Raw genomic sequence first — 46,718 nt, forward strand, 5'->3', positions numbered from 1 at the left:
TGACCACTCTTCATCTGTTAAACTGCTTGAGTACATAAGTAATAAAAAATACTTTTAATCTCCCGGTACACCAGATCCCAAATGGGTTCTATAAGCTACAGGTACAGTTGGGGGCTTTCCTGCTTCTTGTTTGGGTTTATTCCTAAGCCTATAGGCATCACAACCCATAGTTTTACCTGTTCTTGATTCACCTACCACACGGCCAGACTGCCGTGATTGGCGCTTCCCTTCTAGCCAGTCATGAAGAATTTGTACTTGTTCGAGTGGAACATAACCTTTACGATTTAATCGCTGAATTTCCCCTTGCAATTTCTCGCTATTAACGGGAATCTCACCAAGTTGTTTGGCGATCGCTTGAGATTCTTGTAAAGTCATTTTTACCACCCGTAATCTTCACGCATTTGTTCGTAATCAAAAACTTCCGGCATCTCTGACTCAGTTTCGCTGTCAATAGATACCACCTCTACTACTTCCTCTAGCTCAACAGGTATAATTTGTTTAGCTTTTTTAGCCTCAGCCTGTTCTACTTTTTGGCGCTCTTTTTTGGTTTTCTTTTGAGTTTGGAATGTTTCGCGTTCCCTAACTTCTGCCAAAATTGACCGATTACTCACAGCCTTACCCGCTTCCCGCACTTTACGGCTGCTAGCTTTTGCTTCATCTAGAGATAGTTCTTCTGTCTCCAAATCTTGAGCATAAGCACGAGCAATAAATACCTCTTTATCCCCTTCTGTGCAATAAACCAAAATCGTTGTGATATCTCTGGGGTCATATCGCAACACAACACTTTCCCCCGCGTAACCCGCTAAGAGTTCACCTCGATACATCAAGTTTTCAAATTGCAGATATCCCCCGCGTTGAATTTGTCGCCGTGTTTGCTTCATTAGGCAAATATCCAAATCCCTCTCGGAAAGTAAATCAGGGGAAGCAATTAAACCAGATTCCCAACGTTGAAATCTTGTCTGGTCACCTATTCGAGCGTCAAGTCGCTGGTTATAGTTATCAACGATGTAACGCACCAAAGTTTGCTCTAACTGCCGCAACGTTAAGCAAGCTTCTTTCTCCGCTTCCTCTGGTCGCTCTTGAACGTTTGAACCTGTGTATCCTTGTAAAGTTGAAAATAATTCTGTGTTTAGAGTTTTAAACGGACGTTCGACACTACCACCTTCAGATGGGCGATCGCGCAAATGACAAACAAACCCTAACTGCACTCCTATTTGCTGTAAATGGTTAGAACGAAAATCTTTACCCCCATCCGTATAAAAGTGTTGCGGCAAACCAGAAGTACCCCATTCTTCGTGAAGTCCATATTCTGAACCATATTGCTTGGACAAAATTGCATGGCGTAGCGCCAAAGCTACAACCTGAGAACTTGGTGCATCGTAGCCTAAGTTAATCCCCATGATGCAGCGCGAATAACTATCAATAACTGTTGTTAACCAAGGACGACTAAGAATTTTGCCATGCTGGTCTACTAATAAAACATCAACAAGCGTGTGGTCGCATTGCCAAACTTGGTTACTATGTTCTATCTGTAAATCTTTTCCATCACGGGTTTTAACTGATAAGCGCGAACCACGCCAACCTGGACTGCGAATACTCTTAGCTTTTTCTTCCTTCTCAATTAACGGTTGCAAAATCCGGTAAACCGTCATGTGGGAAGGAGGCTTAACTCCCAGTTCATCAGCTCTAGCCTTAGCTTTGATAAATACCTGTTGGCGAGTCATCCTTTTACTTCCCTTATTACCCTGCTTATAGGTATTCAAAATAAACTCTTGCCAGTTTTCATCAACTCGATGCTTCCCTTTGTCCAACCGTTGATTTTGCGCCAGTCCAGCCAAACCCTCCTGTTCCCATTTCTCTACTAGCCGTCGTACTGTACGTACTGACTTACCAAGCTTTTCTGCCGCTTCCTTGAGCTTTTGAGTATATGTAGTGCGATCGCTATTTTCTAAAAGACTTTGAATCACCTCGATTTTCAGTAAAGCTTCATCCGAAAGTTTAGAAACAATAACGTTTGCTTCAGCAAGATCGTTATTAACATCTGCGGAGCTTGCCCAAGTTGTAGAGGTTGTAGAAGATTCTGTATTCTGCATATTATGTTTTATCAAAACATAGTTGTATTATACTATTTATTGACAAATAATTTGTTAATTTATGAAAATCATGATTTTTCCAGTTTTCTGGAGATTGACAATTAAATTGTTAAATATCTGGCATTTGTACATCTAATTTGTGAATGCAGGCTTAAAGCAGTGTGACTTACGTAAATAGCAAAAAACCTGCCATAATCCTTTCCATGACAGCTTTGAAGTATTTGAGGTATTTGTGACAAGACTTTGTTAAATTGACAAATAATTAGTTAATGTACAGATTTTGTCGATTGACTAATTATTTGTCCGTGTTGATAGATTGAATTATACGTATCAAAGTAGCAAAAATTACACCTAAATTGACAACAGTGCATAAATTTATCATGTAAGTACGTGATGTACATACGCTTGAAGATGAGCAACTCTTACAGCATTCGTAGTACCAAAAGTAGTTGAAATCTTGTTGACGTTTATGCTTAAAATTGCACAAGAGGTTTATTTAGCATCTACTGACAGCTAAAGTTGACCCTTTGCAGGACTCCCCTAAGCCATGCTGACTGAAATTTTGCCTTTCCGTTTTGAATTAGATACGATCGCGATCGCTGGAGCGAGTTTGTGGTCATTGGCGCTATATCTAGCTTTCAACCCAGTCAGTGAATGGGTAATCGAGCAACTCAACCGCTGGTTTAACTTTGCGGAGCGATCGCTTTACACCAGCCAGTCAGAATTTGAAAGGACTCGTAAAGCCAGAGAATCCCAAAACGCTTTTTACGCCTCACTGTTTAGCATTGTGCCTTTTCTGGTCATTGGCGCTTTATTCAACTGGGGTGTGGAAATCAGTTTAGGTCGCAGTTGGGCAATTAGCACAGGCATACTAGCCTGTATTGGTTGTGGTATTTATGAACTAGGGCGAAGAGATGGACAGTCTTCGGATTAGCAACAGTAATACAAAGCGACAGCTCCGGTGAAGTAAGCTGTCGCGTCTATAAACTAGGGTTTAGGGTGGTCAAAGCCATCAGCAAACCTTGACCTCAGCTAAATTTATCCCTTTTTTCCGATTACCTATTGACAAATGTGCAATTATCTTAACCTGTCACTAAATCATCCTTATGAATTGCTAGAATATTTCCTCTCTGACCTTCAGGAGATTCAAAGCTGAACAGTTCGCCTGTATTTTTAACTTTGAAAAACTGGTAACCAAGTTCCTTAAGAAAATTGAAGGCTCCATCCGCTGACAAATTAAGTCTTGCGCTTGTCTGAGAGCTGATCTCAAATATAACTTTCGGTTTCATCCGACTAAATAATGAAGTTGCACCCCGAAAGACAAGTTCCTCTGCTCCCTCTACATCCATCTTGATAAAATCCACTCGCTCAATCTCTTCATGAGCCAACACATGATCTAGAGTAGTGATCGGAACCTCTTCAAAACTTATCTCTTCACTTTTATCTGATCCCAAAGAATAACTCGTAGGAGCATTTTCAATATGATACAACTTAGCTGTACCTTCTTCTTCAGAAAGTGCCGATTTGAATAACTTGACGTTAGTCACGCTGTTGATTTCTAAATTATGCTCAATACTTTTTAAAGATTCTACTCCTGGTTCAAAGGAAAGAACTAGTCCAGAATCTCCGACTAATTTGCTAGCCAACAAGGTATAAATACCACAGTTGGCTCCTGCATCTATGAACACTTCACCTGATGAGAGGGTGCGCTCAATATAACCTAATTCCGGCTCATAAGTATCACGGAAAACAAAGAGACTAGTATTCCCTGTTCTATAAAAAGCAGGCGGTAAAAAAAAGCGAACATTCCACTTTTTAACTAAAATCGTTTGTGGAATAGAAAGCTGACAAACTATCCACCAATATATTAAACGGAAAGTAACTTTCAGAGGGGACTCTTTAAAACCCCTATGATTTGTGAAATAATTAAATTTCCTTCGTAAACTTGATATCATAGTAAGTCTTATACTTCCCTATCTATACTTCAAAAACTTTTCATGAAAGGGGCTTATGGCATAGGCTATAGGGCATTGGTAACACACCTCATGCCCGATCGCCTCTTATCCCCAGAGGGGGTATCAATTTTCCCATCCCCTGTTACTGCATTCTCAATTCCAGAAGATGGTATGATTGTACCTATTTCCCGGTAAGTGACCTGGATCACATTATTAATGTGCTCAAATTCACTTACTGACAAATATTTTTATAGTATAGTCCTTATCGCACAAATATTTAATGAATTAAATTTGTGACTGGATGAACCAGATTTTTCAAGTTAAATCACATATTTAGCCTGCCTACGCAGGCTAAATATGTGAGCCAGTGACTTTGAATTTCAGGGGATAATTGGATTTATGCAACAGGTCTATTAAAAACCACACCTATGAACACCTTAGTGCCTCTGTACCCTTTGGTTGTGTCCAAACCCCTACTTGCCAATTTCTTCACAAACAATCTGTGCTATGCTCTGTGCTGCGCCGTTTTCGCCACGAACGCTATGTAGCTTGCTTCGCATCTCATCCAATTTTTCTGGATGGGCTAATAAGTCTAGTACCATTTCCCCAACTTCTTGCGGTTCGAGTTTACCCATAAGTTCAGGCACTATCTCTTTCTGTGCCCAGATATTTGGCCACGCTAATAAACCTTTATTTCTCACGAGTCTCAGGAATAGCCAATTAATCACCTTCGCAAAGGTGGTACCTACCCCCGGCAGATTTGCCAACAACCCAGGTAAACCATCCCAAGAACGCATGGCGTCAAGTTGCTGCGTTGGTAGCAAAACAATCATCGGCACTCCTAAAGCACCGAGTTCGGCAGTGTTTGCGCCTACCGTAGTCAAGCAGATACAGCATTGGGATAATAAGTCATAGGCAGGGTTTTCTTGCCAAAGTTCCACAGTTAAGCCCGTTGCTGTTTTGAAAAATGCCTTGCCTCTAGCGTCCTCTGGGACAATTAAGTCAGCACCACCAAAACTAAAGGTTTCAGCAATAGAGTTCTTTTGGGGATCAGCAAAACTAGCTAACGTTTGTAAATCCAAAGTGGGGGCTACAGGAATCACAAACTTGGTTTGGGGCCTTTTTGCCTGAACGTATTCGGCAATGCCTAAAGTTAATGGCACTCCTTGGGCTAATTTTGCCGCTTTTGACCCAGGCAGTAAACCAATCAATTCAGTTTTGAATGATGAAGTGATAGGCAGAGGGGAATTTGAATCTAGGCTCTCCCCGGCTTCACCTGCTGCTTCTAGCATCAAATCACCAACAACGGTGAATTTGTGAGCATATTTCTGGGGGACACGAGCAGCAACTTCGGGTTTCATCACGCCAAAGCGATCAATCCAGTTATGCCAACGGGCTTCCCATTCAGCGTAAATCACTGTGCGATATCCGAGCTTTTTGCCTATGACTACGGGGAAAATTTGATCGCCACCGAGGAAAACAACTACACCGCGACTTCTCCAGTCCCAATTTTCAAATGTTTTGCCCCGAAGCAAAAATTGCCAAAAATGCTCTGCTCCCTGAACTCTATCTACTTCTGGGTAAGAAAGAGCGATCGCAGCTTCTTTACCACTAGCATTTGAGCAAGGCGATAATACCACAGAAATCCTCACCACAGAACGGTCATCACCTAGTTCTTGCCGCAACGCCTTCACTACTGGACGCACCCAGGTTGTTACCTCACCTGGGCCATTTGATAGGATGAGAATATCTACTTGAGTCATTAGTTAATGGTCAGGAGTTAGGGACCATTAGTCAAGAGGGAAATATTACCTAATTCGTTCCTAATTTCTAGAGGCACAATATTACTGATATAATTGCAGGCTATGTTCGATAACGTCTACAAGTTTCTCGCAGAGTCATTTTCAGCCGACTTTGCAACATGGCTACTTGGTAAACCAATTACACTTACCGAACTTAGTCCATCTGAATTATCCCTCGAACCCATCCGCGCCGATGCACTAATTTTATTGCAGTCGGATGAGGTTGTTCTCCATCTTGAATTCCAAACTGTATCCAAAATTGAGATATATTTCCTCGCTGCATCTATGTCTGTGCATGACGAAAAATTTTATACTTCATTTTTATCCTGTTTGCTTATCAAGCATGGCCTGATTTAGGCAGAAGCTAAATACTAATTGCTTTTATAATTATCTAAATTATATAATTCATCTTCTAAAGAATCTGGATTTTACGAAGTAGGAATGCAAACTTTAATACCAATAACTAATTGATTCTTATCAATAGACATATTAGTTACACACAACCACATAATAGACATCTCCGAAAATTAATTATGCGTTCACCCAAACCCTTTTAGAGACGAGAAATTTCGCGTCTCTACATTCTTTTCTGGAGATGTCTAATTACAACCTGTCTATGCATACTAAAAATACTTATTCAGTATAGGTATTTTTTGTAATTTAAATAACATCTATAAATAACTATTTAACGATTAAAACTAAAAAGTATTACAAGAAATTTACAAAAGAGTGAGCTAATACTTTTATACAGAGTCAACAAATACAAAGAAATATTTCGTTTTTTATATCGATTTGTGTCAGATAGACGATAAAATGCCCAGTGGGCAAGCGTTTTCTGATAAAAAACACATATTGCCAATAAGTAAGTTACCTGTGGCTGCTGATGCCGCTAGGAACTTCCAGTAGAGAACACGCATCAAAGGAGCCGAAGAAGCATGTTCACCCACGTCAAGTCCACCATTAGACACATTGCGCCTGATAATTTACGCGGACGTAATTTAATCAAGGTGGTCTATGTCGTGCTTGAGTCCCAGTACCAGAGTGCATTGTCGCAAGCGGTTCGCACGATTAACGCGAGCAATCCTAACTTGGCGATTGAAATCAGCGGGTACTTGATTGAGGAACTCCGCGACCCAGAGAACTACCAGGAGTTCAAACGAGAAATTGAGAGTGCGAATATCTTCATCGCTTCCCTCATTTTCATCGAAGACTTAGCACAGAAAGTAGTAGCAGCAGTAGAACCACACCGCGATCACCTGGACGTTTCCGTTGTCTTTCCCTCCATGCCAGAAGTAATGCGCCTAAATAAAATGGGCACTTTTTCCTTGGCACAGTTGGGTCAGTCAAAAAGTGCGATCGCCCAATTCATGCGGAAACGCAAAGAAAAATCAGGTGCGGGATTCCAAGATGGGATGCTGAAGCTTTTGCGAACCCTGCCGCAAGTGCTGAAGTTCCTACCAATGGACAAGGCACAGGATGCCCGAAATTTCATGCTCAGTTTTCAGTATTGGCTAGGTGGTTCTCCAGAAAATCTGGAAAACTTCTTGCTGATGCTAGCTGATAAATACGTATTTAAAGGTTTAGAGAAACAAAGTTTTGCACCTTCTACATATCAACAACCGGTGGTTTATCCCGATTTAGGGATTTGGCATCCTTTGGCTCCCAGTATGTTTGAAGATGTCAGAGAGTACCTCAATTGGTATACAGCTCGTAAGGATATTTCTAGCGATCTAAAAGATCCCTTAGCTCCTTGTGTCGGGTTAGTATTGCAACGCACTCACCTAGTTACAGGGGATGATGCCCATTATGTAGCAATGGTGCAAGAATTGGAAGCACTAGGCGCACGGGTATTACCTGTGTTTGCTGGTGGTTTGGATTTCTCTAAGCCTGTGGATGCCTACTTCTATGAACCAAATACCAACATCCAGTTGGTAGATGCAGTGATATCTCTGACTGGTTTTGCTTTAGTGGGTGGCCCAGCCAGACAAGACCATCCCAAAGCAATTGAGTCACTCAAACGCTTAAACCGTCCTTATATGGTGGCATTACCTTTAGTCTTCCAAACCACAGAAGAGTGGATGGATAGCGATTTAGGCTTGCATCCGATTCAAGTAGCTTTGCAAATTGCGATTCCCGAATTAGATGGGGCAATTGAGCCGATAATTTTATCAGGTAGGGATGGGACTACAGGGAAAGCGATCGCCCTGCGCGATCGAGTTGAAGCGGTAGCTGAACGCGCCTTAAAATGGGCTAACCTCCGCCGCAAGCCGAAACTTGATAAGAAAGTCGCGATCACCGTTTTTAGTTTCCCGCCAGATAAAGGCAACGTCGGAACCGCCGCTTACTTGGATGTATTCGGCTCAATCTATGAGGTGATGAAAGCCCTCAAGAATAATGGCTACGACTTACCCCAATTGCCAGAATCAGCCGAAGCGTTGATGCAAGAAGTCATCCATGACGCTCAAGCACAGTACAATAGCCCGGAACTCAACATTGCTTACAAAATGTCGGTTCCTGAGTATGAGGCACTCACCCCATATTCTCACCGCCTAGAAGAGAACTGGGGCCCACCTCCGGGACATCTTAATAGTGATGGGCAAAACCTGCTGATTTATGGTAAGCAATTCGGTAATGTCTTCATCGGTGTCCAACCCACATTTGGTTACGAAGGCGATCCGATGCGGCTGTTGTTCTCCCGTTCAGCTAGTCCTCACCACGGTTTTGCTGCCTACTACACTTACCTAGAGCAAGTTTGGAAGGCTGATGCTGTACTGCACTTTGGTACACACGGTTCCTTGGAATTCATGCCAGGTAAACAGATGGGGATGTCTGGTGATTGTTATCCAGATAACTTGATTGGCTCAATTCCCAACTTGTATTACTACGCAGCCAATAATCCGAGTGAAGCGACAATTGCCAAACGTCGAAGTTATGCCGAAACAATTTCTTACTTGACACCTCCGGCAGAAAATGCTGGTTTGTATAAAGGTTTAAAGGAACTCAGCGAATTAATTGCTTCCTATCAAACCTTGAAAGATAGTGGACGCGGTATTTCCATTGTTAACAGCATCATGGATAAATGCCGAATTGTGAATCTGGATAAGGATATCAATCTGCCAGAAACCGATTCCAAAGATATAAGTGCCGATGAGCGGGATAATATTGTTGGCAACGTCTACCGCAGGTTGATGGAAATCGAGTCACGGTTATTGCCTTGTGGGTTGCACGTGATTGGGAAACCGCCAAGTGCAGAAGAAGCGATCGCAACTCTGGTCAATATCGCTAGTCTAGATCGTCAGGAAGAAGGACTTCAAGGCTTACCGGGAATTATCGCTAATAGCATTGGGCGTAATATTGACGATATTTACCAAAATAACGACCGAGGCATTTTAGAAGATGTCCAATTACTGCAAGATATCACCTTAGCAACCCGTGCAGCAGTTAGCGCCCTTATCCAAGAGCAAACCGACGCTGAAGGGCGAGTTTCTCTAGTTTCCCGGTTGAATTTCTTCAACATGGGGAAAAAAGAGCCTTGGGTAGAAGCATTGCATAAAGCAGGTTATCCCAAAGTTGACACAGCTACACTCAAACCCCTATTTGAGTATTTGGAATTCTGCCTCCAGCAAGTTTGTGCCGACAACGAACTAGGAGCATTACTCAGAGGCTTAGAAGGGGAGTACATCCTACCTGGCCCTGGTGGTGATCCCATCCGCAACCCGGATGTATTACCCACGGGTAAGAATATCCATGCACTCGATCCGCAATCTATCCCAACAACAGCAGCAGTACAATCAGCCAAAATCGTTGTAGACAGGCTTTTGGCACGTAACAAGGCTGAAAATGATGAAAAATGGCCAGAAACTATCGCCTGCGTCCTCTGGGGAACCGATAACATCAAAACTTACGGTGAATCCCTAGCGCAAATTATGTGGATGGTGGGCGTGCGTCCAGTTCCTGATGCCTTAGGACGGGTGAACAAATTGGAATTGATATCTCTAGAAGAGTTGGGACGCCCCAGAATTGATGTGGTGATTAACTGTTCTGGTGTATTCCGCGACTTGTTCATCAACCAAATGAACCTCCTAGATCAAGGGGTGAAAATGGCGGCTGAGGCAGATGAACCCTTAGAAATGAATTTTGTTCGCAAACACGCTTTGCAACAAGCTGAGGATATGGGGATCAATCTGCGTCAAGCAGCAACTCGCGTCTTTTCCAACGCTTCTGGTTCCTACTCGTCAAATATCAACTTGGCAGTAGAAAACAGCACTTGGGATAGCGAAGCAGAGTTGCAGGACATGTATCTCAACCGGAAATCCTTCTCGTTCAATTCCGATAACCCCGGAATAATGGACGAATCCCGACAGATTTTTGAAAGTACATTGAAAACTGCTGATGCAACTTTCCAAAATCTGGATTCTTCCGAGATTAGTTTGACTGACGTTTCTCACTACTTCGACTCTGATCCCACTAAGCTTGTGGCAAGTCTGCGGGGTGATGGTAAAAAACCACCATCTTATATTGCAGATACAACCACAGCTAACGCTCAAGTGCGGACATTATCAGAAACCGTGCGCTTAGATGCGCGTACCAAATTATTAAATCCCAAGTGGTATGAGGGGATGCTATCTCACGGTTACGAAGGTGTGCGCGAACTCTCCAAGCGGTTGGTGAATACAACAGGTTGGAGTGCGACAGCCGGCGCTGTGGATAACTGGATTTATGAGGATACTAACGAAACCTTCATCAAAGATGAAGAAATGCAGAAGCGGTTGCTGAACCTCAACCCCCATTCTTTCCGCAAGATTGTATCAACTTTGTTGGAAGTGAATGGACGCGGTTATTGGGAGACTAGCGAGGAGAATTTAGATCGTCTGCGCGAGTTGTACCAAGAAGTTGAAGACCGGATTGAAGGGATAGACTAGGATTAATGGGCAGGCATAAAGCCTGCCTTAACTTTCAATCCGAGATATGACTATGAATGCTTTAACGGTCAACCTTCAATCAGTATTGGAACTGACAGATGAGCAGTTTTTTAATCTATGTCAGGCAAACCGTGACTTGAGGTTTGAACGCACTGCAACCGGAGAATTAATTATCATGCCACCAACCGGGGGAGAAACCGGAAATCGTAATGGTAGACTAAATCAACAATTATTTAATTGGTCAGATACTGATGGTACTGGCATCGCTTTTGATTCTTCCACTTGTTTTAAATTACCTAATGGTGCAGATCGTTCACCTGATGCTTCTTGGATAAAGCTGGAAAGATGGGATGCTTTAACTGAGGAAGAAAAACAAAAGTTTCCCCCCATTTCTCCTGATTTTGTAATTGAGTTGCTTTCGCCAAGTGATAGTTTGAAAGTTGCTCAGCAAAAGATGAGGGAATATTTAGATAATGGTGTGCATTTGGGCTGGTTAATTAATCGTAAATCTCGGCAAGTGGAGATTTATCAGCGAGGCAAAGAGGTTGAAATGTTAGAATCACCTCTTACTTTGTCAGGGCAAGATGTGCTATCCGGATTTATTTTAAATCTAGAACTAGTTTGGTAACAGTAGCCAATTTTAGGAAAATAAGTAGTGCTGATGAATTTAATAGTTATTTTAGGAACCATCTTGAAGACTATTCATCATTCTCTGAGCAACAGACCTGTGTAAAATTCCTTGAATTACTGGGTTCATCTCTTGTAGAGTAATTATATTTTGAAAATTAAAAAAACCATACTTGACAACAAGTTTACCAATGAATTCGTCAGCAAAGCTAGAAGAAATAACTGCAATTCCTGAGAAGTCAAGTATAACTTTTGAGCCACCTTCATTAATCACATTAAGCACAACGTTCCGTATCTGTATAGCAGCAAGCCTAGTACCAGTGCCATGAGTATGATCTTTAATTATTATACAGTGTTCACCTGTATTGGTTTCTAAATTTTCAAGCCTTAAATTTACAGGTTTATGACCGCTGAGAGCGCTGGCTATATCAATACCTTGACTAGCATCAATTTGAAAATCTACAATCGTCCCTTGATGAGATTTGTTTAAGTATGGAAGCTCAGAAAATGGTTTGGATTCATTATCACGTATAAATAAAGAAGCAGAACCCGAAGTAATAGTAAGAAGACCGCTATTATTTTTAACAATTTCTAATAAACCCCACAGACAATTACCCTGACCTATTTGAGGGTCTCTAGTTACACCTTCTTTCACAGCTAAAGTTATAGCATCAACAGCTGATCGGGGTTTATGAACAGATTGAGCAAGAGAGTTATAGATTCCAATACCAGTATCAGCAATACACACAGCTAATCGCTTAGAATCAGCATGGACTTGAACCATAGCGAATCCTTCGGAGGCTTTAGAATGCTGCAAAATATTGTCTATTACTTCAGTCAAACACCACTCAAAGGCTTCCACAACTCCAGAGCTACATTCTATCCTGCGGGTAATAGCTGTAACCAGTGCTGATACTAGTTGAAATACCATCACCTCGTCTTGAAAGTGCCATACTTTTGATAAAGGATCTATCTCTTTTGTTAATGCATTAGTAGTTGCAAGTAATGGTTGGTTAAAATGAGCAATTTCAAGTATACGAGGTTGATCATACACTTCTATATTAAAATCAAGCTTTCTGTAATACTGAATGATAGCGGCTATAGGAACACAAGCATTAGGAAAAACGGCTTTGACTTCTTTAAGAACAATCGCAATATCTTTATAACCACTTTTACAGACATTGTATAAAGCTCTGAGGAATTCGCTTACATGTCTTGGGTGACTGAGGTTTTGTATAAAAATATAATCATCCTCGCTCCAAACAGATCGCTCTTGATCTCGCCTCTCTAATTTATTTTGATTCATATTTTTTAGATAATCAAAGCAATTATAGCTATTAATTTACAATTCTAAGCAGTAAATATACTTAAAATATTGTATTTTTCAAAGCGATCCTTTCTGTTAGTGTCATCATAAAAAAAGCCAGCAACGAGCAAAGACAAATATTTGTATTTAGCAAATTAAAAATTGGATGCCTAAATAAAGTGATCGCACTCACCCTTCCACAACAGGCGATGTCTACGACGGGCTATTCGACGTCGCACTCACTCTTCCACAACAGGCGATCGCTCTTTATAATGACCCTCATCAAAGGCTTGCGTCCGCTACGTTGATGTGTTAGACGACTGCAATAAATCTACTCTGACGTTACCGATTTAGGGCTGATCTCAAACTGTAAATGGGAACGGTAAAAACAAACATCAAACTCCATAAAGAAGTTCACTTGCCCCAAAATCAGAGGTACGTTTGTAGCCTGTGTCCATGCAAATACAAGTTGTACAGGTTCAAATTGCCCAACTACTGCTTGAAGAAGCACGACACGCGCCTCGTATTGAGCTAAATTACCTGTCAAACTCAATGCAGTTGTCTGCTGCTCCCACGCGTAACCAAGCTCAACTCCTACTGGATAAGGAAGCACATTCACGCTTGCTCCAGTATCCAACAGACCGGATGTTATCACAGAACTTTGCTGGTAAATCAAAGTAAGGGGTAGATAGGGGCGGAAACTAGCTTCGCCCAATGCAACATCAATCGGGATAAAGGAATACCGTTGTGCGGTACGCATGGTCTGGAGTTTTAGCAGCTTGTAGCACTTTTAGCATAGTATCTGCTGCTTCAACTGCATCATAAGGCGACCACACAGGATAAGATTGATCGGGCTTAATCAGATTGGTTTCCTGTTGGGCTAACTCTGAGATTAAAACCTGCATAATATAAAACTTATCTGCTCGACTAAGTTCTCACAAAGTGGAAATTAATTCTGCTGAAACCATGCAAAGCACTCTAATAAATCAAGTCTGCTTCTTGATCATAGTTTATTCATAAAAATGATGCACTTCCACGAATAGCAGTAGCCATCTGAATAGCATCTGGGGTTCTTAAGTTATAATCTGCCCTTAATTGTGCTGCATTTTTAGCAATGTCGGGAAAAAGTTCGATAGTAGTCAAACCTTGGGAATTAAATAGAATTTCACGATATTGTTGAGCTAATGCTGTGTTTCCCTGTCCCTTCACAATAAGCGATGTCTAACGACAAGCCGCTACGCGTCTACGCTTTGTTTTTGAGGGTTTCTGCAAGGCGTAGGCGTAGCCCGTCGTAGACATCGCTCACTCTTTTGCAACAGCGATCGCATTATTTTTGAGGTTTTCTGAAAGGCGCTCGCTTACTTTTTCACAACAGGCGATCGCATTTGCTATTTCGGCGACTACATTTGCTACTTCGGTGACAGCATTTGCTACTTAGGCGATCGCATTTGCTACTTAGGCGACTACATTTGCTATTTCGGCGATCGCATTTACTATTTGGGTGATCGCATTTGCTATTTCGGCGACTACATTTGCTACTTTGGTGATCGCATTTGCTACTTTGGCGATCGCTTATGATGCCTTACCTGAGAAAGTGGCTTACTGACTGGGAGATACTGTTCAGACAGTGCTTATGTACTACTGTCACCCAGATATTACCAAGTCAGAAGCCCCAAATTTTTAAGACTACTCATTTACTACTCAAAAATCGCTCAAAACCCTTTACAAAAGCGATTATTGTACTTGTTGTGTCGGGAAAGCGCCAGGTTGTACAGCTACGTTAAGATTCTGCCCATTGCGACGTAATTCCATCCGTAAATCGCCCCCGACTTTGCTATTTTCTACTGCCTTTTGGACACTGCTGGCATCTGTGACTAATTGCCCACCAAGCTTTTGGATCACATCACCAGCACGTATTCCTGCTTTAGCAGCTGGCGAATTTGGCATAACTTTTACAACTAATACACCTTTATCTTCACTTATACTCAAACCGCTATTGGGATCTGAGTTGATATTTTGTTTTAGCTGAGGCGTTAACCCTACCATCTGAATTCCCAAGTAAGGATGTTCTACTTTGCCTGTAGCTATTAGTTGACTGGAAACGTGTTGTGCTGTGTTGATGGGAATAGCAAAACCTAATCCTTGTGCCCCCTGGATAATGGCTGTATTCATCGCAATCACCTGGCCACGGGAATTTAGGAGGGGCCCACCGGAGTTACCGGGATTAATCGCTGCGTCGGTTTGAATATACTCTACTCGCTTATCGGGAGCACCGATTAGATTGCTACTGCGTCCGGTAGCACTGATGATTCCGGTAGTTACTGTATTGTCTAGTCCAAGGGGGTTGCCGATCGCGATCGCCCATTCTCCAGGTTGCAGTTGATCTGAGTTACCCAATGCTACTAACGGTAGATTGTCTGCCTGAATTTTGACAACAGCAACATCGGTCAACTCGTCTTTTCCTAACACCTTACCTTTAAAGCTACGTCCATCCTTGAGTGTTACTGTTACTGTATCAGCACCATCGACTACGTGGGCGTTGGTGAGAATACGACCATCAGCACTAATAATAAAACCTGAACCAGTACCCCGTTCTACGCGATCCTGTTGTTGATTTGGTAGTTGAGAGCCAAAGAAGCGTTGGAAAAATGGATCGTTAAATTCATCTGGTACCTGGGTTTTTACGGTTCGGGAAGAGTCAATTCGCACCACAGCTGGCCCGACCTTTTTTACCACCTCTATAACAAAGTTAGGATCTGTGGCGGCTGGTAATGGAGGAGCGGCATTTACTCGACTCACTGCCAAATTAGATGCACTTTCAGACACCTGCTGAGGATGTCCAGCCATATAGCCACCTGCCAATGTCATACCTGATCCCAGCAGCACCAACGATAGAGAGGCAGCAGCCTTTTTCCAGGGTGCCCGATTATGGTATTTGGCATCAGCAGTGTTATGTAAAATGCTATTTGATGGGTGTTCTCTGTCGCGAGATTCGTTTTGCATTGCTGTCTGGAAGGATATTTAGTATGTATTACTAATGTAGATATGATTTGTGACAGTTTTGTTGCGGGGGTATTGCATTGTTGTGAAAGCTTTGGTATTTTACTTATCGCATCTTAACTGAACTGTATTGGAATATAGTCATTCATAAGGGCGCACATCTGTGCGTCCCGATTGCGTGTTCCCTCCATGTCTGAAGGAATAAAATGGCACAGGGTAAAATCTTACTTAAGCCTGGCACTTTATGGACAAGTGTCAAAGAACAGACTGAACATGCTTTACAATGTGGGGCGTTGCTGTCGATACCGACGGAATTTGAATTTGTTGAACAGCATAACGTGCGCTTTTTAGTGCGGATTTTGTCTAACTTGAATCGCAAAAAAGCCGCCAAGGAGAAACAGGAAAAACAATCTGCCACCTCTGGTCAAGAGTTTAATCCTTTCTTGCCCTACGAAGAGGATTTATTTGTAGCGGATATCTCCGATACCCATGTATGTATTTTAAATAAATTCAATGTTGTTGATTATCATTTGCTAATTATCACCCGTGCTTTCGAGGAACAGGAAAGCTTACTCACCCCGGAAGATTTTACGGCTATGTGGGCGTGTTTGGCTGATTTCGATGGTTTAGCATTTTACAACTGTGGCAAAACCGCAGGTGCCAGTCAGCGACACAAGCACTTGCAATTAGTGCCGCTACCACTTGCACCTTCAGGGCCACAGATACCTATTGAACCTCTGTTCAGGGCAGCACAATTTCAGAGTTCAAACGCAACTTTACCAAAACTTCCTTTTGTACACGCTTTCGCACCCCTAGATCCCCATTGGGTGCAATCGCCATTCGCAGGGCCCCAAGCAACACTGGAAGTTTATCGCACTTTGCTACATGCTGTGGGTTTAGATGTAAGGCAATCTGGTGCTTACAATCTGCTAGCGACGCGAGAATGGATGTTAATCGTACCGCGATCGCAGGAGCATTTCCAATCTATCTCTGTAAATTCATTAGGATTTGCTGGTGCTTTGCTAGTGCGGAATCCAGCAGAAATGGAGATTCTCAAAGCCCAAGGTCCGATGACCATCCTCAAGAATGTTGCTGTATCTAATTAAGTTGGTACGATGTCTGTCTTGAAAAGTGACGCTCCTGAGTTGCTCTAAGCGTTCGCGTAGCGTCTCGTAGAGAAGCTATGCCGTAGGCTTTACGTGGCGCTAACAGATAATCAGGATGCTGTTCTAAATACTGCTTTAGAGATATTTCAGGATGGGTTGTTAAGATATTAACTGATACGTTCATTATAGGTATATTAGATGTTGAGAAATTTATTTAAGAGGAGAATATTAAAATTTGTAATTTTAATAATTATAATGTTTGTTTTAACAAGAATTCCAGCTAGCGCTGCAATTCCCAACTTAGACGGTGATACCCATCCCAATCGACTGAAGCTGAGTGAATGTCTTATAGATTTGAAAAATGTTGCAGACTGGGATGGAGAAAAAGCATTAGAAGCCGCTCATAATATTTGTGAATTACGTCAGAATCATGCCAAACAAAAAGCGAGGTTTTTAGCTTCTCAGGATCAGCTAACTAAAATATATAAAGATTGGAAGAGATTCAACGAATACTTACCCACTGCTATTACAGATTCATGGCAGATCGTCAAAAGTTGTATTGATTTCAAAGAAGGATTTACTTCTACACACAATATAGAAAGTTTGACACTCCCAGAGAAGATTCGCAGTGAATGTTACTCATTAGGTGCAGATTTTATAGAATCACATTTGTCGATGTTGCATAAAAGAGATAAATCAGCATCGGGAAGATAGATGTCTGCATTCAAGCAGACTCCAAGGGAAATTTCAAAAACAGGTAAACTATGCAGCGATCGCCGTTGCTTGAGCTGCTATAATTTGCCATTGCTCATTTTGCTTCAAATATGTACGTGTATAACGGTAAACACCACTGAAGGATTCCCCCTTAAAAAGTCCGGTCAATCTCACCTTCAAATTTGTGATTGCAGTTGAGCCAAAGACTCGAACAATTAATTCATCTGTTTCATAGCTTGTAACTACCAAGTTACCTGATTGGTGAAGAGACAAATCCTCTACCTTGTCTATGACGCTACCCTGAGGATCTGTGAAAATAACCTCATCTGCCAAGAGGCGATCCAAAGCAGTGATATCATTACGGAGCATTGCCTCTCGCAGTTCGACTTCAAGCTTTTCCAGTTCTTGTGTAAGTGATTGACACATAGCTTTGCACACCATCACAGTAAAACCACTCTAAAGGAAAATCTCCTGACTTCCTGCATAAGAACCTCTAATTGATGGCTGTTAATTTTCTCTCTAGGTCAAATAAAAAGCCGTGGATATATTCTTCAGTCCATTCGGCACCATAGAAGCGTTTAAACATCCCTCGTGCTGGGTCTTTTTCAGCCCGATATCGCAGGTATCGCAGTTGGGCTTGCTCAATGGCTTCTAAATTTTGGGAATCTGTTACAGCTTCTGCCTGCTCTACGAAATCCAGATAAGCTTTTAAATAGTCTTTGAAAGCGGCAAACACCTGAGTTTCTACTACAGCCGTTTCTTGGGGACGAGTCCACAGGAAAGCGGGAGAGAAAAAGGGCCGTGCTTCTTCTGGAAAATCTCCTCCCCAAGATAGATGCTGTTGATGGGCGTGGAAAATGGGCAGAATTGGCTCGGTATATTTTGCCTGATATGCTGGATCATCACGAAATAGGGGCTGCATATCCAAAGCAATTAAATGTCCTCCTGGCAATGTCACCAGATCCGCCCCAAAAAAGGGTAAATCGTAGTTGAGTCGCGGGAAAATCACAAAATTCAGCACTTGCAACGAATTGCCACCCTGTACATGAGCTGCACGAATTTGCCGCAATTTTGCGGTTTGAAAACCGTAACTGGTGGTGACAACCTCTTCCTGATTTTTTCCCTTGCCCACAACAGCACTCTTAAACTCAAACCCAGTGGGGATAGGATAGGGTTGTAAATCCAAGCGCGATCGCATGTAGGCGATCGCATAATCGAGAAATGGTTGATAGAGTGTCAAGGTCGCTTCGCTCCGAATTCAAAATTCATGCATTCAAAATTAATAATCCCCAATGCCGATTTTCATTCGGTCATCTTTTACTGCCACTGACTGCTAGGGGAACAGCATCTTCAAATAAGAATTCATGCAGAAAGCGCTCTGCCCATTCATGACCAAAGTAACTGCTAAACAAACCAGATGCTGGATCGCGGTCTGCACTATATTGGTCATAATCTTTTTGGGCTTTGACAATCCGCTGGATATCTTCAGGGTCTTGGAGCGGTTGGGCATCTGCTAGCATTTGCCAATACAAGTTTAAATAATCCTGAAAAGCTTCAAATACTCGCGTTGCCACAGTTTGGGGATCTGTTTTGGCAAACAATAGATATTTAGAAAAATACTGGTTGGCATCGTAAAACTTCATTTCTAAATTTTGCGCCAAATCCGGGTATTTATCATGGAGAGATTTTAGGGGAACTATATATTTTTTTTGATAATCTTCATCCTGAAATAAAGGCTGAAAATCAAGCACAATCAAGTTTTTAACTTTACCAAAAGATAAAAAATCAATCCCTAATAGAGGTAGATCGTAGTGATGATTGGGATAAATTACGCTGTTAAAAATTTGGGCGCTTTCCCCGGCATCAATGTATGTATAGCGAATCTTCCGCAACTCTTGACATTGGTGACACCAACTGCGGATAGTTGCTGGGTTTCTGCCGCGATCGCTAACTTTGAATTCCAAACCAGGGGGAATAACCCTACTTTGTAAATCAAACTGCTGAAATAGCTCTTTTTCTAAAAATTCCAGGAAAGGCTTATACATAGAGCATGATTTGTTAACCCTTGAATGAAAATAAGGGATGGCAATCATGCACGTCTCATTTCTGAGAAACAAAGCAACATTCCTTAATGGGGCATTGGGCACTTGTACTGAGCGATCTGCGTAGCATCTCGTAGAGAAGCCGTTGGCGCACTTGTGTTGAGCGTAGCCGAAGTAGCCTCTCCAAGAGTTGTATTGGGCATGGGGCATGGGCATGAGTTATTTTCCTTGTCCCCCTCATCCCCCTTGTCCCCGACTCCCTATTCCCTACCTAACATGATTCCAACTGATCATTTGTTCCAAGACTTCTTGGGAAACACAGCGACGCTCAGAACAATAAGTCATCAAGTTGACTCCGTTCATCATTCGCACCGTACTGACCCTAACGCGAAAATCATCCGTAATAAACCAACAACGTTCCTGACCTTGGTTATTGTCATAGTCAGTATCAATTGTCAAGACTCCATCATCAGCAAACTGATACCGACTCACAACCGGAATACTCTCGACATAGCCTTGGTTGCGGATCAGTTTTCCAGAACGCCTCGTTTCGTCGGGTACATCAACTAAAATGGCGGCATTATCGGTATTTAGTAGTCTGGTGTCTAGGTTAGCCTGCCATGCAAAGCTAGCACCGCTTGTGGCTTTAGTTGGGTCTATCCCTTGGGCTGTACAGACTTCTTGGACTTTAGGATCATCTTTTTTCATGACTTTAATAATCAAATTTGACTCCCCCGACTCATCCGCCGCTGAGTCAAAATGATGAACAGAGCGTTCCGTAAACCATGTTCCCTCACTTTTACGGAAGAAGTCGATCATAGTCAAGGGTGGTATTAGATGCATATGTTTTAAAACCTCGTTTTTTAAAAGTTAGGAGTTTTGAGCAAAGCCGGAGACGTTTCCATTGCTCCGGTGAGGAGCTAAGAATCAAATTTTAGCGTTACTGAATACTGAGTGAGAAGATGAAGTCCCGATATAGCTAAAGTGTAGAATAACTCCAAAAGTCATATTTTAATCAGCTGATGACAAATAGTGAAATTCAACTTATTACTAGCGAACGCCCCAGTCCAACTCCTGAAATCTTAACAGCCCTGAAAGCAGGAATCGCTCTGGATGGGGTAGATTTGTACCAATTCAATTTGAAGGAAGTCGATTTACAACAAGCTAACTTGAGTAAAGCCAAGCTATTAGGAGCCGATCTGGGCGAGGTAATCTTGAGTGATGCAAATCTGAGTGGGGCAGATTTGCGAGGCGCTAATCTGCGAGGAGCCGATTTGAGTGGAGCTAATTTGCAGGGAGCCTATTTAAACCGTGCTGACCTCCAGCAAGCGAATCTTAGCGGCGCAAATTTGGAGGGAGCCAAACTCCAAGTAGCGCGTTATGATATACAAACGAAATGGCCCCAAGAATATAACTACAAAGCTTCTGGAGCGGTGGGGCCAGGTGCTAATCTCAATGGTGCTTTTCTCAATACAGCTTCTTTACGAAACGCAGATTTACAAGGCGCTAATCTGCGTGGAGCCTACCTGAGTGGCGCTGACTTGACAGGAGCTAATTTGCAAGGTGCAGCTTTAAGTGGCGCTGACCTGACGAAAGCTTATTTGACAGGGGCTTGCTTGCGGAATGCTCGATTGACTGGAGCCAATTTGCAGGATACAGACCTGCGAGCAACTGACCTCAGTGATGCAGAGATGGAGCATCTTCAAAGTATCGCTGGGGCAGATTTTACTCTTGCCCAAGGACTTACAGAAGCAACTAAAGCTATGCTTTGCAGCCGTCCACATTCAGAACTCGACGCTTGGAACGCTTACACCCGCACAACAACTCGTGAGAGTTTCAGTGCTTGACGGACCAATTTTAGATTTTAGGTGCAAGCCGCGCTCCTTGTGGGCAAAATAAATCCAAAATCCAAAATTGTTTGACCAGTTGTTCTGTAGTGAGTTTACAACAACTGCCAGTTCTTTTTTAAGAGCGCTAAAAATGTAGCGTATCCTTCGGAAAAACTGGGCGGATCAGGTAGAACATATTGTGGAAATTCTTTATACGATCGCCAAGGTTCCCAAGGATTATGCCGCAAATGTAAGGCAGATTCTGAGGAACCTGGTAATCGCCAAGTCATTTGACCAGTTGGGATATTAGTCACAAATGTCTCCTCATCTCGAAAAAGTTAATTTTTTATTCCATATTTTGGCAGATTAACCGGATATTTTTGGCAAATTTAAGGTAGGATAATATATTTTTTATTGAGTTTTCTGACAATATTGCGAACAAAACCATACCACTATTGTGGCAACAAGTCTTCTAAAGCAGCTCCGACAACTCGGTGATTCTCATCCTGTCTGAGTTGGTTCAGGGCTGTTTTTGCTTGGGGCTGGTCAAATCGTTTCAGGGCATAGCTAACTCGCACGCGCATCCGCCAAGATTGATCATTTACCAAGGTTAGTATTTGGGATAATGCCGCAGTATGTTGGCTAGAATCAGCTAGTAAGCCGAGTCCATCAACAGAGGATTCCTGAACTGTGAAATCTTCATCTTTTAAACCCTGAACGCAGATATCAAATAGTTCTTCAGGGCAATCCATTTCGGCGATCGCTGCCAAAATGCTCCGCTTAACTAGCCAGTGGTCATCCTGATAAAATGCCAGAACTAGATGAGAAACTGCAACTCTACCAAATAGCGATAAAGAATTTGCCGCCTCAGCTCGCACGTTGGGGGTATCATCGAATTTCATAATTTGCATCAAAGCAGCAAAAGATTCCGCTGATTGTTGCTTACCCAAACCCCTTGCTACAAAAGAACGCACCAAAAATTCTGAGTCACGAAGTTTACTCGTTAACAGAGGAACTGCAACTTCTGATTCATAATTATTCAGGGCAGCGATCGCCTTCAGACGATAGTGAAAATCTGGGTTCTTCAGTTCAGCTTGGATTTTATCGATTTCCATAGGTGCATTTGGTAGAGCTATTCTTTAACTTTATTTTACAGATGTCACCAAATGGCGATCGCATTCTAAGAAGATTGAATGAATGCCCCATGCCCTATCCCCTAAACCAATGACTCAATTAAGCCAAACCGTTAAGGAATTAATAGCCAAAGCTAGAATTATCAGCTTTGCTGAGTGGGAACAGTCCCATCCAAAAGCAGCGATTGTTATATTCCAGGCTGCGGACGATGCTTTTCGGTATCTGAGCGACGAAGATTTTTTGCAGATTAAAACCTTGTCACCTGATAATTCGGCATTGATTCCTATTGCTCAATTGTTACGCGATCGCGCCGCCGAAATTGTTGATGAAGCTAGAGAGCAGGTTTTGGCGACTTATCCCGAAATTATCCAGCCTGGAGGAGGTCTTTATCCGCCTGAACGCGCCCAAGCTTGCTGGCGAGATTTTTGGCATTTTCTCCGCTGTATTACCTATGGCATAGCAGGCGGTCACACTGAGTATACCAGTTCCACAGGATTGCACTATATGAATTTGCTCTATCAGGAATTACAAGTTCCAAAAGATGCAATGGTCTTAGGTTTAAAAAGTATTAAGGTTGTTAGTTTAAAGCGGTGTCAAGCCAATCAGCAAGAAATTGCTCCCTATTTTGATCATTTAATTACCCAACTGGCTACTTTCCAAATTTAGTAGTCCTAAGTAAAGAGTTCTGAGTCCAAGTGTCTAGTTGATCTGAGGACTTGGTTGAGCTAATGGTGCTATGGCTAAAGGTGGCTAGACTAGTACAGCATGGCGTAAATAAACCACCCATTCCAAATCAACAAAACCCTTACGCTGTATTCATTTTTAATTTTTAATTTTTAATTTTTAATTCCGCCTTGCGGTACTAGTTCCCAGTTTGGTGCTGCCTCAAACCAAGCCTTTGCAAATTATGCGGATGCAACGAATGAACTAATGACTCAGCACTATTAATGCTCCCAGTCAGAAGATTACTACAATACCATCACCTGTACGCCAATCTCCAATCAGATACTAAAAAAAAGCTGAAGTTTCTCTCAAGTATTATTTAACTTAATAAATTTTAATAAATATGGCTTCGACATCGTATCAGAATGTGTAAAGGCACAACGATGTAAAAACTTAAATCATCAAAAGTAATAAGGATTTAAAGTCTCTATGGACTCTCCTTGTTTACAAGGATGTAAACTTTTTTAACATCTGCTGAATACCCTTTTCATAAATAAAATTTAGTTAGTAACTGGGAGATAGTTTGAATGGCTTTTGGATTAGCATCACGATTAGGGGTCGCTCTGTCTGAAGATACCGATCCGATTGATCTGTGGCCAAGTCGCTCTAATGAGGAAGTTGAAACCTTAATTAGAACTGTCTACAAGCAAGTTATAGGCAATGCTTATGTAATGGAGAGTCAGCGGTAAGCCGTTCCTGAATCCCAACTCAAACGGGATGAAATCAGCGTCCGCAACTTTGTGCAAGTCGTTGCTAAATCTTAGATTTACCGGGTGCGGTTTTTTGAAACCACTGCTTCTTATCGGTTCATTGAACGTCTTCAGTGACTAATCCTCAGTGTTGATCATTCATCAAAAGTTAGCCAAAGCGATCGCTGATCTGGGGTTTGATCAATTCCGCCGTCAGTTGTCATATACGAACGATATTTAACGCACTTTCACAAACTAAAGTTTTACAGAAGCTAGTCAGGAGCAAAAATAACTGACAACTGATGCGAAATTCCACCTCTATAAGGGGTAGGATGCTCGGAAATTTCATTTAATTTACGTTTTTAAGGAGATACTTAAGTGTCACTTTGGGCTATTGATTCACCTAAGGTTGAGCTACGTCCGAACACCAGCGAAAGTGAATTAAAAATACTGATTCGGGCAGTTTACAAACAGGTTTTGGGCAATGCTCACTTGTTGGAAAGTGAGCGACTAGCCACTATAGAATCACAATTGCGCGATCGCAATATCAGCGTCCGCGAATTCGTCAACAGCGTTGCAAAATCAGAACTTTATCAATCCCTGTTTTTCAATTCTTCTTCCCAAAATCGGTTCATTGAACTGAACTTCAAACACTTGCTAGGCCGTGCTCCAGCCGATCAGGCAGAAATTTCTGAACACGTCCGCATCTACAACGAACAGGGCTACGATGCTGAAATCGAATCCTATATCGATAGCGAGGAGTATCAGCAAAATTTTGGCGAGAATATTGTTCCTTATCCTCGCAGCACTAGCTCCCAAATAGGGATTAAAAATGTTACCTTTAACCGCACCTTTACCTTATTGAGAGGAGTAGCTAGCAGCGATAGCGATCGCAAAGCCAAACTGATCAGCGATGTCGGTTCAAATTTACCCACATCCATCAAGGCTCCCGCTGCTGGTTCTAGTGTAAGCAGCACTAGCAAACGCTTCTTGATTAAAGCAGTCAAAGGTGCAGCTAAGATCCCTAGCCGTCTGGGCAAGCTCGAATATGTAGTTAACTACAACCAACTGTCTGGGCAAGTGCAAAACATTCATCGAACGGGCGGCAAAATCATCAGTATCACTGAAGTTGCTTAGATTTGTCTAAGTAGAGATGAAAAAGGGGCTGGGGGCTGAGGACTGGGGGGAATAACTCCTAACTCAGCACTCAGCACCCCTGAATGCGGTTGTGGTCAACGAGGCTAGCATATAGACTAGGAGAATAAGATTTTAGCCAAGATATCTCTTGGATTGTAAGCTACTTTTTAAGATCACTTTTTTAATGGAAATTACTGAATTCTTTGAACTTTCAATTGGACAATGGCGATCGCAGCGTAGCGGTCATCATTTAGCATTCGCCCACTTTGAACAAGTGCTGTCTACCATTGACATTGAGTCTCTATCCAGCAATGATCCGGCGGTGGTAGCAATCTGTCAATTGTATGACACTGACCCCGCCAGTATCACCCACCCCTTTCGGATGACTTGGGAGGGTGAGTCAGACTGGGACGATAAACCAATCTCTGGTAGTACTGTGCTAGTGCCAATTCCCAATGTCGAAAATCCTTCTAGAGGCAAACTCCTGCGGGATCAGGGATACGCCGAAACAATCCCAGCAGTAGCTAAATATCACTTGAGTGAAGATGGTATTTTTACCCTACTGACAGAGTATGAACTCGCTGCTGCTGAGGAGCGAATTTGGTTTGCTAACCCAAATCTCCGATTTCGAGTAGCGACGATTAAAACCAGTGATGGTAAAGGTGTGACTACAGCTTCCTTTTCTTCAGAGATTCGCTCTTTGTCAAATTCAACCAGTTAGCAAAAATCAGGTTAAAACATAAAAGGATACAAACTCCAAAATTTATTTATGGGGATTGTTAATTTTGAATTTTGAATACTTCGACAAGCTCAGTACAAGTTTTAAATTTTGAATTCGGAGCGAAGCGACGTGACGATAGCGCCCAGTGAATCTAGCAACAACGCTAGCGATTTGCTCACTTTAGCTTGTTGGATGGCAGGAGATTTTAGCAACTATAAGCAATCTTTTGCAAATCCGCAACTTTACGCCCACATTCGCATTTTTTTTCGTCCTTTACCGATTGAATTTTTTTCTGCAATCGGTTTTTATTCAGAACAAGTATATGACCACGATTTATGGACACCCTATCGCCAGGGAGTACATAGATTAGTGGATTGGGGCGATCGCATCTATATCGAAAATTACAGCTTGAAAGACCCTATGCTTTATGCAGGTGCTGCTCGTGAATTAGATATCCTCAAAACCATCACCCCAGAGAACATCGAACGGCGTCATCACTGTTCAATGGTTTTCCAGCGAAAAGGTGAAATGTTTCGAGGCAGTGTGGAACCGGGTAATCAATGTCTGATTAAGCGCAATGGATGCCAGACATATCTTGTCAGCGAAGTAGAAGTAACTGAGCGTACTTGGTTAAGTCTAGATAAAGGTATGGATATTGAAACCCACGAGCAAATATGGGGATCAACTGCTGGGCCATTGCGATTTGAAAAACGGGAAAGTTTTGCTGATGAATTACATGCGGTGAGCGCATTATGTTGATTCAGCTTGAATTTGTTAAAACCAACATGTTACCTCCACCAGCTGAAAAAAAAATGCGCTGCTGGATTCGCAGTCGCCACTTGATTTGTTCGGGTAACTTTTTTATATTCGAGACATTAGAATATACAACGATTGAAAGATTTTCTGAATGTGTAGCTTCTTTAGGAGGGACAGTAATATGCGTTGACCCGATTAATAAAATTTGGATGGGTGATCATCGCCAAGTTATTTTATATCAGGCAAAAGCCAGTTTACATACGCCTCATCACACTTTGAAACAATACTGGATAAAATACGGTGGTTTCTACACTAGATTTGATGAGCGTGTTTGAGAGTTACTATCTTGTGGAAATCCTTCTCACAGGTGTCTACACTCCAATTCAAAGTTAAGTTTTGAATTTTAAATACTCCCTAAGGGGGTTGACGGCTAATTGTTAATGTTTAATCGCTAATTGTTTATTATGATTAGCTGTTACTTATTAACAGTTAGCCGTCTAAGTTTGTAAGAAAATGTAACTAAAAAACTCCCCAAAACTTGATAAATTAATCCTGACTGTAAAGGGAATTAGCAAAGTTTAGTAGTTAGTGGTTAGTATTTATTGGTAAAACTAAGCACTAAAAACTAATAACTAACAACTAACAACCATTTAGTAGAGCATCGATTCAGTAATCAAAAACCTAATCCCCAGCCCCCTTATCTTTTAGGCTACCGTGTATTACCCCCCTTAATCCCCCCTTTACAAGGGGGGAGATCGTAAATCCGGTTCCCTCCCCTTAGAAAGGGGAGGATTAGGGTGGGGTAATAGGAGAGTCCAAATCCAGGTTCGTAAGATATTTCCGACTTGTGTGTACACTGTAGCCCTTTTAGGGGAGGGGTTCTTCCAGGATTACTGAATTGGTGTTCTAGCTCCCATTACCTTTAAAAATAGCCATTAGTCACTCCTACCCACACTAACGAAGTATGCAAATCTTTTTAGACGAAGAAACCAGACGCCGCCAATATCAAGCATTTCCCCAAACAGAACCCATTGAACTGTGGACTACTGCTTCAGTTGAAGACATTGAAATTGTAATTCGAGCAGTTTATCGGCAAGTGTTGGGTAATGCCTACATTATGGAAAGTGAGCGGCTCATCGTTCCAGAATCCCAACTCAAGCAAGGTATAATCGATGTCCGTGAGTTTGTGCGTCAAGTTGCCAAATCAGAGTTGTATCGCTCCAGATTTTTTGATAAAGTTTACCGCTACCGGGCGATTGAACTGAACTTCAAGCATTTGCTGGGGCGCGCTCCCGATGACTACTCCGAGACGAAACATCACAGCAACATTCTCGATGAGAAGGGTTTTGAGGCGGATATTGATTCTTATCTTGATAGCGACGAGTATCTAGATGCCTTTGGGGATAACATAGTGCCATATTACCGGGGTTATAAAACTCAAACGGGCAAAAAGATATTGGAATTTACCAATATGCTGCAACTGGTGCGGAGCAATTCTAGCAGTGACAAAAACCTAGCAACAAATAATGAACCTCAATTGGTGCGATCGCTAATTACCAACACTCCTTATGGTAGAGCCAAACCCACAGATGTTAGTGCAATACTTGCTGAAGTATTCAAGCGCAAGCCAGAAACTCCTGCTCCAGTTAATCCGTTTATTGCAGCTCAGACGGCAGCTGAACAAGGCTTGCGGCAAAAGATTAAAGAGCAAGAAAGCCAGATTGCAACTTTGCAACAACAACTAGCAGACTTAAGACCGTTTGCCAGCATTGGGACAACAAAATTCAGTAGTAGTTCGCAGTCTTCCAGTTCCGTAACCAGCACAGGCGAATATACATCTTTGCAACAGCAAGCTGACGCGCAAGCAAAACAGATTGCAGGTTTGCAAGAGCAAATTGCTGATGCTCGACGGTATGCCACAATTGGAGAAGCCCGGTTGAATAAGTGGCGCAGTCGCGTTTTTAATGGTTAATTTTTCTACTGTTTAGTTTTGTAGGGTGCGTTACGCCAAAGGCTAACGCACCGCTTTTGCAAAAGTTAAAAATGTGGCGTAGTTTACCGCCGTAGGCATCGCCTGAGATAATTCTAAAAAGTCCGATCGCTTCAGCAAAACTGAGAAACTTTTTCAGTGATCGCATCAGATGATTTGAGAAAGTGCGATCGGGTAGCGTCTCCTCTGGAGAATCGCCGGCCCTTTGCTAACCATTTATATGATGTCCATTGGAGTAATCATAATATCCGTATTACCCCACCCCGCGAAAGCTGCGCTTTTGCTCCCCTCCCCTTGGCCTACCGTGTATACACAAGTCAAATTACCCCCCTTAATCCCCCCTTTCTAAGGGGGGAAACAGGAATCTAGTACGCCACGGCGTAAATAGAGCAACCATTTAAAATCCCTAAAGAGCTTATTCCATAATACTTTTGACTTTTGACTTTTGACTTCCGCCTTGCGGTACTAGTTCCCTCCCATTAGAAAGGGGGGAAACAGGAATCTAGTTCCCTCCCATTAGAAAGGGGAGGGTTAGGGTGGGGTAAAACTGACGCGAAAAACCAGGTGAGTAAACTATTTCAGACTTGTGTATACACCGTAGACCCTTGGCAAGGTGAGGGATTGGGGGTGGGGTGCTTTTATTACAGGCAATTTAACCGACATCATATTATTTAATATCATCGCAAAGATGCTTGTCGCTCTCACTCACATTCGAGTTATTCTGCAAATAATCATGCAGCCAATTGCAACCCCGCACCAACAATTGGTTTAAATTCTCCACAGGCCACAATCGCGCTGTCTTGTCAGATGATGCCGTGGCGATGGTTTTGCCGTCCGGGCTGAAACTCACACTATAGACTGTGCCTTGATGCCCTTTTAATTTTTGCAGCAGTTGCCCTTGCAGGTTCCACAACCGCGCTATCTTGTCATCGGATGCCGTGGCGATGGTTTTGCCGTCCGGGCTGAAACTCACACTTCTTACCCAGTCTTGATGCCCTTGGAACTGGTTACGTTCTTTAATATTATTGAGAATCGTATCCAAAGCATAAATCGGGCTGATAGCGGGATATTTTTCTAGAGGACGACCATCTTTTACCAGATTTTTTAATTCTTTACCACTCTGCATTGCTGACACTAGCGATTCTAACTGCGTATACTCAAACTGTTTTAAGGCACTAACTCCCGCCCGTTCTAGGTTTGTTCCTTGTTGTGCTTCTTTTTGTGCTGTCTCTGCTTTAGTCAGGGCTACTTGTGCTTGACTCAAAATAGTTTGAGCCTGTTTAGCTTTAGATTCTGCTTTTTGTTGTTGTCTATTAGCCAGTTGTACTTTCTCTTGAATAGTTTTATTCCTTTCTTCTACCTGATTCAATTCTGTTTTAGCACTGAACAGATTTTGGTTAGCCTTTTGAGTTTGTCCTTGTGCTGCCTTAAATTTCAGTTCTGCGGCTTGCTGATTTCTCTGCGCTGCTTGAGACTTTTGCTCTGCATCTTTCTTTTTAGCTTCTAATTCGTGCGCTTTATTCTGTATTTCTACCTGTTTCTGTTGCGTAGCTTGCAAACTTTGAGTTGCTTGATTGTAATTTGCTTCAGCCGTTCTCACTTTATTTTCTGCTTGTTGCTTTTTCTCCTCAGCATTCTTAGCAAATTGAATTTGATTCAACGAATATAAAGATGATATACCTGCCAATAATAATAGACACACTGCTAAACCAGAACTTATCGCTAACCGCTTGCGTCCCTCTTGAATTTGCTGGTCAGCTTTGCGTTGAGCATCAACTAATATCTGCCTTGCCTCTTGTTCGCGCTTCAATTCCTCTTCAGTTAGCTTCTGTTGTTCCCGAACTTTTTCTAATTCTGCTAACAACTCACTTCCCTGTTGTTGGCGAATAAACGACACGAGATAATCATGTACCAATTGATAACGGTCAGCAGGCGATTCTGGTAACAGCAATACTAACCTAGATGCCACAAAAATCTCTAAAACCAAATCTAGTTTATCAACTTCTGCTGGCAAATCTGCGGCTAACTCAGCACGAGTCTTCAGTGGACGAGTTCCGTTTTCATCTGTGAGTAGATATAAAACCAGTCGAGCAACTTGTTCATTCTCCGCACCACAATCTTGGATGACTTCTTCTAAAAATCGCTCAACCAGTTTTTCTTTAGTGCCAAACTGACGATACTTTTCTAAAGTTGTAATTTTCTCAGTTTGCAGTTGCGTCCCCACAATTTGTAACTCAATCGGGCGTACTTCCCCCAACTCACCTGCTAAATCTCGGACTAATTCATCAATCAGTGCAGACTCTAAATAAAATTGAGAGCGTGCTGTTAAACTCCGCACAACTGCTCTAGCATCTGCGAGCGAAAAATTACCCAAATAATAGCGAATATTTTTATCGAGAATATTATTATTAATTGCACTTAACTTAAATAAACGTTCTAAGTCTAATAAATAATGTAAATAATCTTCTCGCAAAGACAGAATCACTTTCAAAAAAGGAATATCTAGACAAACTCTCAAAAACTCATAAAATGCTCGTCGTTGACTTTGGTCAGTATAAACAAAGAAAAACTCCTCAAACTGGTCAAACATTAAAACCGTTAACAAATTCCGGTCAGCATTCTTTCGGAACTCTCCTAAAATAGCTATTGGTGAATCCAGATTCACAGATAATTGATTACCTCTGACTTCCTCAAAAGCCTTAGCTAAACTCTGCCCCAACATTCCCACCCAATCTGTATATACTCGTAACAGAATAGGTAAAGCATCTCGCTCACCAATTGCTTCCTGTCGCAGCGCCGGAATTAATCCACCCTGCAAAATTGAACTTTTCCCCACTCCTGACTGACCATGAATTACAGTCAATTTATGCTCAGTCCCGCCAATTCTTTCTCGCAACCGCTTCACATCTTCTCCCCGACCAGAAGCAGCAATTTCTTGAGCAATTGTGTCAGAATTTTCTACTTGCAACTGTGCAGAATTAATTGCCTGTCGCTGTGGGTTAAGATAAGATGCACCAACAAAGGCGCGGAAACCATACTGTTGTTCAATTTGTAATTGCTCTTGTTTAATATAAAAAGCTTTGAGATATTCACCTTGCCCAAAGTAGAGCAAGCATAATCTCTTTAATATAGATATATATAATTGTGGGTTGTACTGATGATTACTTTCAACTTTTGCAGTTTCTAAATTATTAATTGCTGCTTCAAATTGACCTAAACCCTGTTGCGACTTAGCTAAAATAAATCGATATAAGCCAAATTCCTCTGATTTAATATTAGGAAGATCAGCTAATATTTGCAATGCTTGCCCTGCCAGTTGATTAGCTTCATCCCAGCGTGACTGCTCTAAGGCTACCTCTGCCAAAAAACCATAATCTTTAGCTAATTGCAAGGGTGTGCCATAATTTTGATGTAGCGGTAGAGATTTTTCAACAAGGATTTGTAATTCTGGCCATGCTTGCAAACCTCGCAGCACTTCACCCAGTTTAGTAATATGTTTTGCGACTAAATCTGAACGTCGTGCTTGCTCAAAAATATCAATAGCTTGCTGAAGGTAATTTTTAGACTCTTGCCAATATCGTTTCTTTTCTGTCTGATTTTTTTTGGCTTGGCGGTTATACGCTAAAGCAATATTAACGAGTAATATACCTTGTCGTTCTAAATGATTACTTTGTCGCCAGAACCCCAAACTTTGTTGGTAATGTGCTAAAGCAGAATCTATCTGGTCATGTAGATAATCATTCAAACCAAGCACAAACTCTAAACTTGCTTGAAGTGCTGCTTCTAGTATTTCTCCTCGATTTTGCAAATCTTGACGAGCGGTTTTTAGTTCCCGGCACATTTGGGGATTAGGCTTTACATCATCAGTAAAGATTTCATCAGTTTTTTGCTGGAGAAACTTGACTAACTCGTCAGTAGGGTTTTGAAATTCAATGATAGTTGCCCAATTCTCTAAATCAGTTGCTAATCGAAGAAATTGTTGCAGAACTGAATCATTAACCCACAACAATATCGGAAACGGGAAATTCTTTCTAAATTCCTCCCGCACTTGGTTAGCAGAAGTCAAAACTGTGCCAACATCTTTAACCGACTCCAAACCAAAAATCATCAATGCAGGTGGCTGTTCATCTCCCAGTTGTTCGCGTATATTTGTGTAAAGCGTTTTGACTGATGCAGGTAAGGTAATTTCGTGAATGTGTACAGGAGATAATTGGTGCAGACGTTGCACCATGCGCTGACGTAAAGCAGCATAGTTACAGCGCAGCAAAATCAGCGAAAATTCTCCTTGAGAAAGGGTAATTGTTCGCACCAGAGTTTGCAATGAACTCTCATTGTCAAAGGCTAAATTTTCTGGCTCTTGCTGATTACTCATAACATAGATAATTTACCTTATACTAGCTGTTTGTCTGATTACATCATGCAAGTAGGGGGCGGTGGGCAAGAGAATGATTTCTGCTAATTTTAAAAAGCTGTAGTTGTGAAAATTACGACTGATACCGCTCCCGTCATCCCTGATGTGACTCCCGTCATCCCTGATGTGACTCCCGTCATCCCTGATGTGACTCCCGTCATCCCTGATGTGACTCCCATCATCCCTGATGTGACTCCCGTCATCCCTGATGTGACTCCCGTCATCCCTGATGTGACTCCCGTCATCCCTGATGTGACTCCCGTCATCCCTGATATGACTCCCGTCGTCCCTGATATTGCTCCCGTCACGACTGAGATGGTTCTCTCGTTCCCAGCCTCTGGCTGGGAATGCCTACTGTGAGGCTCTGCCTCGTTTATTAACGGCAGAGCCGCAATGAATGAGGTGCATTTCCAGGTTCTACCTGGAAACGAGAGTGTTTCTTCTTGTGTTTTAGCTGAAGTTGACGCCAATGACATCTGTACGCCCCTACAGCCGATTCATAACCTAAATTCCTTCGCTTCAACCAAAATCGGATTCATATCAAACCACGAACCATCCTCATTCCGGTATTCAAATACAAACATACTGCGGAGCAAAAGTTCGTATCTTTCATGACCTCTCAAGCTTTTCTTTTGGGCCACCTCACGCAGTACTTCCCATTCATCGGGCGTAATTGCCAAAGTTAACTCATTGCGGCGTTGTTTAATTACCCTATCTACGCACTCCCGCGACAGGGGTGGGTCTTCTTGCTGAAGACAGCGAAACAATAACATTAGCAAATTACGCAAATGACCGCCGCTAACTCGGCAAAGTCGCTCTAAAGTATCAGGACTATCAAAAACCTCAGTAATTAAATTCCGACTTTGTTCCCAACTAACACCAGGAAAAGCCCTCGTCATAACCATCTGTTGCAGCAGCATGATTCCTTGTGAGAATTGCGAACCATCTCGTAGTTGCACGGGAACCATTGGCAAAACCTTCCGGTCTACCCCAAAGCGATTTGTTAACCTTCCTAAAGCGTTGGAAAAAATCAACACTAGGGGAATGGTATAAACAACATGACAATTTAGCTGATTTAACTGTTCACCGCGTTCAACAAAGAGATATTCTGGCTGGTAATAACCCGAAGGCTTTAAAGAATTATCCACTCGGTCGAGATTATCTATAATTACGACCAGTCCTTTTTTACCTTGCTGCTTGAGGTTTTCTCTAGCAGGCTTGAGCAATTCTTTGTTAATTGATTCTAAAATGCCATTGGTACGCGGTTCTAAATATTGTCGCAACTGACCGCGAAGTTTGGGACTATCTTTAGTTTTGGCAGTAATCTTGGCAATACCTACAGATAACTGAGCCTCCACTCCAATATCTAGCGGCGTTTGCAAAAACTCAGAAATTTCCGTAAACAGATTTTTAAAGTATCCTGGTTTGAGGTTAATTTTTATTGCCTCTAGACTTTGACTCACCTCGCGAGCTACTGCCAGTAAAATATCTGTAACATCAATATCAGCCATATCCAGGCTTTGGCTAGACTCGAAATAAACCACATGAAATCCCTGCTGCTCTAACTCTGCCTTTAGCCGCAGTAATTCAGTGGATTTGCCACAGCCGATATGTCCGGTAAATAATTGGCAAGTGGGCTGCTCAGGTGAAAGGCGGGTAATAGTTCGCCCAAGTTCTTCAATAATCTTGGCACCACGCACTTTAGAGAAATCAATATAATACTGTCTATCTTCCGGTTTACTCACAACCAGAGTCTTACTGGGGTTGCAAGCTTGAAAAAACCTGACTAAATCTAGTTTCATCACAAATAACCTGAAATTAGGCTGATACTCTTGCCCATTTCAGTGATTATACAGACGACAAAGCCGCTATTTCGGAAAAAACCTTTCAAAACGACTGATTAAGGACTTCCAATAAGGGATTTCCAACAAATAAATTATCTAATCTTGTCAGGTGAGCATTTTGCCCACCTTTGGCTAAGGACAGGCGAGACGCAATTGATGTCAACTTCAAGTGAAAGCCAGTCTCTAACGAGCTTTTATAGATTATCTCGTTCCCAGTCAGAGACTGGGAATGCCTAATAAGAGGCTCCGCCTCGTTTATTAGCGGCAGCATCCCAATGATGAGCATTTCCAGCCAGAGGCTGGAAACGAGGTTTTGGCTTAGGTGATTTCTGATGAAAAAAATACCTATGTTAACCAGTTTCGACTTACCTCGGCTCTGCCCTTCGACGCCGCTCAGGCTAAACTCGGCACGAGTCGCTCAACTCTCGATCACTCAGTTGGTTGAGCGAAGTCGAAACCAACGGCTATGGTAAATTTATTACTAGAATTCACCTTAAGTCTACAATTCCAACTTCTCACCCCGAATCGAATAATCCAACAACTCCATCGGGTGAATAACTGAAATCTTCTTACCCTGCAACTGCAAATGCTTCGTAATTTGCAAAGTACACCCCGGATTAGCAGAAGCAATTAAATCAGCACCAGTATTCAACAAATTCTGCACTTTTTGCTGACCCAATTCTTCAGAGACTTCCGGTTGCAGCATATTATAAACCCCAGCGCTGCCACAACATAAAGCCGCGTCTATTGGTTCTCTCAACTTCACCCCTGGAATTTGTCGCAATACCTGACGTGGTTGCACGCTAATTTTTTGTCCATGCAATAAATGACAAGCATCTTGATAAACTAAATTCAAGGGTTTATCAGTTAGTGGCGAAAGTTTCACTGTTAACCCAACTGTTGCTAAAAACTCTTGAGCATCTTTAACCTTAGCCGCAAAATCCTTCGCCTTTTCCCGATATTCGAGGTCATCTTCTAAAATGTGACCGTATTCCTTTAAAGTATGACCGCAACCAGCAGCATTGATAATCACAAAATCTACATCAGTGTTGGCAAAACTATCAATCATCTGCCTTGCTAAAGCTTTCGCCTGTTCTGTTTGTCCTTGGTGTTCGGGAAGCGCTGCACAACAACCTTGAGACCTAGGAATCACAACTTCACAACCATTCGCTGTTAAAACCCGCACTGTTGCTTCATTCACTGGAGAGAAAAACAGCCGTTGCACGCAACCCAAAATCACCCCAACTCGGTAGCGCTTCTCACCTTGGGCGTGGATGACAGTAGGCAAATTATTTTGAAAAGATTTGAGAGTAATTTCTGGCAGAATTGATTCCATTGCTCCCAAACGGGGCGATATTTTCTTGAGTAAACCTGTAGCGCGAAAGAATTTAGCAAAACCCAATTTCTGATAAACCAACAACGGAACTAGTAAAATCCGTAAAAGGTTGGGATAGGGAAACAAAGAAAATATCAGTTGACGAATAAATTGGTCTGGCAAACTGCGGGGATAATTGCGTTCAACTTGGTGACGAGTTGCAGAAATTAACTTGTCATACTGCACACCAGAAGGACAAGTACTCACACAAGCAAGACATCCCAAACAAGAATCAAAATGTTCTACAGTTGCCGTATTTAAAGCAATCTCACCCTGATTAATCGCATCCATTAAATAGATGCGTCCTCTAGGAGAATCCATCTCCTTCCCAAGCACCCGATAACTCGGACAAGTGGAGAGACAAAATCCACAATGTACACAACTATCAATTAACTTCGGATCAGGCGGATGACTCTCATCAAACCCCTTCAAATTCTTTAAACTAGCCGTCTTATTAATAGAATCTTCAGAAACTTGCATAATTATTTTTCTCCCCTCTCTATCTCAGCGCTCTCAGCGTCTCTGCGGTTAGTTCCTTAAATCCCACCCACAAACCGACCAGGACTTAAAATATTCTTACTATCAAACTGTTCTTTAATCTGGCGCATCAGCAGCAAAGCATTCTCCGTATAGCCCCAAACATCTATTTGTTCTTTAACCGCCACTGGTGCTTCCAGAATTGTTAAAAAACCTCTATGAGCTTGAGTGCGATCGCGCACTTTCAAAACCTGATTTTTACTCTCTAATTGTAACAAACCTAAACCACTACCAATGTGAATTAAACCTAACTCTACCTGAGTCAAAATCTCCACGGCAGCAGTAGGTAATACTCCTATTTTGCAGGTAATTACAGATTCTGTGGCAGCATAATGTATTCGTTCTTGCAATCTCTGCCATAGACTAGCCTCATCACCATCTACATAAATTGCCCCATCTAAGCCCAACTTTTGCCCTACTTCCAAAACTCGGTTTGACTGTTCCTTAACACTCTCACTAATACTTTGAAAGCGAGCTATTAATCCCAGTCCTTTACCCAAACCTAAGCTGGACACCAGTTTAGTTGATAGCAAATCAGCTTGGACTGGTGTTAACGCCGAACCTCGAAGGATATCAGCTGCTTGGGATACAGCCTCCGCTGTACCAGTTAGTACCACCGTCCCTGATGCCTCTGCAAGCGGATACACGCGAAAAGTTAGTTGACTAATAAAGCCTAATGTGCCATACGACCCACTAAACAACTTCATCAAGTCATATCCGGCAACATTTTTAACTACTCTTCCCCCAGCTTTGGCGACTTGTCCATCAGCACGGACAAAGGTAATACCTAGTAACTGGTCGCGCACACTACCATAACGTTGCCGCAGAGAACCTGTATCACCTGTAGCAACAATACCGCCAATGGTTGCTAACTCTGGTGCTGTGGGGTCAAGGGCAAGAAATTGCCGCGACTTTGCCAAAAGCGCTTGGAGATCAGAGAATTTCATCCCAGCTTCTACCGTGACTGTCAAATCACCAACAGCGTGTTCAATCAGTTGGTTGAGCCGCTCTGTACTGACTACAATATCAATACCCTTGACTAAACCACCCCAGTTGAGTTTACTACTATTACCACAGGGGAGGACGCGCCAGTTGTTACTGTGAGCTGTGGCAATGACTGCTGCTAGCTGTTGTTGGCTGCGGGGATAGACGATACAACTGGGAGGATTTCCAGAAGCTATAGCCTGTTGGATACGTTTTTGCTGACCTAGTTCGATCTTTTCCCAAAGGCAAACAGCATTTTCTTCGCCGACGATAGATGCAAAATAAGAAGCGTAGACGCCTTGTGGCTTGTCGTTAGACATCGCTTTGATTCAGTATTATTTTTTCCGCCCTACATCTAATTTACTGGCTAACCTGACTAAAAAAGCGCATTGCTATTAATACATGGTGGCTAATTCAGTTGCTAGTTCTGTTTCCATAGGTCTTTTTTATCGGTAGTTGGAAGTTTAATCTCTCAGGTTGATGACTTTTGTCAGGGTAGCATTGGAAACAAACGCCCCCAATATTCTTTGGGTGCAGCGATTCCCCATAATCCAAGTGTATTGGGTTATGGCTAAAATTCTGTTATCAAAGTCAATTTTTTAACGTAGACGCAAAGCGGCTTCCCGCAGGGTACCGCCGAGACGCAGAGAGAAGAAAGAAATGCTTAACCTAAGCGTATTGCCTCATAAACCACTAGTAGATTTCACCTCTTCGTAGGGTAGACGCCGCTGCTGGTGGCGTTCTGAATCTCTTTTCACAAATTCAGCTGGCAGTTTTTTAGCGATCGCGATCGCTTCAGCATCACTACTAATCACATGTGCTTTTTGCTCAGGATAAATTACTGTTGTCATAGATGAGCGGGAAACAAATATAGGGATTCTTCTGATGTCTTCACTTAGAGATTCCCCGTATTTGTAGAGTTGTACCACCAAGTCAAAATTCATTATGCAGCTTACGCTCATCCTTCAGCTACAGATTGCTTTATTTGTTGCATTCCTCTTGCTGGTTATATGCATTATCAAGATTTGGCTTCAGAGGAAAGCTTTGGAACAGTACCGAAAATCCACAGAACTATTTAAGCAGTCTGTAAACGGCTACCAAGAATCTGTAGAGCTTTTCAGACAAGCTATAAATGAGTATGAATTCCTACTTAAGGAACATGGGATAGATACATCAAAACCAAAAGCTAAAGTTCCTCAGCAATCAATATCACCACCACCTTTGCAATTCAAAGTAACTCAGGAGGAAATAGACATCAACAACAAATATCTGCACAGTGAATTAATTGCTCTAACCAACAACGTAAAGACAGCTAATCAATTACTGGTAAAACAGCGCCAATTGTACCCAGGTAAATCTGAGAACTGGCTTTTAAAACAAGTTATTAGTGATTTGAAGCTCAAAAAACCACAGGAACAACTACGTTCAAAAACACTACAAACAGAAGTTTCTCTATCTCCACCCTCAGATACGCCATTACCGGATCTCAAAAAAATCAAGAGACAGCCTAGTAAACCAAAACGAGTATCCAAGAATAATCCATCGTATAAAGAACTTCTTAATTTAATCAGTGGCAATGAAGAAATTGCCAATCGGTTGATTACACATCAGCAACAATTAAACCCAGATAAATTAGAGAACTGGATTTTGGAAAAAGTTGTTGGCGACATCAAACGTGATCGGCGTGTTTAACAAACCTAAGCGATCGCCCGCGATCAAATCTCTAGTTAGCAAAATGAAGCACTTGAGATTTATCAAGACTAAAGTGCTGACTACAAACTTTAATTTCTTTACACCTAGTACGCCACGGCGTAAATAGAGCAACCATTTAAAATCCCTAAAAAGGCCATTCCATAATACTTTTGACTTTTGACTTTTGACTTTTGACTTCCGCCTTGCGGTACTAGCTACTTAGCATTTTCAAAATTTTAAGCCAGAACGACTGCTGGTTGCTGCCAGCGTCCTACCGCCTTACCAATCACTGATAATTCTTGCATCAAGTTATCGAAACGGTCTGGTGTCAGAGATTGGGGCCCATCAGATAAGGCTTTGGCAGGGTTGGGGTGAACCTCTATCATCAGGGAATCAGTGCCAGCTGCGATCGCAGCCATTGCCATTGAAGGCACAAACTCAGACCAACCTACGCCGTGGCTAGGGTCAATCATAATTGGCAGGTGAGTCAGCTTTCGCAACACTGGCACTACCGATAAATCCAGCGTATTTCGCGTATACTGGCGGTCAAAGGTGCGTATTCCCCTTTCACACAAAATTACATTCGGATTGCCAGATGCCAAAACATACTCGGCTGCCATCAACCAATCTTCAATAGTAGCTGCCATTCCCCGCTTCAAGAGAACTGGTTTCGCCTGCGCTCCCACTTTTTTGAGCAAAGAGAAATTCTGCATATTTCTTGCCCCCACCTGGATCACATCAGCAATTTCGGCAATTTTATCCAGATCAGCGGCATCCATCACTTCTGTAATAATACCTAGTCCACTGATTTCCCGTGCCTTCGCCAACAAATCCAAAGCACTCTCACCATGTCCTTGGAAGGCATAGGGTGAAGTCCGGGGTTTGTATGCCCCGCCGCGCAAAAACTTGGCTCCAGCCGTCTTGACGCGCCGTGCTGTTTCCACAATCATTTCTTCATTTTCTACGGAGCAGGGGCCGGCAACGACTACCAAGGGGTGGTGTTCACCAAATACCACTGCTCCATTAGGAGTATTGACTACCACTTCTGAAGCTTCGTCGTTACGGTACTGGCGACTTGCTCGTTTGTAAGGCTGCTCTACTCGCAACACCTGCTCAATCCAGGGGCTAACTTCTTGAATTTGTAGTGGATCTAAGTTGGCGGTTTCACCTACTAAACCAATAACTACTTTGTGTTGACCAACAATTTTTTCTGGAGTTAGCCCCCAGCTAGTTAGTTCCTGATCAATGCGGTTTATTTCCGCCTCTGGGGAACCACTTTTCATTACTATAATCATGTAAAACTTCCTAATTAATTGAGTAGATTTTTCTTTAAATGGGCTAACTTTATTGTTGCCTATTGCCCTAATTACGAATATTTAAAAATAAAATTTATTTACAAAATATACCGCTCAGTCAGTAGGTTGACGCTCAGTCAGTGATTTTACTGTTAAATAACAGGATATGGAGTATAAAAATTATTACATAATTTTAATTAGTAATGTTGAAGTTATAAAATTTCAACTTCAACATTCACTTCTTTATTTACCCAATATCGTAGTTATCTAATCCCTGAGCGCCGTTCATTATGAGTTTTTTTGCCGAGTTTCGCGCCAAGCTCCCACCATTCGTCCCCAATTGGTGTTGAACTCACCCAAACCCAGCAGACTTCCGACTCTTTCTTCATCCCAAGAGGCAGAGAGAACGCCATAAGTTATCCCTAAGACCCCCAAACCAAATAATCCCATATTTACCAATAACACGGCGATGGGAGCTAGTTGGATGTGGGAGTAGATAGCAAGCAGATAACTGACAACCAGGGTGGTAATACCTAAAGCTGTTGGTACACCACAGAACACAGCTATCCGTCGGATCATCCGCTGGCTGACTACTTGGGGAATAGCCATCTCTTGTTTGGTGTAAGACCGTTTTCTATCAGCTTGTTTGCCAGATTCCTCTGGCTGTGCTACCGATTTACTTTGAGTTTTTGCGGGTTTTTGGCGCTTTTTGTTTGGTTCAAAGGGCAAGCGGCTGCGTTCAGATTCTTCAGCAGACATAAGCGGTAGTCCCTATCCACGAATACCGAGGCGAGCAATCAAAGCTTGATACTTTTCTCGGCTTTCCTGCGATATATAGGCTAGAAGACGCTTGCGCTGACCAATTAGCTTCAACAGTCCCCGCCGGGAAGAATGGTCTTTTTTATTTGCCTGGAGATGTTCGCTGAGGCGGTTGATGCGCTCAGTTAGCATGGCAACTTGGACATCGGCTGAACCAGTGTCGGTTTCGTGAACTTGGTAGTTGGAAATTATTTCTTGTTTCCGCAGTTGCGTCAGAGCCATGATCGATTCAATTTCTAGTTTTTCTAAATGTATGTAGCAGTCTCCCATAATATCACAGCCCTCAAGCTGGATGTGGAATCATCTTTGCTGCTACACCTTGCACTGTAAAATACTAAGTAAGTCAGATGGTGGTCGAGGCGGTAAGTATAATCTATAACCAATTGTATTTGCAGATGCGATCGCTTCACAAAGCAATACCTGCGGCAATCCTACTATTGCGATTTTCACAGGAATTTATGGGCGTGATTACAAAAGTTGATATAAGAGGCGATCGCCTACTTTTTAATGAACACCGAGCCGGAACATTACTAAATCTTTGCCAACGAGTGTTGCAAGTAGAGTCAGCTGGAGAGCGAACCTTTGCAATTAATCACTATTAAAATGATCCTATTCTCTAAGTAGGTAGGTGCGAATTAACCTAACTATGTAACAAAATGTAAAAGTGTCAAAGTCCTTGTGATTGCTTAGTTGCAAACTACACAATTTCGATGTTTGGATACTGCGGACTAGCGATCGCGTAATAAAAACAAAGTCAAGCAGAGTAAACTAGAACCTACACCTACTATTTGGCTGGCTACTGCTAAACAAATATCTTGGCTGTATAGCTTGGCAAGTCAGTGATTAAACCATCTTTCCCAACTTCCACTTCTCGCTTGAGGAACCAATCTTGCCAATACTCAGCAGTTGGGAAGTCTGGAATTTGATATCTAGTTAAATTCTGGTCAGAAAAATTAGCCACGACAACGACATAAGAATTCTGCTCATCCCAGCGGGTATAAGCCAGCACTTTATGGTCGGCATTTTCGTAGAAAAACTCGATATTGTCACTTTGCAAAGCGAGATTCTGCTTGCGTAGAGCAATGAGTTTTTGATAATACTCAAATAAATCACGATTCTGGTCCCCTGACAACAAAGACCAATTAATCTTCTGTGGCTTAGTCACATCTTCGCTTTTTAGCTGGTATTCGCCAAACTCTTCTCCCATCCAGAGCATTGGTATACCCATCGCTGTCATTAAGAGAACAGCTGCTAACTTCGCTCGCTTAAATGCGTCTGCGTCAAAGATACCGCGATCGCCTAATTCTCGCAATAGACGTTCGCGATCGTGGGTTGCCAAATAATTTATCACATTGGTAGCGATCGCATAACCCTGCTGCTTGGGATCTAAAATTTGTTTTAGTTGTTCTATTTCAAATGTTTCTCCACAAATATATGGAACTATAAAGTACCGAAAACTCTCATGCCAACAACCATCTAATGGCCCATCTGGCTTGACTATAGTTTTTGTATCGGGAATATGTTCAGCAATATTATAAAACTGCTTGGGTGCAGCATGGTTTTTCCCTTGCTGTGCCAACCAGTCGAGAAATTCAAAGTTAGCCAATTGGCGCACTGCATCAAAACGAATTCCATCAATGTGATACTCCTGAATGAAAAATTGCACTACATCCCCAACATATTTCCATGCAGGTTTAACATTTAATTTTTTATCATAATTATCATAATTCAACTCTGGCCCCCAGTAATTATCTGGGTCTTCAGGATAATGCATGTGTTCGTAATACCAGTAATTCCGGTCAATTAGCATTAACGGGCATTCTTCATCGGTGTGGTTATAAATTCCATCCATAAAAACGCGAATGCCTCTAGCATGACACTCATCTATTAATCGTTTTAAATCTTCTGTTGAACCGTAACTAGATTCTGTAGCAAAGAAGTGGCGGACTTTATAGCCCCAGCTATAATTACCCGGATACTCATTAACTGGCATTAATTCAATTGCATTAACTCCCAATTCAACCAGATAATCTAACTTGGCAATTATCCCTAAATATTTGCCTCGTTTGTCAAGCCCAACCTCATCACCAGTATAATCTGCAACGTGCATTTCATATATGACTAATTCCCGATTGTCTGGCAACGGTTTTTCGTCATATTGCCAGATATAAGTATCAATAATGCGTTGCCCATTTTTAATCTGTACCATGCTAAATTTTTCTGTTTCATTAACATCTGTTGCATTCGGGTCAATAACATCTACCCATTCATCAAGTGCAAAATTTGGGCTTTTGCTTTGAACACGAAATTTATATTGATAAATGCCGTCTTCCAGTTTTACTTGAGTGCGGAAATAACCATCTTCACTTTTTTCCATTGGGATTTCTTTCCACTCAGAAAAAGACCCAATTAAAGCTGCTCTTTTGTTACGAGGAGCAAACAATGTAAATTCAATTAAACTTGCCATTTCCTTTGTTTTAAATATATCTTCTCGGAAGTAGTCCGTGTCACCAGGTATGAGAATAGAAACTTACCCTCTCCCTGAGACATTCCGAGATTTTAGTTCCTTCCGAATGACCATACATCTATCTTTAGTTAGTCTTGCTTAAAAAGAAATATTGGACTTTTAAATTTACTTTGCTGTGAATTTTTTATAAGATAGAAGACTTATTTTCTGTCGCTTCAATAAATGCCTCAAACTGACCATTAGGTGTCCATTGAATAGCCCCATCTCGTCCTGTAAAAAATAGTTTAGTTTGGGTTTGGTTAAGTTCAGATAAAGCTTTTAGATCAAAGTTACCAGAAGAAGCGATCGCTACTTCTGGTTTCAGAGCAATAACTAAATCTTTTAATGACTGAGGGGCACACCACAGCACTTGTGGATGAGGCAAACTTCCATTTTTAACTAGTTTTTGTACCTCTTTAGACTTGATATTACCTACTAATAACCAATTCTGATCTAAAATTTGCAATCGTAATATGGGTAATTGCTCGTTGATTAATTGTGCCACTATTGAACCAGTTTCCACAGCTTGACCAACTACCAGCGGTTGATAAGCTCCCTGATACTTTTGTAATTCTTGTTGAATTGCCTGAGTTGCAAGAGAATTTTCTGGCTTAGGGGAATATTCATAAAATTTTTTGATTGGTAAACGTTGTAGTAATTCCAACCAAGCATTACTTTCATTGCCTTGGAAATCAGTTGCGATCGCCCAATTGATTTGATTTATACCCTGCTGTTGTAAAAAGGGTAGGATTGTGAAACGTCCAGTCCCTTCATCGCCACTATTAATTACAGTTACATTACCTCGATCTTGAACAACTACAATTGGTTCTGTACCAGATTCTAATACCGTTATCCGAAACAATGTATTTGTAGAATGCCAAAGGGGGATAAATACTAAAGCAATCGCAATCACATTCGCAAACCACCACCGTCGCTGCCACCAAGGCACTAGCCAAACTAATATAATCAATACATAAATCGCCAGAAGCTGCCAAGTAGATATACTGCCTACAGCAACAGAATTTCCTGGCAACTTGCTAAAAAATTCCACTAGTTTAATTAGCCAATCAGTAGGATAATGCAACATTCCAGCCAGAAAGCTTCCTGCCTCAGTCCAAATTAAAGCTACTAAGGCACTGATGATTCCACCTATACTAATGATCGAAATTAAAGGAGTACTAACCACATTTAGCAACAAACTATAAGATGGTACAACTCCAAATACAAAAAGTTGTACAGGTAAAGTCCAAAGAGTTGCAGCTAGGGGAACGGCAATCAAAGCAGCGATCGCAGGTGGTAGCCATGCTAGGCGGTTGACTAATGCAGGTACTGTTACGACTAATCCCAGTGTTGCTAAAAAACTCAATTGAAAGCCTAAATCCCAAATCCATAGAGGATTAAACACTAATAACAGAGTTGCTGCTAATAGTAATGATCCCAACTGTTTTACCTTTCTTTTTAATAGCAGACCAATTAATGCCGCAAAACCCATAATTACGGCTCTGAGTACCGCAGGTTGAAAACCTGTTAAACTCAGAAAAATGATTAAAGCCAAAAAGCCAAGGGTAAATTGTGTTGCTTTTTTTGCCCGCCTAGTTAACTGTAATATCACACTCAAAATCAAGGAAGTTTGGAACCCGGAGGCTGCTAAAGCATGAGCTAATCCTGCTTGTACAAATAAGTCGCGGATATCGTAGGGTAAATCTACAGCTTTGCTGCCTAAAACCATTGCACTCACAAGAGGCCCTTCCGGGATACCCAACCAACGAACTTGCGATCGCACAATTCGCTCCCGAATTTGCCACCATCCCCATTTACGTTCCTGATCCAAAACATTTATTTGTCGCCCAATCAAACCAGCAAACGTTCCTTCTTGCTTGAGAAACTTCTGAAAGTCGAAACCACCAGGATTGGAAGCCGCCTTTGGTTTGTACAAAATTCCAGTCACAGCAATCTGTTGACTAGGGTATAACCCAGTAGCCTGAAGTATAGGCACTGTCACATACAATTTGCCCGTTACCCCTTTTGGGAAACCTGCTGAACCTTTTTCATTTTTGACTTCATCTAACTGAGTCGCTTCCAGCCAAAATTGTCCTCGCTGACTGCGAGTCAAGCGGGGATTACTCGCCACTTGGCCACGAACAATCACAAGTTGTTCTTGATTACTGCTGTTTCCAGGCGGGACGAACTGACTAATATCTTTTGCACCCGGTTGCGGCACTCGCCATTGAAAATATAGAGTTGCCAATAATCCCACTAAGCCAGCTGCTAGCCATATTCGAGCATGGGGAGTAGTTTGCCAAGTGTTAAGCACTGCCTTATTTTTGCTTCCAGCATTTTCTGGTTTCTGAGCAAGTTGCTGTGAACTGGTGCGTCTTCTAAAAAGAATTGCTCCCACTATCCCCAGAACCAAAATCCACACACCACCCCAAGGAACTGCTGTAAACAGCAACCCAAAAATGTAGCCAAGACAAATAATTACACCACTGGTTTGAATCATAAGATTTTTTGTAAAAGCACCTGACAACCCGAACTTGATATAACTTAAAAATAGCTAGGGTAGCAATAGAGAAAAATCGGCGTTGCTGAATTTGGCTATGAAATTCAAAAATCAAATATTCCAAACTCTTAATTATCTGCGCCTGAAGCGCCTACCGAAGTTTGAGCGGCTTTCGCCGCTCAAACTTCGATAAGCGTGTTCGTTTCATC

44 protein-coding genes and 1 pseudogene are annotated in these 46,718 nt (G+C 42.0%); 17 read left to right on the forward strand and 28 right to left on the reverse strand.

Going from position 1 to position 46,718, the window contains the following annotated elements; genetic code table 11:
- Positions 1–54: 54 nt before the first annotated feature.
- Together V7K49_RS26320 and V7K49_RS26325 are read right to left on the reverse strand one after the other, a co-directional pair.
- Positions 55–375, reverse strand: coding sequence for a hypothetical protein (locus V7K49_RS26320; protein WP_335208240.1), 321 nt, complete (start codon positions 373–375; stop codon positions 55–57).
- A gap of 2 nt (positions 376–377) precedes the next feature.
- Entirely contained in the window at positions 378–2,093 is a 1,716-nt protein-coding gene (locus V7K49_RS26325; RefSeq protein ID WP_335208241.1) for a Mu transposase C-terminal domain-containing protein, read from the reverse strand.
- Between the two features lie 547 nt (positions 2,094–2,640).
- Between V7K49_RS26325 and V7K49_RS26330 the strand changes: the two genes are divergently transcribed.
- Positions 2,641–3,027, forward strand: a complete 387-nt coding sequence (locus V7K49_RS26330) for a hypothetical protein (protein WP_335173818.1) — start codon at positions 2,641–2,643, stop codon at positions 3,025–3,027.
- 148 nt (positions 3,028–3,175) lie between these two features.
- Here V7K49_RS26330 and V7K49_RS26335 read toward each other — a convergent pair whose 3' ends face one another.
- The 3 genes from V7K49_RS26335 to V7K49_RS26345 form a co-directional block, all read right to left on the reverse strand.
- Positions 3,176–4,048 carry an FkbM family methyltransferase gene (locus tag V7K49_RS26335; protein WP_334871433.1) on the reverse strand — a complete coding sequence of 291 codons (873 nt, stop codon included), beginning with the start codon at positions 4,046–4,048 and terminating at the stop codon, positions 3,176–3,178.
- 65 nt (positions 4,049–4,113) lie between these two features.
- Positions 4,114–4,290 carry a hypothetical protein gene (locus tag V7K49_RS26340; protein WP_335208243.1) on the reverse strand — a complete coding sequence of 59 codons (177 nt, stop codon included), beginning with the start codon at positions 4,288–4,290 and terminating at the stop codon, positions 4,114–4,116.
- Between the two features lie 231 nt (positions 4,291–4,521).
- A complete protein-coding gene (locus V7K49_RS26345) occupies positions 4,522–5,811 on the reverse strand; it encodes a lipid-A-disaccharide synthase (RefSeq protein WP_335208244.1) in 1,290 nt (429 codons plus the stop codon).
- A gap of 102 nt (positions 5,812–5,913) precedes the next feature.
- On the opposite strand from V7K49_RS26345, the pseudogene V7K49_RS26350 reads away from it, so the two are divergent.
- The 3 genes and pseudogenes from V7K49_RS26350 to V7K49_RS26360 all read left to right on the forward strand — a co-directional run.
- Positions 5,914–6,123: pseudogene (locus V7K49_RS26350) on the forward strand (Rpn family recombination-promoting nuclease/putative transposase); the annotation flags it as partial.
- A 662-nt stretch (positions 6,124–6,785) separates the two neighbouring features.
- A complete protein-coding gene (locus V7K49_RS26355; protein ID WP_335208246.1) occupies positions 6,786–10,772 on the forward strand; it encodes a magnesium chelatase subunit H in 3,987 nt (1,328 codons plus the stop codon).
- Between the two features lie 52 nt (positions 10,773–10,824).
- A complete protein-coding gene (locus V7K49_RS26360) occupies positions 10,825–11,400 on the forward strand; it encodes a Uma2 family endonuclease (RefSeq protein WP_335208247.1) in 576 nt (191 codons plus the stop codon).
- A 51-nt stretch (positions 11,401–11,451) separates the two neighbouring features.
- Here V7K49_RS26360 and V7K49_RS26365 read toward each other — a convergent pair whose 3' ends face one another.
- The 5 genes from V7K49_RS26365 to V7K49_RS26385 all read right to left on the reverse strand — a co-directional run bounded on the left by V7K49_RS26365 (position 11,452) and on the right by V7K49_RS26385 (position 15,708).
- Positions 11,452–12,705 (reverse strand): STAS-like domain-containing protein, encoded by a 1,254-nt coding sequence (locus V7K49_RS26365; protein ID WP_335208248.1) that lies wholly within the window; start codon positions 12,703–12,705, stop codon positions 11,452–11,454.
- Positions 12,706–13,036: 331 nt separating this feature from the next.
- Positions 13,037–13,465, reverse strand: coding sequence for a hypothetical protein (locus tag V7K49_RS26370; protein WP_335208250.1), 429 nt, complete (start codon positions 13,463–13,465; stop codon positions 13,037–13,039).
- On the reverse strand, positions 13,428–13,610 hold the full coding sequence (locus V7K49_RS26375) for a hypothetical protein (RefSeq protein ID WP_335208251.1): 183 nt from the start codon (positions 13,608–13,610) through the stop codon (positions 13,428–13,430). The genes V7K49_RS26370 and V7K49_RS26375 overlap by 38 nt, the downstream gene beginning before the upstream one ends.
- Positions 13,611–13,719: 109 nt before the next feature.
- Positions 13,720–13,914 (reverse strand): type II toxin-antitoxin system VapC family toxin, encoded by a 195-nt coding sequence (locus tag V7K49_RS26380; RefSeq protein ID WP_335208252.1) that lies wholly within the window; start codon positions 13,912–13,914, stop codon positions 13,720–13,722.
- Between the two features lie 525 nt (positions 13,915–14,439).
- Positions 14,440–15,708, reverse strand: coding sequence for an HhoA/HhoB/HtrA family serine endopeptidase (locus tag V7K49_RS26385; protein WP_335070725.1), 1,269 nt, complete (start codon positions 15,706–15,708; stop codon positions 14,440–14,442).
- 203 nt (positions 15,709–15,911) lie between these two features.
- Between V7K49_RS26385 and V7K49_RS26390 the strand changes: the two genes are divergently transcribed.
- Positions 15,912–16,811 (forward strand): ATP adenylyltransferase family protein, encoded by a 900-nt coding sequence (locus tag V7K49_RS26390; RefSeq protein WP_335208253.1) that lies wholly within the window; start codon positions 15,912–15,914, stop codon positions 16,809–16,811.
- On the opposite strand, the gene V7K49_RS26395 is transcribed toward V7K49_RS26390, so the two are convergent.
- Positions 16,804–16,995, reverse strand: coding sequence for a hypothetical protein (locus V7K49_RS26395; protein WP_335208254.1), 192 nt, complete (start codon positions 16,993–16,995; stop codon positions 16,804–16,806). The genes V7K49_RS26390 and V7K49_RS26395 overlap by 8 nt on opposite strands.
- Before the next feature lie 71 nt (positions 16,996–17,066).
- On the opposite strand from V7K49_RS26395, the gene V7K49_RS26400 reads away from it, so the two are divergent.
- Positions 17,067–17,525: a hypothetical protein gene (locus V7K49_RS26400; protein ID WP_335208256.1), complete on the forward strand. Its 459-nt coding sequence runs from the start codon at positions 17,067–17,069 to the stop codon at positions 17,523–17,525.
- A gap of 48 nt (positions 17,526–17,573) precedes the next feature.
- Here V7K49_RS26400 and V7K49_RS26405 read toward each other — a convergent pair whose 3' ends face one another.
- The 4 genes from V7K49_RS26405 to V7K49_RS26420 form a co-directional block, all read right to left on the reverse strand.
- Entirely contained in the window at positions 17,574–17,951 is a 378-nt protein-coding gene (locus tag V7K49_RS26405; RefSeq protein ID WP_334871446.1) for a nuclear transport factor 2 family protein, read from the reverse strand.
- 67 nt (positions 17,952–18,018) lie between these two features.
- Complete coding sequence (locus tag V7K49_RS26410) at positions 18,019–18,765, reverse strand: phycoerythrobilin:ferredoxin oxidoreductase (RefSeq protein WP_335070762.1); 747 nt, start codon at positions 18,763–18,765, stop codon at positions 18,019–18,021.
- Between the two features lie 70 nt (positions 18,766–18,835).
- The gene (locus tag V7K49_RS26415; RefSeq protein ID WP_334871459.1) at positions 18,836–19,570 is read right to left on the reverse strand and encodes a 15,16-dihydrobiliverdin:ferredoxin oxidoreductase; all 735 of its coding nucleotides are present in this window, start codon (positions 19,568–19,570) and stop codon (positions 18,836–18,838) included.
- Between the two features lie 264 nt (positions 19,571–19,834).
- On the reverse strand, positions 19,835–20,386 hold the full coding sequence (locus V7K49_RS26420; RefSeq protein WP_335208258.1) for a phycobiliprotein lyase: 552 nt from the start codon (positions 20,384–20,386) through the stop codon (positions 19,835–19,837).
- Positions 20,387–20,589: 203 nt separating this feature from the next.
- On the opposite strand from V7K49_RS26420, the gene V7K49_RS26425 reads away from it, so the two are divergent.
- Positions 20,590–21,414 (forward strand): pentapeptide repeat-containing protein, encoded by an 825-nt coding sequence (locus tag V7K49_RS26425; protein WP_335208259.1) that lies wholly within the window; start codon positions 20,590–20,592, stop codon positions 21,412–21,414.
- A gap of 95 nt (positions 21,415–21,509) precedes the next feature.
- Here the strand turns inward: V7K49_RS26425 and V7K49_RS26430 are convergent, their stop codons facing one another.
- Together V7K49_RS26430 and V7K49_RS26435 are read right to left on the reverse strand one after the other, a co-directional pair.
- The gene (locus V7K49_RS26430) at positions 21,510–21,710 is read right to left on the reverse strand and encodes a hypothetical protein (protein ID WP_335208260.1); all 201 of its coding nucleotides are present in this window, start codon (positions 21,708–21,710) and stop codon (positions 21,510–21,512) included.
- Between the two features lie 138 nt (positions 21,711–21,848).
- Positions 21,849–22,511 (reverse strand): HEAT repeat domain-containing protein, encoded by a 663-nt coding sequence (locus tag V7K49_RS26435; RefSeq protein ID WP_335208261.1) that lies wholly within the window; start codon positions 22,509–22,511, stop codon positions 21,849–21,851.
- A 109-nt stretch (positions 22,512–22,620) separates the two neighbouring features.
- Here V7K49_RS26435 and V7K49_RS26440 point away from each other — a divergent pair, with 109 nt between their 5' ends.
- The 7 genes from V7K49_RS26440 (at position 22,621) to V7K49_RS26470 (ending at position 28,528) form a co-directional block, all read left to right on the forward strand.
- Positions 22,621–23,196: a phycobilisome protein gene (locus V7K49_RS26440; RefSeq protein ID WP_335208262.1), complete on the forward strand. Its 576-nt coding sequence runs from the start codon at positions 22,621–22,623 to the stop codon at positions 23,194–23,196.
- 584 nt (positions 23,197–23,780) lie between these two features.
- Positions 23,781–23,942, forward strand: a complete 162-nt coding sequence (locus V7K49_RS26445; RefSeq protein WP_335208263.1) for a hypothetical protein — start codon at positions 23,781–23,783, stop codon at positions 23,940–23,942.
- A gap of 378 nt (positions 23,943–24,320) precedes the next feature.
- Positions 24,321–25,079, forward strand: coding sequence for a phycobilisome rod-core linker polypeptide (locus tag V7K49_RS26450; RefSeq protein ID WP_335208264.1), 759 nt, complete (start codon positions 24,321–24,323; stop codon positions 25,077–25,079).
- 184 nt (positions 25,080–25,263) lie between these two features.
- Complete coding sequence (locus V7K49_RS26455) at positions 25,264–25,800, forward strand: phycobiliprotein lyase (protein WP_335208265.1); 537 nt, start codon at positions 25,264–25,266, stop codon at positions 25,798–25,800.
- A gap of 129 nt (positions 25,801–25,929) precedes the next feature.
- Positions 25,930–26,559, forward strand: coding sequence for a chromophore lyase CpcT/CpeT (locus tag V7K49_RS26460; RefSeq protein WP_335208267.1), 630 nt, complete (start codon positions 25,930–25,932; stop codon positions 26,557–26,559).
- Positions 26,553–26,891 (forward strand): CpeR family transcriptional regulator, encoded by a 339-nt coding sequence (locus tag V7K49_RS26465; RefSeq protein ID WP_335208269.1) that lies wholly within the window; start codon positions 26,553–26,555, stop codon positions 26,889–26,891. The genes V7K49_RS26460 and V7K49_RS26465 overlap by 7 nt, the downstream gene beginning before the upstream one ends.
- Positions 26,892–27,520: 629 nt before the next feature.
- Complete coding sequence (locus tag V7K49_RS26470) at positions 27,521–28,528, forward strand: phycobilisome rod-core linker polypeptide (RefSeq protein WP_335208271.1); 1,008 nt, start codon at positions 27,521–27,523, stop codon at positions 28,526–28,528.
- On the opposite strand, the gene V7K49_RS26475 is transcribed toward V7K49_RS26470, so the two are convergent.
- Together V7K49_RS26475 and V7K49_RS26480 are read right to left on the reverse strand one after the other, a co-directional pair.
- Positions 28,518–28,694, reverse strand: coding sequence for a hypothetical protein (locus tag V7K49_RS26475; protein WP_335208273.1), 177 nt, complete (start codon positions 28,692–28,694; stop codon positions 28,518–28,520). The genes V7K49_RS26470 and V7K49_RS26475 overlap by 11 nt on opposite strands.
- 519 nt (positions 28,695–29,213) lie before the next feature.
- On the reverse strand, positions 29,214–32,918 hold the full coding sequence (locus tag V7K49_RS26480; RefSeq protein ID WP_335208275.1) for an nSTAND1 domain-containing NTPase: 3,705 nt from the start codon (positions 32,916–32,918) through the stop codon (positions 29,214–29,216).
- A gap of 105 nt (positions 32,919–33,023) precedes the next feature.
- Between V7K49_RS26480 and V7K49_RS26485 the strand changes: the two genes are divergently transcribed.
- The gene (locus V7K49_RS26485) at positions 33,024–33,317 is read left to right on the forward strand and encodes a hypothetical protein (protein WP_335208277.1); all 294 of its coding nucleotides are present in this window, start codon (positions 33,024–33,026) and stop codon (positions 33,315–33,317) included.
- Positions 33,318–33,454: 137 nt separating this feature from the next.
- Here the strand turns inward: V7K49_RS26485 and V7K49_RS26490 are convergent, their stop codons facing one another.
- The 4 genes from V7K49_RS26490 to V7K49_RS26505 form a co-directional block, all read right to left on the reverse strand.
- Positions 33,455–34,759 (reverse strand): P-loop NTPase fold protein, encoded by a 1,305-nt coding sequence (locus V7K49_RS26490; protein ID WP_335208278.1) that lies wholly within the window; start codon positions 34,757–34,759, stop codon positions 33,455–33,457.
- Positions 34,760–35,300: 541 nt separating this feature from the next.
- Positions 35,301–36,656, reverse strand: coding sequence for a (Fe-S)-binding protein (locus tag V7K49_RS26495; RefSeq protein WP_335208279.1), 1,356 nt, complete (start codon positions 36,654–36,656; stop codon positions 35,301–35,303).
- Between the two features lie 56 nt (positions 36,657–36,712).
- A complete protein-coding gene (locus tag V7K49_RS26500; RefSeq protein ID WP_335208280.1) occupies positions 36,713–38,017 on the reverse strand; it encodes an FAD-binding oxidoreductase in 1,305 nt (434 codons plus the stop codon).
- 363 nt (positions 38,018–38,380) lie between these two features.
- A complete protein-coding gene (locus V7K49_RS26505; protein WP_335208281.1) occupies positions 38,381–38,548 on the reverse strand; it encodes a hypothetical protein in 168 nt (55 codons plus the stop codon).
- 94 nt (positions 38,549–38,642) lie between these two features.
- Here V7K49_RS26505 and V7K49_RS26510 point away from each other — a divergent pair, with 94 nt between their 5' ends.
- Complete coding sequence (locus V7K49_RS26510) at positions 38,643–39,389, forward strand: hypothetical protein (RefSeq protein ID WP_335208283.1); 747 nt, start codon at positions 38,643–38,645, stop codon at positions 39,387–39,389.
- A gap of 236 nt (positions 39,390–39,625) precedes the next feature.
- On the opposite strand, the gene aroF is transcribed toward V7K49_RS26510, so the two are convergent.
- The 3 genes from aroF to rpsO all read right to left on the reverse strand — a co-directional run bounded on the left by aroF (position 39,626) and on the right by rpsO (position 41,725).
- Positions 39,626–40,684 (reverse strand): 3-deoxy-7-phosphoheptulonate synthase, encoded by a 1,059-nt coding sequence (gene aroF, locus V7K49_RS26515; RefSeq protein WP_335208285.1) that lies wholly within the window; start codon positions 40,682–40,684, stop codon positions 39,626–39,628.
- Positions 40,685–40,972: 288 nt separating this feature from the next.
- The gene (locus V7K49_RS26520) at positions 40,973–41,443 is read right to left on the reverse strand and encodes a PAM68 family protein (protein WP_335208286.1); all 471 of its coding nucleotides are present in this window, start codon (positions 41,441–41,443) and stop codon (positions 40,973–40,975) included.
- Positions 41,444–41,455: 12 nt separating this feature from the next.
- Positions 41,456–41,725, reverse strand: a complete 270-nt coding sequence (gene rpsO, locus V7K49_RS26525) for a 30S ribosomal protein S15 (RefSeq protein WP_041565894.1) — start codon at positions 41,723–41,725, stop codon at positions 41,456–41,458.
- Between the two features lie 125 nt (positions 41,726–41,850).
- Between rpsO and V7K49_RS26530 the strand changes: the two genes are divergently transcribed.
- On the forward strand, positions 41,851–42,105 hold the full coding sequence (locus tag V7K49_RS26530; RefSeq protein WP_335208287.1) for a hypothetical protein: 255 nt from the start codon (positions 41,851–41,853) through the stop codon (positions 42,103–42,105).
- A gap of 200 nt (positions 42,106–42,305) precedes the next feature.
- On the opposite strand, the gene V7K49_RS26535 is transcribed toward V7K49_RS26530, so the two are convergent.
- Positions 42,306–43,970: an alpha-amylase family glycosyl hydrolase gene (locus tag V7K49_RS26535; protein WP_335208289.1), complete on the reverse strand. Its 1,665-nt coding sequence runs from the start codon at positions 43,968–43,970 to the stop codon at positions 42,306–42,308.
- 184 nt (positions 43,971–44,154) lie between these two features.
- On the reverse strand, positions 44,155–46,509 hold the full coding sequence (locus V7K49_RS26540; protein WP_335208290.1) for a ComEC/Rec2 family competence protein: 2,355 nt from the start codon (positions 46,507–46,509) through the stop codon (positions 44,155–44,157).
- Positions 46,510–46,718 lie beyond the last annotated feature (209 nt).

Origin of the sequence: Nostoc sp. (assembly GCF_036919675.1) — a bacterium.
GTDB lineage: Bacteria > Cyanobacteriota > Cyanobacteriia > Cyanobacteriales > Nostocaceae > Nostoc.

Coding starts and splice junctions, on each gene's coding strand:
- V7K49_RS26505 (WP_335208281.1), bottom strand. CDS start 38,548: ATGACAACAGTAATTTATCCTGAGCAAAAAGCACATGTGATTAGTAGT.
- V7K49_RS26395 (WP_335208254.1), bottom strand. CDS start 16,995: ATGAACGTATCAGTTAATATCTTAACAACCCATCCTGAAATATCTCTA.
- V7K49_RS26530 (WP_335208287.1), top strand. CDS start 41,851: ATGGTGGTCGAGGCGGTAAGTATAATCTATAACCAATTGTATTTGCAG.
- V7K49_RS26405 (WP_334871446.1), bottom strand. CDS start 17,951: ATGTGTCAATCACTTACACAAGAACTGGAAAAGCTTGAAGTCGAACTG.
- V7K49_RS26335 (WP_334871433.1), bottom strand. CDS start 4,048: ATGATATCAAGTTTACGAAGGAAATTTAATTATTTCACAAATCATAGG.
- V7K49_RS26355 (WP_335208246.1), top strand. CDS start 6,786: ATGTTCACCCACGTCAAGTCCACCATTAGACACATTGCGCCTGATAAT.
- V7K49_RS26320 (WP_335208240.1), bottom strand. CDS start 375: ATGACTTTACAAGAATCTCAAGCGATCGCCAAACAACTTGGTGAGATT.
- V7K49_RS26465 (WP_335208269.1), top strand. CDS start 26,553: ATGTTGATTCAGCTTGAATTTGTTAAAACCAACATGTTACCTCCACCA.
- V7K49_RS26540 (WP_335208290.1), bottom strand. CDS start 46,509: ATGATTCAAACCAGTGGTGTAATTATTTGTCTTGGCTACATTTTTGGG.
- V7K49_RS26510 (WP_335208283.1), top strand. CDS start 38,643: ATGCAGCTTACGCTCATCCTTCAGCTACAGATTGCTTTATTTGTTGCA.
- V7K49_RS26420 (WP_335208258.1), bottom strand. CDS start 20,386: ATGATCGACTTCTTCCGTAAAAGTGAGGGAACATGGTTTACGGAACGC.
- V7K49_RS26440 (WP_335208262.1), top strand. CDS start 22,621: ATGACTCAATTAAGCCAAACCGTTAAGGAATTAATAGCCAAAGCTAGA.
- V7K49_RS26480 (WP_335208275.1), bottom strand. CDS start 32,918: ATGAGTAATCAGCAAGAGCCAGAAAATTTAGCCTTTGACAATGAGAGT.
- V7K49_RS26385 (WP_335070725.1), bottom strand. CDS start 15,708: ATGCAAAACGAATCTCGCGACAGAGAACACCCATCAAATAGCATTTTA.
- V7K49_RS26325 (WP_335208241.1), bottom strand. CDS start 2,093: ATGCAGAATACAGAATCTTCTACAACCTCTACAACTTGGGCAAGCTCC.
- V7K49_RS26520 (WP_335208286.1), bottom strand. CDS start 41,443: ATGTCTGCTGAAGAATCTGAACGCAGCCGCTTGCCCTTTGAACCAAAC.
- V7K49_RS26490 (WP_335208278.1), bottom strand. CDS start 34,759: ATGAAACTAGATTTAGTCAGGTTTTTTCAAGCTTGCAACCCCAGTAAG.
- V7K49_RS26390 (WP_335208253.1), top strand. CDS start 15,912: ATGGCACAGGGTAAAATCTTACTTAAGCCTGGCACTTTATGGACAAGT.
- V7K49_RS26500 (WP_335208280.1), bottom strand. CDS start 38,017: ATGTCTAACGACAAGCCACAAGGCGTCTACGCTTCTTATTTTGCATCT.
- aroF (WP_335208285.1), bottom strand. CDS start 40,684: ATGATTATAGTAATGAAAAGTGGTTCCCCAGAGGCGGAAATAAACCGC.
- V7K49_RS26535 (WP_335208289.1), bottom strand. CDS start 43,970: ATGGCAAGTTTAATTGAATTTACATTGTTTGCTCCTCGTAACAAAAGA.
- V7K49_RS26360 (WP_335208247.1), top strand. CDS start 10,825: ATGAATGCTTTAACGGTCAACCTTCAATCAGTATTGGAACTGACAGAT.
- V7K49_RS26400 (WP_335208256.1), top strand. CDS start 17,067: ATGTTTGTTTTAACAAGAATTCCAGCTAGCGCTGCAATTCCCAACTTA.
- V7K49_RS26495 (WP_335208279.1), bottom strand. CDS start 36,656: ATGCAAGTTTCTGAAGATTCTATTAATAAGACGGCTAGTTTAAAGAAT.
- V7K49_RS26435 (WP_335208261.1), bottom strand. CDS start 22,511: ATGGAAATCGATAAAATCCAAGCTGAACTGAAGAACCCAGATTTTCAC.
- V7K49_RS26415 (WP_334871459.1), bottom strand. CDS start 19,570: ATGTATAAGCCTTTCCTGGAATTTTTAGAAAAAGAGCTATTTCAGCAG.
- V7K49_RS26455 (WP_335208265.1), top strand. CDS start 25,264: ATGGAAATTACTGAATTCTTTGAACTTTCAATTGGACAATGGCGATCG.
- V7K49_RS26475 (WP_335208273.1), bottom strand. CDS start 28,694: ATGCGATCACTGAAAAAGTTTCTCAGTTTTGCTGAAGCGATCGGACTT.
- V7K49_RS26425 (WP_335208259.1), top strand. CDS start 20,590: ATGACAAATAGTGAAATTCAACTTATTACTAGCGAACGCCCCAGTCCA.
- V7K49_RS26365 (WP_335208248.1), bottom strand. CDS start 12,705: ATGAATCAAAATAAATTAGAGAGGCGAGATCAAGAGCGATCTGTTTGG.
- V7K49_RS26470 (WP_335208271.1), top strand. CDS start 27,521: ATGCAAATCTTTTTAGACGAAGAAACCAGACGCCGCCAATATCAAGCA.
- V7K49_RS26375 (WP_335208251.1), bottom strand. CDS start 13,610: ATGCAGGTTTTAATCTCAGAGTTAGCCCAACAGGAAACCAATCTGATT.
- V7K49_RS26345 (WP_335208244.1), bottom strand. CDS start 5,811: ATGACTCAAGTAGATATTCTCATCCTATCAAATGGCCCAGGTGAGGTA.
- V7K49_RS26330 (WP_335173818.1), top strand. CDS start 2,641: ATGCTGACTGAAATTTTGCCTTTCCGTTTTGAATTAGATACGATCGCG.
- V7K49_RS26445 (WP_335208263.1), top strand. CDS start 23,781: ATGGCTTTTGGATTAGCATCACGATTAGGGGTCGCTCTGTCTGAAGAT.
- rpsO (WP_041565894.1), bottom strand. CDS start 41,725: ATGGCTCTGACGCAACTGCGGAAACAAGAAATAATTTCCAACTACCAA.
- V7K49_RS26370 (WP_335208250.1), bottom strand. CDS start 13,465: ATGCGTACCGCACAACGGTATTCCTTTATCCCGATTGATGTTGCATTG.